We start from the raw sequence: 54569 nt of genomic DNA, 5'->3' as shown, positions 1-54569 counted from the left end.
CGGGCGGTGACGCCCAGCTCCTCCGCGAGCTGGTTCACGGTGAACAGGTCCGTCGCCGCGCCCGCCGTCACGCCGCCGCCGTCCCCTTGGACGCGCGGGCCAACACCTCGGACCGCAGCTCCGTCTTGGTCAGCTTGCCGACGTTGCTGCGCGGCAGCGCGTCGCGCACCTCGATCAGCTTCGGCATCTCCACCGAAGAGAGCTTGTCCTTGAGGAACTCCCGCAGCGCCTCCTCAGCCAGCGTCGCGCCCGGCCGCGGCTCCACGAAGGCGGCCGGCGCCTCGCCCTGGTACTCGTCGGGCATCCCCACCACGGTGGCGGCCGCCACGTCGGGGTGGCGGTACAACGCCTCCTCGACCACCCGCGGGTAGACGTTGAAGCCGGACACCAGGATCAGGTCCTTGATCCGGTCCACGAGGGTCACGTAGCCGTCCGCGTCCATGATCCCGACGTCGCCGGTGCGGAGGAAGCCGTCGGCGCCGAGCACCGCCGCCGTGTCCGCCGGCCGGTTCCAGTAGCCCTTCATCACCTGCGGGCCGGCGACGCAGAGCTCCCCTTTCTCGCCGCCCGGCAGGGCGCGCGACGGGTCCTCCAGCGAGCGGATCTCGGCCCGCGTGCCGGGGACGGGCAGGCCGATGGTGCCGAGCCGGTTGCCCGGGCCGGGCGGGTTGGCGAAGCACACGGGCGAGGCTTCCGTCAGGCCGTAGCCCTCGGTGACGGAGCAGCCCGAGCGCGCCTCGAAGTCGCTCTGCACCTGCGCCGGCATCGGCGCGCCGCCCGAGACGCAGCGCCGGAGCGAGGACAGGTCCTCCTTGGTGGCGCCCTTGTCGAGCAGCGCCTTGAACAAGGTCGGCACGCCGGGCAGCACGGTCGGCCGGCAGCGCCGGATCGCCGCCATCACCGCCTCGAAGTCGAAGCGCGGCAGCGCCACCAACGTATTGCCGCGGGCGACGGCCACGATCATCACCGCGGTCAGCGCGAAGATGTGGAAGAAGGGCAGCACGGCGAGCACGCGCTCCTCGCCCTCCCGCGTGGCCGTGTCCCAGGCGATCGACTGCCGGGCGTTGCCGCACAGGTTGGCGTGGGTGAGCATCACGCCCTTGGGCACGCCGGTGGTGCCGCCGGTGTATTGCAGCACCGCCACGTCCTCGGGCTTAGCCGCGTAGGCGGCGCCGGCCGTCCCGGGCTGGCCGCACAGGGACTTGAAGGGCACCACGCGCGCGTCGCCCCGCGGCACGGCCGCGACGCTCTTGCGGCGGAGGACCCGGAAGGCGAGGCCCTTGGCCATCGGCAGGGCGCTGGAGAACTGGCAGGCGACCACGTGCTTCAGCGGCGAGCCGGGCCGGTCCAGCAGGGCAAGGGCGCGCGGCAGCAACGGGTCGAGGTCGATGCTGACCATGACCTCCGTGCCGGAATCGGCCACCTGCGCCGCCAGCTCCTCCTCGACGTAGAGGGGGCTGTAGTTGACCACGATGGCGCCCGCCTTCAGCGCGCCGAAGAAGGCGGCGATGAAGAACGGGCTGTTGGGCAAGTGGAGCCCGACGCGGGTGCCGGGCGCGACGCCGAGGCCCCGGAAGCCGGCGGCGGCGCTGTCCACCAGCGCGCCCATTTCGGCGAAGGTCCAGCGGCGGCCCATGAAGTCCAGGCAGGTCTTCTGGCCGAAGCGCGCCACCGCCGCGTCGAACAACTCGGGCAGCGTCTCGGACGGCAGGCCGATGTCCCAGGACACCCCGGGCGGGTAGCTCCGCAGCCACGGCATGGCCGCTCCCGGCCCGTCCGATTCCAACGCCGCGACAGCAGCCGTTTCGCCTGCCATGCGATCCGCTCCTTCCCGTCCCTGCTGACCAAATTACACTTGTTGACGTATAGGTCAACTAGGTACTTTAAGGGTCAACCAGAGCTGAAGGAGGGGAACACATGGCGGACGCGGAAAGCCTGATGGCCGAGATGCGGAACCGCGCGGACGCGCTGCGGCGCCTGGGCTACCGCGTGCGCTTCGACATCACGGACACGGAGGAAAGCGTGCTGCTCGACGCCACCGCCGGCGGCGCGCCGACCATCGAGGCGGCGTCCGGCGACGAGGAGGCCGACACGGTGCTGCGCCTCTCCTCCACGGACCTGGAGAAGCTGATGCGCGGCAAGCTGAGCCCGATGCTCGCCTTTTCCACCGGCCGGCTGCGGGTGGAGGGCTCCAAGGGCGTGGCGATGAAGCTCGGCAGCCTGCTCGACGAGGACTGATCGGCGCGGCGGCCGTCACCGCGACCGGCGGGTCAAGCCCAAGCCGGCGCGTGGGTGCCGAGCGGCACCGACGGCAGCGCCCAGCGCGGCGGCGTGCCCTCCAGCACCCCGGAATGGCGGAGCGCGAGGAGGCGGCCCCAACCGCTGTCGCTCTCCTCCAAAAGGTCGCCGATCTCCCCGAAGCGCGGCGCCGGTGCCGCGAAGCCCGTTTCGAGCCGGCCGAGGCCGCGCAGCCAAGCGCCGGTGCCGGCGAGGGAGACGCGGACGTGCCAGCTCCCGCCCTCCTCCGCCCGCCGCAACAGGGCGGCCAGCGTGCCGAAGGCGAGCAGGTAGCCCGAGGCGTGGTCCAGCGCTTGGCAGGGCAGGGGCTTCGGCGGTTCGACGCCGGCGGCTTCCGCTTCGGCCACGTTGAAGCCGCTCGCGGTCTGCACGAGGCTGTCGAAGCCGCGCCGCCCGCCCCACGGCCCCACCTCGCCATAGGCCGAGAGCGACGCGCAAACGACGCCCGGCCGCAGCGCCGCCAGCCCGGCCGGCGCGAAGCCATGCGCGGCGACGGCGCCGGGGCGGTAGCCCTGGAGGAAAACGTCGGCGCCCGCCGCCAGCGACCGCAGCGCGTCCCGCCCTTCCGCCGTCCGCAGGTCGAGGCGCGCGGTGCGCTTGCCGCGCCCGGTGTCGGCCAGGAGGTTGTCGAAGGAGGGGAGGTGCGCGGCGCTGATGTGCAGCACCTCCGCCCCATGCGCCGCGAGCGTCCGGCCGCAAACCGGCCCGGCGATGACGCGGGTGAGGTCCAGCACCCGCAGTCCTCCCAACGGGCGCTCCCCCAATGGCGGCAACGGGCTGGGCGGCGCGTCGCCGATGCGCTCGATGCGGAGCGGGGGCAGGCCGGCGGCGGCGGCGCCCTGGGGGTGCGCGTCCCACTGCGCGAAGCCCCGCATGGCGGTGACGCAAAGCCCCACCGCCGCGGCCGCGTCCTCGAAATCGAGGGCCGCCCAGCCGCGCAGCGCATCGCGCACCGCCTCGCGCGTGCCGTCGGAGCGCAGCAGGCGCAACACGCCTTCGCGGTGGTGCGGGAAGTTGGTGTGCAACCGAACCACCCGGCCGTCGCCGCACCGGTAAGTGCCGGCGACTGAATCCCAGGAATCCGGGAGTTCGGCGCCGTCCAGCCGCAACCAGTGCTCGCTGCGGAACTCCAGCGCCGCGTGGCGCATGGAAACGCGCGCCGCCTGCTCCGGCCCGCCGCGCCGACGGTGGACCGCGGCGGCGGCGGGCGCGACGGCCGCTATCGTGGCCTGCGCCGCGGCGCCGACGCGGAAGGAGGAGGGCAGGGCCGGCTCTTCGCCGGAGAGTTCGACCGGGCCGAGCGCCACAGGCGCGAGGCCCGCGAGGCACCAAAGCGCTTCCAGGGTGTCGCGCGGGGCGTGGCGGCGCGGCGACACGCCGCCGGGGCCGCTAGTTCCGGCCACCGCCCCCGCCGCCCGGGCCGCCGCCGCTCCGCCCGTTGATCCGCCCGACACGGTCGAGTTCCTGCGCCGCGCGGGTGGTCGCCTGGTTGGCGATGGGGAGCAGCGGCATGGCGGAAAGGTGCCCCAGCGCTTGCCGGGAATTGGGGACCACTGGCGGCGCGAGGATGCGTTCGGCCGCCGCGGTGTCGTTGGCGCGGAGGGCGCGCGAGGCGCCGTAGAAGGCGTCGATCACCGCCTGCGGCGCCGCGTCCTGCGAAACGCCGACGTAGTTGCGCACCTCCTGCCGCGCGCGCTGGAGCAGGAGGCCGACGGTCGGGTCGAACTCGCGCCAACGGGCGCCGAAAGGAATCTCGCTGGCGAGGTAATCGAGCTGCGCCACCGCCACGGCGGCCTCGGCCGGCCGACCCGCCAAGCTCTGCGGCGTGCCGAAGGCGTAAGCCGAGTTGAGGATGGCGGCGCGCGTCGGGTCGCCCGCGCCCACCACCGCGTCGGGGGGCAGCGTCACCCAGTCCCGCGGCGAGTAGTTCGGTCCTGGCGTGCAGCCGGCGCCGGCTGCGGCCGCGGCGAGCAGGGCGGCGGCGCAGGCACGGCGGGCAAAGGCGGGCATCGTCTCGTTTCTCCTCGAGTCGTGTTCAATATGGCGGTTTCCCTTGGGAAGTGTGGCCCGCCGTCCGTGCTTGGCAAGGCGGCGCGTGCGCTGGGAATGGCGCCGGCGGCTCCGCCGTTTGAGCGCCGTTTGGCCGATGGGCGAAGACGTCCTAGCCACCGAAGGGACGCCCGTACACGAGCATCCAGCCCTCGCGGCGCCACGAGCGGCATTCGACGGGCACCGCAAAGGTGTCCACCGGGTCGGTGTGACGCCTGGCGTGCCCGTGACCGAGCCGCCGCCCACGAGGGTCCGCGACGCGGCTTCGAGCGCGTCCGCCGTGTCCTCCGCGTGGGCCTCCTTGCCGGAGGCGCGCGGGGCGGACGCCCTTTCATCATGCCCTAGGCGTTTCGCGGGATCTTCGATCGTCGCCTTCGCCCAACCATGGAGCGGGAGGCCTCTCGGGCCCTCCTTCTTCGGCTCCTGCGACGCGGTCTTCGAACGCGTCGGTGTCCGTGTTGTGCGTGCTGTTCTTCCGAGAGGGGATCTGGGGCACGCCCGTCAACCGGCTATCGGGGCGGTGAACGGCGCCGCCGTCCTGCCCACCGAATGCCTGGGCAGGGCTTCTGGCGTCTCCCGCTCGCTGTCCAACGTCTCGGCCGGTTTCAGCGCCAGCCTGCTCATCTCGATCATCGGGTCGAACGGCGCCGGCAAGGGCACCTCCTTCGACCTGCTCGCCGGCGCCTCCCCGCCCAGCGAAGGGCGCATCCTGCTCGGCGGGCACGGCATCACCGGCCTGCCGCAGCAGCACCGCGCCGCCCGCCTCGGCGTCACCACGTCCTTCCAGGCCACCGCCGCAGAACGTGCGCGCCACCGGCCAGGCGCCGGTGGCGTGGCTGGGCTTCTGGTCGCGCCGCCCCCGGGCTGCGCGCCCTGGAGTAGCGGGCCGCGGCGCTTCTGGCGCGCATCGGCCTGTTCCACCGCGCTTGGCGCGCCGCCGGCGAGCGGAGCGCCCTGAAGGTGGCGATGGCACTCGCCGCCGGCCTCGCCCTGCTGCTGCCGCTGGACGAGCCCGGCGAAGGCGCCATGACGGTGCGGTTGGACGAGATGCTCGGCCTGTCCGCTCGCCTGCGGCGGAAGCGGGTCAAGCTGCTGTTGGCGGAGCAGAACGTGGGGCTGGCGCTCAACCTCACCGCCCGCGCCGTGGCGCTCCGCCAGCGCCAAGTGGCCCACCGCGCAGTAGCGGGCCAGCGCCGGGGTGGAGGCCCGCTACTGCGCGGTGGGAGGGGGAAGGGCCGTCACGCGCCGAAGCCCAAGCCGTCGCGCTGGCCGCGGGTGGCCCAGCCGGTGGTGCGCGCCTCCAGCACCGCGGCGAGCGCGTACATCGCCACGCCCATCGCGCCCGTCACCACCAGCCCGGCGAACACCAGCGGCACGTCGAAGCGCGAGGAGGCCACGAGCATGAGGTGCCCGACGCCCTGGTTGCCCGCCACCGTCTCGGCGATGATGGAGCCGACGAAGGCGACGGTGATCGCCACCTTCAAGGAGGCGAAGAAGTAGGGCATCGCCCGCGGCAGCCCGACCTTGCGGATGATGTCGAGGCGCCCCGCGCCCAGCGCCCGCAGCACGTCCCGCAGCTCCGGCTCCACGGTGGCGATGCCGGTCGCCACGTTCACCACGATGGGAAAGAAGGAGATCAGGAAGGCGGTGATGACCGCCGGGACGATGCCGCCGCCGAACCAGATCACCAGCACCGGCACCACCGCCACCTTGGGCACGGAGTTGAAGCCGATGAGCAGCGGGTACAGCGCGCGGTAGAGCAGCGGCGAAGCGCCGATCGCCACGCCCAACGCCAGGCCGAAGGCCACGGCGAGCGCGAAGCCCAGCACCGTGTTCAGCAGGGTGCGCGCGGCGCTGTCCAGCAACGGCCACCACCACTTGGCCATGCTGGCGCCGATGGCCGAGGGCGCGGGCAGCAGGAACTCCGGCACTGCGAAGCAGCGCACCACCGCCTCCCAAAGCAAGGCGAGCGCCAGGGCGACGATCCAGGGCAGCGCCGCTTCGGCGTGGCTACGCCGCACCGGCCGGGACCTCGCGCGCGGCGCCGACCAGGGCGCGCAGCTCGCCCACCATCGCGCCGAACGCCGGCGTGTAGGTGCCTTCCAGCGCGCGGGGGCGCGGGAAGGGCACGCGGCGCTCCGCCGCGATGCGGCCGGGGCGGGCGGACATGACCAGCACACGGTCGGCCAGCAGCACCGCCTCGCGCAGATCGTGCGTGACCAGCAGCACGGTCGGCCGGCGCGTGCGCCAGACCTCCTGGAGCACGAGCCACAGCTCCTCGCGCGTGAACACGTCGAGCGCGCCGAAGGGCTCGTCCAGCAGCAGCAGGCCCGGACGGTGGATCAGCGCGCGGCACAGCGAAGCGCGTTGCTGCATGCCCCCCGAGAGCTGCCACGGGAAGCGGTCCTCGAAGCCGGCCAGCCCGACCAGGGCGAGCAGCGCGCGCGCCTCGGCCTCGTAGGCGGCGCGCTCGCGGCGCAGGCGGGAGCGGTGCGGCTTCACCACCTCCAGCGGCAGCAGCACGTTGTCCAGCACGGTGCGCCAAGGCAGCAAAGACGGGTTCTGGAACGCCATGCCGGCGATGGAGAGCGGGCCCGCCACCTCGCGGCCGGCCACCACCACCCCGCCGGCGGTGGGGCGCCACAGCCCGGTGACCAACCGCATGAGCGTGGACTTGCCGCAGCCCGAGGGGCCCACAACGGCGACGAACTCGCCCTCCGCGACCGAGAGCGTGCAATGCTCCAGCGCCAAGGTGCCGTCGGCGCCGGGGTGGCGCAGGGCCACGCCGTCCACCTGGACGAAGGCGTTGCTCATGCCGGCGGCGGCAGCGCGCGCGCCTCGGCCGGCGGCAGGTGGTCCGGGGTGTAGAAGGCTTCGGGTTTGAGGCGACTCGGCAAACCGAAGGCTTCCTCCACCGCGGCGATGCCGCGGCCGAGCCGCTCCGGCTCCACCGCCGAAAGGCCGTTCCGGCGGGCGCCGGGGGTGAGGATGCAGGTGGCGGCGTTGAGCGCGTGCCGCTCCGTCTCAAGCGCCACGTCGGTCAGCGGCTCCGCCCGCCGCAGGATGGCCATGGCGCCTGCCGGGTCGGCGAGCTGGGACTGGACGCCGCGGAACAGCGCGGCGAGCGCGCGCTTCAGGGCGTCCGGGTTGGCGCGGGCGTAGTCGCGGGTGGTGAGCAGGGCGCTGCCGTAGAGGTCGAGCCCGTGGTCGGCGTAGAGCAGCACCCGTTGGGCGTCCGGCTGGAGGCCCAAACCCTTCAGCGCCAAGGCGGAGGTGGTGACGAAGCCGGTCACGCCGTCGGCGCGGCGCTGCACCAGCATGGGCTCGCGCAGCTCCGGGCTCACGGACAGGAAGTTCACCTTGCCCTTGTCGATGCCGGCGACGCGGGCGAAGGCCGGGAAGAGCTGGCGGCCGGCGTCGAACTCCGGCGCCGCCAGGGTGCGGCCTTCCAGGTCCTTGGGCGCGCGCACCGGCCCGTCGGCGCGCACGATGGCGCAGAGCGGCGAGCGGTCCAGCAGCACGGCGACGCAGAGCAGGCCGCGGTCCGGGTTCTCGACGGCGAAGCGAATGGCCGGGTTGATGTCGGCGAAGCCCAGGTCGGCGGCGCCGGAGGCGAGCTGCACCGGCACCCGGCCGCTGCCCGTGCCGCGCTCGATGGCGACCTCGACGCCGGCCTCGCGGAAGAAGCCGCGCTCGCGCGCGACCAGGGCGAAGGCGTTGGGGGACTGGAACGCCCAATCCAGTTGCAGCCGCACGCGCGGGGCGGCGGCCTGGGCGCGGGCCAAGCGCGGCGCGGCCAGGGCGGCGGCGGTCAGCGCCAGGGCGGCGGCGCGGCGCGGAACGGGCGCGGTCACGAAGGCGAATCCTCCCAGGTGCAAGCGGTGCTCGGCGAGATCAGCAAGGCTCGTGCCAGCGGCCGTCCACCAGCATCGCGCGTCCCTCGCAGGCTCGGTGTCCGGGCGGGCGTAGCGAACGGGCGCCGCCACGGCAACGGTCTCGGCGCCGGCCTCCGGATGGCGGGGGGATCGCCGGCGGTCTGACATGGGGCGCCCGTCTCGCGCCCTTGGGGTGGAGCGCGCCGTTGCCCGCCCGCCTCGCCTGTTCCGCGGCGGGGCGGGCCCGGGGACCCGCCTTCGGCCGTGCTCTGCGACGGCGGCACGCCTCATCGGTGCGCCTTGGGGCCACCCCGGCTACCGGGCGGGCGCATCTGCACCCGCCCACAAGCGCGGCCCGACGATGCGGGAGGCGGCGGTATCGGGAGCGCCGGGGACCCCGATGAGCCTAGTCCATCCGGGCCATGATGGTCTTCTTGTGGGTGAAGTGTTCCAGCATGGCTTCGAGGGAGGCTTCCTTGCCGAGGCCGCTGCTCTTCACGCCGCCGTAGGACAGGTTGGCCTGCACCACGAGGTTCTGGTTGATCTGCACCAGCCCGGCTTCCAGCCGGTGCGCCAGGTCCAGGCCGACCTTCAGGTTGTTGGTCCAGATCGAGGCGGCGAGGCCGTACTCGCTGTCGTTGGCCTCTTCCAGCACCGCTTCCGGGTCGTCGAAGGGCGCGATCACGGTGACGGGGCCGAAGATCTCCTCCCGCACCAAGCGGCTGTCGCGCGGCAGGCCGGTGAAGATCACCGGCTGGAGGAACAGGCCCTTCTTCAGCGACGGGTCCTTCGGCATGGCGCTGCACACGTGGGCGGTGGCGCCGGCGGTGTTCTTGCCTTCCTCGATGAAGCCTTGGACCTTCTCGAACTGGCCGTGGCTGATGATGGTGCCGATGTCGGTCTTCTCGTCCAGCGGGTCGCCCATGACCATGGCGTCCACGGCGCGCTTCATCGCCTCCACGAAGCGGTCGTGGATCGGGCGCTCGACGTAGATGCGGCTGGCGGCGGTGCAGCTCTGGCCCTGGCGGGTGAAGCGCATGGAGGTAAGGGCGCCGGCCACCGTCTTCTCGAAGTCGCAGTCGGAGAAGACGATCATCGGCGACTTGCCGCCTAGCTCCAGCGTCACCGGGATGAGCTTCTCGGCGGCGGTCTTGTAGACGATCTTCCCGGTCTCGACCGAGCCGGTGAACGTCACCTTCCTGACCAGCGGGTGCGACACCAGCGGGGCGCCGCATTCCGGGCCGTAGCCGCTGACCATGTTGAAGACGCCGGGCGGCAGGACGCGGTTCATCAGCTCGCAGATGCGCAAGACCGCGAGCGGCGCCTCCTCGGCGGACTTCACCACCACGGAATTGCCCGCCACCAGCGCCGGCGCGATCTTCAGCGCCATCAGCAGCATGGGCACGTTCCAGGGGATGATGGCGCCGACCACGCCGAGCGGCTCGCGCACCGTCACCGACAGGACCTTGGGGTCGAAGGGCACGCTCTCGCCCTTCAGCTCGCCGCCGAGGCCGCCGAAGAATTCGAACACGTCGGCCACGACGCCGGCCTCGACGCGGCTCTCGGTGCGCAGCGCCTTGCCGGTCTCCAACGCGATGAGCTTGGCCAGCTCCTCCACGTGCTCGCGGATCAGGGCGGCGCACTGGTGGACCATGGCGCCGCGCTTGCGGGCGGGGACCTTGGCCCACTTCTTCTGCGCCTCGGAAGCGTTGCGGACGGCGGCGTCCACGTCGGCCGCGTCGCCCTCGGCCGCGGTCGCCACCTGCTCCCCGGTCGCCGGGTTCACCACCGCGAAGCTCTTGCCCGATCGTGCCGGGGCGTAGGCGCCGCCGATGAAGTGCAGGCCGGAGAGCGCCTTGGCCAGCGCGAACGGGTCGGTGGTGGGGGCGCCCGGGGTGGGGTGGGGGCGGTCGAGCATGGCATTCTCCCGATTTTCGCGGGACGATGCGCCGGGGCAGGGTAGAGGGCAAGCGATGGCGGGGCGGCCTTGGACGCTCCGCTCGGACCGCCTTCGTCGTTCGATGGCGACGACGGATGGGGGTGTCCGCGCGCCGGCCTGGGCAGGGCGGGTTGGGTTGCGCGGCGTCGCCGGCGGCGGAGTTTGCCCGGTTCGGACGAATGCCGGGGCTGCGGCCGTAGCCGTGCGTGTTCCAGCGGGGCTCCGCGGCCGCGATTGCGCGAAACGGACAAATGCCAACGGGGCGGTTGCGGTGGTGCCGACCTCGCACGGCGGACCGGGTGCCCTGCGTGGTCCGGACGAAATCGGCGGCGCTTTCTGCGCGAAGCGGACAAATGCCCTGGTCGGGGTGGCGGCGCTGCGTGGTCGGCCGGGCGCCGGGCGCCGGGCGCGGTTGGGGTGGGTTTGCTCGCCCTTGCGGCTTTCGGACAAACGGCGCGGCCGGGGCGGCACCGATGCTCGGTCGATCGGTCGCCGCGCGGCTTCCGGGCGGGAGCGGCGGCCCTTCTTGCACGAATCGGACGAATGCCGCGGCGATGCCAATTGGCGCGACAAAGCCGGCCCCGCCGGGGGCGGTCTTCCCGGGAATGGGACGTTTGTTCGGACGGAGGGCGCGGAGTCGGCGACGGCCGTGGAGGCGCGTGGGCGAGCGCCGCTTCTTCGGTTTCCGGCGCCTCCTCCGCTCGCATCGCACCTTCTGGACGCACGGCTCCGCTCCCGACGAAAAGCCTGGAATATTATCCTATGATCGGGAGAAAATCAAGGGAAACCATGGTTAGGTCGTGTCGGTTCGAATCTCCGCTTGAGGGGCCGGACATAGATGAACCAATCACTCGACGGCCGCTATTCGCGCACCGATGTCACTGTCCCAGTCGTGAGCGGTGCCCGAAAGCAGCCATTCGTCAGGTCAGTTCCGCGATTACTGCGCGAACCCGCTTCATGCCCTCGCCGGGATTTTCATACACGCTCTCGCAACGCACGATAGTTCCATCTCCCCTGAGGACGACCCAAAGGCAGGTCTCGAGCAGATCGTCGGCGGGGACAAGCGCAGCTAGATCCGGATCGCTGCTCGGACCAACCATCGCCACAAAGTGCTGATCCACGAGGCGCTTCGTAGTAAGATAGTCCATGAAGAAGCCGAGCGAATAGTCAATTCTGCTGTGACTTGGATGCTCGGGATCAAAGACCACCGCAAATACCGGCAGGTCACGCACAGCCGCCTCAGCGCGGGCGGCCGCCAAGTCGTCGTGTGGTGCGCGAAGGAAGTAGCGGTTGGAGCTACGCTGCGGGTCAGGCGTGGATACTGCCAGGGCAGCCGCACGCGAGGCTTGCATCCAGGCATTGAATGATTTCGGCATGTAGCGCGCAGCAAGAATCCGGCCGCGTGGGCTGTCGAGCAGCTTGCGCTCAACTACCTCAGCATCGAGCTGCAAACATCCGAATTCCGGACGCAGCTTGCTCAAGGTCTCACCAAGGCCGCTACTCGGCAGCGTCGAGTAGAAGGCGATGAAGCCGTCGCAGCGATGAGTGCCAAGGCGATCGCGGATGTTTTGCTCGTCACTCGGGAATACCGAAGTACCCGAATGGGCCTTATGCTTGCAGCTCACCAGCCAGCGCACCCTATTGGTGCCGCCGGGCCCCATCCGCTCTTCTTCGACAATGAGGTCGCGCCCGTCATCGGTGCCCCGATCGGGTTGCTCAAGGATACGGAAACCCTCGGCTTCTAGCAGCTCACGCGCGAAGAGTTCGAAGCGATCGCGAAGCGAACCAGCGCTGGCGGATGGAATTTCAGTAAAATCGAGTGCGGGCATGGAGAAGTTGTAGGGTTTCGGGATGCGACATCAAAGGGCTGGAAGGGTCAGGCCATGCCAAACACTTGGTGGCAATGAGGTCCGCTTCCTCCACTACGCTACCCAAGATCTGTAGCGCAGATGGCGGAGCACAGTGCCCGTCAGCGCTTCGCCTTCCCACGGAGGCGGAGCGACTCCGCGTTCAGCCCTGGCAGCAGCGATGGAACCGCGGCGATCCGCTCCGCCACCGCGACCGCGCGGGCCAAATCGGCGTCGGTCATGTGGCGCACCGCCGGGCGGCGCACCGCCTCGTGCCAGGGGCGGCCGAAGGCGGCGTCCAGGCAGACGCGCATGAAGCAGTGGTCGAGGCTGATGGGCCAGCCTTCGGCCGTCGCCATGCCCGGCAGGACGCGGCGGGTGAGGTCGAGCCAACGGGCCAGGAGGGCGGCCCGGTCGGGATGGGCGGAGGTGGCGGACGTGGGCGGGGACCTCCGGTGAGGGGTGTCGCGGGCGCTTTTCGGCGCGGAACCGGAACCGCCCGCGGGCCAAACGGGTTGATTGTCCGCGCCTACGGTCCATGAAGCCTGCCCATCAAGGAAGAACGGGGGATTTGTCCATGGTGGAACGCCGCAACCTCTTGGCCTTCGCCGCCGCCGGCCTCGCGGCGCCCGCCGCCGCGGCGCTTCCGCGGCCGGCGCTCGCCCAGGCGCCCTGGCCCAACCGGCCGGTCCGGCTGATCGTGGGGTGGCCGCCCGGCGGGTCGGTGGACACCATCGCGCGCATCCTCCAGCCGCGGATGCAGGAGGCGCTCGGCCAGCCGATCGTGATCGAGAACAAGGGCGGCGCGTCCGGCTCTATCGGCGGCGCGGAGGCCGCGCGCGCGGCGCCCGACGGCTACACTTGGCTGCTCGCCTACGACACCACGGCGACCAACGAGACGGTGATGCGGCTGCCTTACAAGACGCCGGAGCACTTCGCCGCGGTGTCTTTGGTGGCGACCGGCCCGCTCTGCATGGTGGCGCACAAGGACACGCCTTACCGGAGCTTCCGGGACGTGGTGGAAGCGGCCAAGCGCAAGCCGGGCGATATTTCCTACGCCACCTCCGGCGTCGGCGGGCTCGCGCACGTGGCGACCACGCTGTTGCAGCAGCAGGGCGGGTTCCGGCTGGACCACGTGCCCTACCGCGGCGCGGGGCCGGCGGTGCAGGACGCGATGGCGGGCCACGTGCCGCTGTTCATGTCGAACGTCGTGGTGATCAGCCAGCACATCAAGGCGGGCACCTTGCGCCCGCTCGGCGTGACCACCCCGGGCGAGACCCCGCACGTCCCCGGCGTGCCGAGCTTCGCGCAGCAGGGCTTCGGCGGCTTCGAGGCGCCGACCTGGTGGGCGATGCTGGCGCCCGCGCGGACGCCGGCGCCGGTCGTCGCGCGGATGCACGAGGCCCTGGCGGGCGTGCTGCTGGAGCCGGAGACCAAGGCGAAGGTGGAGGAGCAGGGCGCCGACGTGGTCGCCTCGACGCCGGAGGAGTGCCGGCGCTTCATCCAGGCCGAGATCGAGAAATGGGGGAAGGTGATCCGCGACAACAACATCCGCGCGGACAGTTGAGGATTCCCGGCGTTCTTCGGCGCACCGCGGCGGGGCGCCGCGCGAACCCCTGTTCCGGCCCGTGCGCGCCGTGGCCCGCCATGCGCGCCGCCGCGGCCGGATAGCGCGCCTGGAGGATCGGAGCCTTGTCGAAAACGGCCCCCCGCCCCGCTGAAGCGGACGCCGCCGTTCCGGCGCGGACCAGCGGGCCGGAGCCGCGCGCTCCGGACGCCCTGACGGACGACGACGCGTTCCTCGACCTCTGGCTCCGTCTCGAACTGCGCGAATCCTTCGACGCCGTGGTGGCGGAGCCGATCCCCGACGACCTGCTGCGCTTGATCGAGGAGGACCGCGGCGAGCGCGAGCGGATCAGGCGCGGCCGCGCGCGGGGCCGGCGCGAATAGCGGCCGGGGCGACGGAGCGGGCGCGCGGGGCCCGGTACGCCGGGCCGCGCGCCCGTCAGCCCCGGCGCGGGGCGGCCGGGGGCGCGGCCGTGCCGAGCAGCGCGTCCACCTCCGCCGAGCGCGCGACGGCGCCGTTGCGCACGAAGGCTTCGTGGTTCGCCTCGATGGAGGCGAGGTCGTAGAGGTAGTTCACCATCAGCCCGTAGGACTCCCGCATCCCCCGCGGGGCGGTGTTGCCGAGCCAGTTCACCCGTTCCAGCCGGGCGCCGTTGCCGAGGTGGAAGCGCGCCACCGGGTCGCGCGGCCCGCGCCCACCGTTCGACGCGGTGAGGTATTCGGCGCAGAGGCGCGTCAGCGGCGCGCGCAGGGCTTCCGCCCGGTCCGGGTCCTCCCACCAGCGGTCGCCGCGCAGCAGCGCGGCGAAGGCGGCCGCGGCGTCGGCGGCGCCGTTCCCGGCGGCGGTGAGGACGGCCACCATCTCCTGCCCGTGCAGCAGGTCTTCGGCCGCCTCGGGCGAAGCGAGGCGCCCGTCCAGCCAGCGGCGGAAGCCCGGCACCGGCGACAGCGTGGCGAAGCGTTGCAGGCGCGGCAGCTCGCCCTTCAGCTCCTCCACCACCTGCTTGATGAGGAAGTTGCCGAAGGAGATGCCGCGCAGGCCCTCCTGGCAGTTCGAGATGGAGTAGAAGATGGCGGTGTCGGCGCGCGCGGCGCGTCGGGCGGCGGCGTGCTCCCCGTCCCCGTCGCGGGCGAGCAGCGGCTGCACGGCGGAGGCCAGCCCCTCCACCAGCGCCACCTCTACGAAGATCAGCGGCTCGCCCGGCAGCGCCGGGTGGAAGAAGCCGAAGCAGCGCCGGTCGGCGGCCAGGCGGCGGCGCAGGTCGTCCCAGCCCTGGATCTCGTGGACCGCCTCGTAGCGGATGAGCTTCTCCAGCACCGCGGCGGGCGTCTGCCAGTCGATGCGGCGCAGCTCCAGGAAGCCGCGGTTGAACCAGGAGGCGAGGAGGTGCCGGAGGTCGGCCTCCAGCGGCTTCAGCGCCGGCTCCTCGCGCAGCCGGTCCAGCACCTCGCGCCGCGCCTCCACCAGCGCGCCGGTGCCGCCGGCGGTCATGTTCATGCGGCGCAGCAACTCCTGGCGCGGCGGCTCGGCGGCTTCGGCGAGGCGGGCGGCGTTTTCGGGCGTCGGGTCGGCGAGCCACGCCTCCGCCGCCGCGCGCAACGCCTGCGCGTCCGGCTGGAAGTTGGCCGCGAGGAAACGGTACAGCTCGGTGCGGCCGGCTTCGTCCAGCTCGCGCGAGGCGGCCAGGAGTTCGCGGGCGACCGCCGCGCCGGAGGCTTCGCCGCGCTCGGACAGCAACGCTTCGGCCAAGCGCTTGGACCGTTCCAGCGGCGGCAGCTCCGCCATCGCGGCGGCGGCGCCGGCTGGCCGCGGGCCGCTGCGGAGGCCGGTCCGCTCCAGGACGGAGGACCAGAGGCGGTCCACCCAGGACTGCGCCCCGCCGCCCGTCGCCGCCGTTTCGGTCTTCGTCGCCGTCGTCGCTTCCATGCCGGGTGCCCGCGTCCCTGTGCAGACCGTTCGCGGTGGAGCATATAGGCCGGGGCACGGCGAACAGGGAGACAAGAATGGACCGAACCCCCACGGGACCGCTCGGCGGCCTCCGCGTGCTCGACCTGACCCGCGTGCTGGCCGGGCCCACCTGCACGCAGATGCTGGGCGACCTCGGCGCCGAGGTCATCAAGATCGAGCGGCCCGGCGCGGGCGACGACACCCGCGGCTTCGCGCCGCCCTTCTGGCCGAACACGGGGGAGAGCGCCTACTTCCTCGGCGCCAACCGCAACAAGAAGTCCGTCACGCTCGACATCGCCAAGCCGGAGGGGCAAGCGGTCGTCCACCGCTTGCTGGAGTCGTGCGACATCCTGGCGGAGAACTTCAAGGTCGGCGCGCTGGCCAAGTACGGCCTCGGCTGGGAGCAGCTCAAGGAGAAGCACCCGCGGCTGATCTACTGCTCCATCACCGGCTTCGGCCAGGACGGGCCCTACGCGCCGCGGCCGGGCTACGACGCGCTGGTGCAGGCCATGGGCGGCGTCATGTCGCTCACAGGCGACCCGGCAGGCACGCCGCAGAAGGTCGGCATCCCGATCGCCGACCTCTTCGCCGGCCTCTACGGCTGCATCGGCATCCTGGCGGCGCTGAACCACCGCAACGCGACGGGGCAGGGGCAGCGCATCGACATCGGGATGCTGGACACGCACGTCGCCTGGCTGGCGAACCAGGGGATGAACTACCTGGCCACCGGCGAGAACCCGCCGCGGCTGGGCAACCAGCACCCGAACATCGCGCCCTACCAGGAATTCCCGACGCAGGACGGCTACATCATCCTGGCGGTCGGCAACGACCCGACCTTCGAGCGCTTCTGCAAGGCTGTAGGGCAAGAGCGCCTGCTGGCCGACGAGCGCTTCGCCACCAACGCCAAGCGCGTGGAGAACCGCGGGCTCGTCACCGAGACGCTGACGCCGGTGATGCGCTCCAAGACCACGGCCGAATGGATCGAGGCGCTGGAGGCGCTGAAGATCGGCTGCGGGCCGATCAACACGCTGGAGCAGGTCTTCGCCGACCCGCAGGTCAAGGCGCGCGGCTGCGTGGTGGAGATGCCGCACGCGAGCGGCGAGACGGTGAAGGTGATCGCCAACCCGGTGCGGCTCTCCGCGACGCCGCCCGCATATAAGAGCGCGCCGCCGGTGCTGGGGCAGCACACGGCGGAGGTGCTGGGCGGGCTGCTAGGCATGGGCGGGGCGGAGATCGCGGCGTTGAAGGAGAAGGGCGTAGCCTGAAAGCTGGATCAAGTCGTTTCGTTTGTGGTATTGACGGCGAGTAACGTTGCAAATCCTGCCAAATGCCGAAGCGTCCCGGTCGCCCTCCGAGCGTCGCGGCCACCGGCCAGCGGCTCGCCGCATCGCTCCTTGTGACCGTGCTGATGCTCGGTTGCTCCGGCCCGGCCCACCGGCCGGCCCTGCCCCCCGGTGCCGCGACCGACCAGCGGTCGCCGATCCTTTTGGGCGAGCCGCGCTTGTCGCCGGACGGCACGGCCATCCTGTTCGCCTTCAAGTACGGCACCCTGCCGTACAAGCTCGCCGTGATCCCGGCCGACCCGGCGGAGTCGAGGATCGGGATCTTGCAAGCGCCGCCGACCATGAGTTGGACGCAGCCGGCTTGGGCGCCGGACCAGCGCAACTTCGCCGCCATCTCGTACTGCAAAGGCGACAACTGCTACGAGGGCGCGAAGGGCTACCATGTCTGGCGCTTCGCGGTCCGCCCCGGCCCGGACAACCTGCGGCGGATCACGTTCGACGACGGCGAAGTCCGGCGTGCCGATCCCTTCTTCGGCCGAAGCGCGGACGACCTCCACTGGGTCCTCTCGTCAAGCCGCGTGCACGAAAGAGTCAGGTGGGACCTGAACGAGCGCTTTCTTGTGCGCGCGAGGGGCGATCAAGCGGAAGTGCTGTTCCCGGACGACCCCGAGGTCCTCCCCATCAGGCGGCCCGATGCCCAAGCGCCGAATTCCGCGCCGAGGATCAGATCCAAGAAGTTCGCCTTGAGCGATCTCTCGCCCGCCCACGCGTTCGACGGCACGACGCTGTACTTCACGGGTCGGGTACGCGACGGAACGCTGCCGCTCGCGCGAGCCATCATGGACACCAAGAATCGCTACGAACGGATGCTCTTCCGCTGGCGCGGCGGCGATGCGCTTGAGTTGTTGCGGGACACGCCCGTGATCGCGGTGGACGCGCAGCGCTCCGGGAGCGGGTACGTGGTGGCGAGCCGCACGCCGAACTTCGCAAATCGGCCCGTTGACTTCGACGTTGTGAGCGACGGAGGCACGGAGCGCCGGCTTAGCTTTGGGCAGGGCAACGTCTTCGCCATGTCGGCGTCCGAGCGCATGGACACGATTGCCTTCGCCAGCTTCCGCCACCTCGGCGATGAGGTTCGCTTCTGGGTCCATCAAAAGGGCATGGCGCAAGCCGCGGACCTCAACGTGGCCGAACGCGTGAGCCGCGAGGTGGAGCGGCAGATCCAGCGCGAGGCGAACGAGGGTGCAGCCGGGCAGGGAGCGCCCCGCGCTACTCCGGCCCCTCGGCAGCCGGCGGCAGCACCGCGCTGAGCGAGGTGCGCACCACCGCGGCCAGCGGCCCTGGGGCGCGCAGGGCGTCCGCGAGGCGCGGCAGGTCGGCGCGGCTTTCCACCGCCAGCACCGGCAGGCGGAAGGCTTCGCACCAGCGCCGAAAATCCGGGTTCACCAGGTCGGTGCCGGAGACGCGGCCGGGGTGGGCGCGCTCCTGGTGGATGCGGATGCTGGCGTAGCTGCCGTTGTCGGACAGCAGGAGCTTGACGGGGGCGCCGCGCGCGACGGCGACCGCCAACTCGCCGCCGGTCATCAGCGCGCCGCCGTCGCCCACGGCGCAGACCACCTGCCGGCCGGGGAAGCGCAGCGCCGCCGCGACCGCCGCCGGCACGCCGAAGCCCATGGCGCCGGAGACGGGGGCGAGCAGGCGCTGCGGCGGCGTCCAGGAAACCTTGCGGTAGAAGGGGGCGCCGAAGGTGCCGGCGTCGAGGGTGACGATGGCGTCGGGCGCGGCGGTTTCTTCCACCAGCTTGGCGACCTCGACGAAGGGTACGCCGTCAGGCGGGTCGCTCCGCGCGACCTCGCAATCCGCGAGGTGCAGCGCGCGCAGGCGGGCGTTCCAGGCCGCGCGGCCCTCGGGCGCTCCGGGCGCCTCGGCATCGAGCGCGGCGATCACGGCTTGGGCGTCGGCGGCCAGCGCCAGCTCCGCCGGGAAGTGCCAGCCGAGGAAGCGCGGCTCGGAGCAGGCGTGGACGAGGCGCTGGCCGGGCACGGGCCAGGTCCAGCCTTGCGTCGTGATGTCGGTGAGGCGCGTGCCCAGCGCCAGCACGAGATCGGCTCCGGCGAAGGCGGCGCGCTGCGCGTCCGGGTTCCGCAGGCCGAGGTCGCCGGCGTAGAGCGGGTGCCGGTTGGGGAACAGGTCCTGGCGGCGGAAGGAGACGGCGACGGGCAGGTGCCACGCCTCGGCGAAGCGTTGCAGCGCGGCGCGGCCGGCTTCGCTGTCGAGCGCGTGGCCGGCGAGGAGGATGGGCCGTTCGGCGGCGCGGAGGGTGGCGGCGAGGCGCGCGGCGTCCTCCGGCGCGGGTGGCGCGGGGCGGGGCAGGGTGGCGGGGACGGGCGGCGCGGCGCAGGGCATCGCCAGCACGTCTTCCGGGAGGGAGAGCACCACCGGGCCGGGCACGCCGCCCATCGCCATCGCGTAGCCGCGGGCGATCAGCTCCGGTACCTGCTCCGGCTCCGTCGCCTCGCCGACCCACTTCGCCACGCCGCCGAACATGCGGCCGTAGTCGATCTCCTGGAAGGCGTTGCGGCGGAGGTCGCGCTTCTCCACTTGGCCGACCAGCAGGATGAGGGGAACGGCATCCTGCTCGGCGGTGTGGACGGCGATGCTCGCGTTGCAGGCGCCGGGGCCGCGCGACACGAGCACCACGCCGGGGCGGCCGGTCAGCTTGGCGTCCGCCACGGCCATGAAGCCGGCGCCGCCCTCGCTGCGGCAGGTTACGAGGTCTAGCGTCGGGTGCGCGTGCAGCGCGTCCAGCAGCGCGATGTAGCTCTCGCCCGGCACGCAAAAGGCGCGGTCCACGCCCTGAGCGGCGAGGAATGCCACCAAGCGTTCGGCGGCTGTGGCGGTCGGCATGCGGCGGCGGGCTCCTTCGGCCGGGTCGTGTCCCGGCCTAGGGTAGGCCCGCCGCGCGCGGCGGTCAGCGGGGCGCGCCGGCGGCCTGGGCCGTGCGCGCGGTGTCCGCGGTGGCGAGGATGAAGGCGCGGATCTGCTTGACTTGCGCCTCGTCCAGCCGTCCGGCGAAGTTCGGCATGCCATTGCCGAGGAAGGCGCCGGTGAGCACCAGGTGCGGCAGATTCTCCAGCGTTTCGCGCGTCGAGTAGCCGAGGTTCGGCACGTTGCCGCCGCTGTTGACGCCCGGGACGCCGTGGCAGGCGGCGCAGTTGGCGACGTAGAGGCCGGTGCCCGGCTCCACGTCCGCCTTGTCGTAGGCGATGCCCTGCACGAGCGGGCGGCGCTCGGCCTGGACCGCGGCGGGCATGGCGGCGGTGCCGCCGACCTTGAAGGTGTAGACGCGGCCGGGCGAGACGCGCTCGGTCGCGCGCTGCACGATGCCGTACACGCCGCCCCAGCCCACCGCGATGGAGACGTACTGCTCGCCGTCGATCTCATAGGTGGAAGGCGCGGCCACGGCGCCGGAGCCGACCGGCGTTTCCCAGAGCTTCCGCCCGTCGCGGGCGTGGTAGGCGACGAAGCGGCCGTCCGCGGTGCCCTGAAACACGAGGTCGCCCGCGGTGGTCAGCGTGCCGCCGTTCCAGGGCGAGTCGTAGGCCTGCCCCCAGACTTCGATCTGCTTCACCGGGTCCCACGCCACCAAGCGCCCGAAGGGCTTGGCCTTGGGCTCGACGGCGTTGACGAGGAAGCCGAGGTTCCAGCCCGACGCGCTTTGCAGCCGTCCGGGCAAGTTGGCGTTCATGCGCCAGCCCTGGTCGGGCGTCAGCGTCATCGGCACGCCGTGGACCGGCATGTAGACCAGGCCGGTCTGCGGGTTGAACGACATCGGGTGCCAGTTGCGCGCGCCGTAGGCGGTGGGGATCGCCTCGAAGGGCTGGTCGGTGTTGCGCGCGGCCGGGTTCTCGATCGGGCGGCCCTCCGGGTCGAAGCCCGTCGCCCAGTTCACCTCGGTGAAGTTGCGGGCGGAGATGAAGTCGCCGTTGGTGCGGTCGATGACGAAGAAGAAGCCGTTCTTCGGCGCGTGCAGCACCACCTTGCGCGGGCGGCCGTCGATGGTGAGGTCCGCCAGGATCATCGGCTGGGTGGCGGTGAAGTCCCAATGGTCGCCGGGCGTCTCCTGGTAGTGCCACTTGTACTCGCCCGTGCGCGGGTCGAGCGCGACGATGGAGGACAGGTACAGGTTGTCGCCGCCGGCGGGGCTGCGGAGGTTGCGGTTCCAGGGGCTGCCGTTGCCCGTGCCGACGTACATCAGGTTCAGCTCGGGGTCATAGGCCATGGTGTCCCACATCGTCCCGCCGCCGCCGGCCTCCCACCACTTGCCGGCCGGGTCCCAGGTGCGCATGGCGCGCGCCATGGACTCGTCCTCGGGCGGCTTGGACGGGTCGCCGGGCACGGAGAACCAGCGCCAGCGCTGTTCGCCGGTTTCGGCGTCGTAGGCTGTGAGGTAGCCGCGCACGCCGTACTCCGCGCCGCCGTTGCCGATCACCACGTTGCCGGCGAGGACGCGCGGCGCGCCGGTGATGGTGTAGGGCCGCGAGCGGTCGGCGATGGTGTCCTTCTGCCACACCGGCTTGCCGGTGGCGGCGTCGAGGGCGAAGAGGCGGCCGTCGTAGGAGGCGACGTAGACCTTGCCGCGGTGGACGGCGACGCCGCGGTTCACCACGTCGCAGCAGCCCTTCTCGCCGTGCTCCCGCGGCACCTCGGGGTCGAAGGTCCAGAGGGGCGCGCCGGTGCGGGCGTCCACCGCATGGACGACGCTCCAGGAGGCGGTGACGTACATGACGCCGCCGACCACCACGGGCGTGGCCTGCACGCCGCGGCGGGAGCCGAGGTCGTGGGACCAGGCGAGGCCGAGCCTGTCCACGTTCTGCGCCGAAACGCCGCGGAGCGGGCTGAAGCGGTTCTCGGAATGGTTCAGGCCGTAGGAGGGCCACTCGCGGCCGGTGGCGGCGTTGGCGCGGATCGCTGCCTCGTCCACGTGCGCGGCGGGATTGCGCAGCGCCTGCTGCGCGGCGGCGGTGCCGAAGGCGAGCACGGCCAGCGCGGAGCCGGTCAGCAGGACCGATCGTAGGACGCCCATGTTTTCCCTCCCCCGGTCGGCATCCCGCGGATGCAACCTTGGCGGGAGGCTAACACCGCCTTTGCGCGCGGGCCAAGGCCGCCCGCGCTCGTTGCGCGCGGGTCAGGCGGCGCGGTGGCGGCGGACGAGGCGCCCCGGCCGCTCGCCGGTCAGGCCGGTGTCGCCGCGCCAGGTTGGCACGCCGTTGGTCCAGACCTCCTCGATGCCTTCCGAGGGCTGGATCGGGTCCTCGAAGGTGGCGCGGTCGATGACGCGGTGCGGGTCGAACAGCACGAGGTCGGCGTAGGCGCCGGGGCGCAGCACGCCGCGGTCCTCCATGCCGAACAGCGCGGCGGTGCGGCCGGTCATCTTGTGGATCGCCGTTTCCAGGTCGAACAGGCCGAGCTGGCGGGAGTAGAGGCCGAGAACGCGCGGGAAGGTGCCCCAGAGGCGCGGGTGCGGGTGGGCGTCGTGCGGGATGCCGTCGGAGCCGATCACGCTCATCGGGTGCGCCATGATGCGGCGCACGTCCTCCTCGTCCATCTGGAAGGTGATGGCGCCGGCGGGCGTCAGGCGCTCCGCTGCGGTGCGGATGTCGGTGTTCCAGCCGCGCGCCACCTCGGCCAAGTCCTTGCCCGCCATCTCCGGGTGCGGGACGGACCAGGTGACGATCACGCGGAGGTCGTCCCGCAGTCGGTCCGGCATCAGCACGGTGGACCCTGCGGGGTAGGGGTACACGTCGAAGCTCACTTCCTGCATCGCGGCGGCGGCCTCGATCAGCGCCAGCGTTTGCGTGCTGCGGCCGTAGTTCTCCGGCAGCGAGCACTTGTGGTGGCTGATCCAGACCGGCACGCCGACGCGCTTGCCGATCTTCAGCGTCTCCTCGATGGAGGCGCAGACCCGGTCCGCCTCGTCGCGCATGTGCGTCACGTAGATGCCGCCGGCGGCGCGCAGCGGCTCGGCGACCGCGATCACCTCCTCGGTCGGCGCGTGCATGTTGGGCTTGTACCAAAGGCCGGTGGAGAAGCCCGAAGCGCCTTCCGCCAGGGCCTCCGCGACCATCCGGCGCATGGCCGCGATCTCAGCGTCCTTCGCGGGGCGGTAGAGGTCGTGGCCCATCACGCGGTAGCGGAGCGTCTGGTGGCCGACCAGGGCGTAGGTGTTCACCGCGGCGGGCGTCTTGCGCAGCGCCTCCGCGTACTCGCCGAAGCTCCCCAGGATGGTGCCGCTGTCGCCCACCAGGTCGAGCGGCGGCGGCGGGCGCTCCGTCGTGTCACGCCACGGCGCCAGGCTGACGCCGCAATTACCGACGACGACGGTGGTGACGCCCTGGCTCGACTTGCAGCGCAGGCATTCCGGCCCGCAGAGCACCGCGCGGTCGTCGTGGGTGTGGGCGTCGATGAAGCCGGGGGCCAACGCCTTGCCGGTGGCGACCACCTCGCGGTCGGCGCTCGCGGCCCCGAGGTCGCCCACCGCCACGATGCGGTCGCCGCTGACGCCGACGTCGCCCGTGGCGCGCGGCCCGCCGGTCCCGTCGAACAGGGTGGCGTCGCGGATGATAAGGTCGCAGCGGAGGGCCATGGGGCGCGTCTTCCCGGGCGTTCGGTGTGTCCGGGACGGATCAAAGCGGCATCGGCGACGGTGGGGAAGGGGCGCCGGCCTTGGCGGCCGCGGCGCCTTGCGCCAGCTTGGCGCCGCCGCCGTCCCTCGCGCGGCGCTTTCCGGGGAGGAACCATGCACAACGCCTTTGCGTCCCGCCGCGCGGCGCTCGCCGCTGGCGCCGCCCTGTTCTCCGCCGCCGCGCCGGCGGCCGCGCAGCAAGGGCCGGGGCCGAACGGCGGCGGCAGCGGGGGCGCGCGGCGTGGCGCGGCTTCGAACGGCGACCTGGTGCAGGGCTTCTCGCGCGAGCGCCTCGGCCGCCTCGGCCCGGCCTTCGCGCGGGAAGCGGAGCGCGGCTCCTTCCCCGGTTGCGTGGCTCTGGTCGCGCGGGGCGGGCAGATCGTCCACCACGAGGCTTACGGCCACCAGGACGCGGCCAAGACCAAGCGGATGGGCCGGGACGCGATCTTCCTGATGGCGTCCATGACCAAGCCCGTCACCTCGGTCGCGGCGATGATGCTGGTCGAGGAAGGGCGGATGAAGCTCTCCGACCCGATCGCCAACTGGATGCCGGAGCTGCGCGACCTCAAAGTGGAGCGGCGGCGCGACGGGCAGGCAGCGGAGGAGGTGGCGCCGGAGCGCCCGGTCACGGTGCAGGACCTGCTGCGCCACACCGCCGGCTTCGTGTACGCGAGCAGCGCCCCGTCCGAGCGCATCAAGAACCTCTACGACGAGCACAACATCGAGGCGCGCACTGGCCCGATCACCGGCGACGAGATGCTGAAGCGCCTCGGCACGATCCCGCTGGCGCACCAGCCGGGCACGACCTTCCACTACTCCATCTCGACGGACGTGCTCGGCCTGCTGGTGGAGCGCGTGGCGGGGCAGCGGTTGGACCGCGTGTTCGCCGAGCGGATCTTCGGCCCGCTCGGGATGCGCGACACCGCTTGGCACGTGGAGCCCGCGAAGCGGGCGCGGCTCGCCGAGGCCCCTGACGGCGACCCGCAGAAGGAGTCCATGTGGCGCTCCTACCGCATCCTCGAGGACGAGGCCGGGCGCTCCTACCTGAAGGGCGGCGCCGGGCTGGTCTCCACCTCGGCCGACTACTTCCGCTTCGCGCAGATGCTCGGCAACGGCGGCGCCTTCGAGGGCAAGCGCTACCTCTCGGCGCCGGTGGTGCGCTACATGATGTCGGACCACATCCAGGGCATGGCCGGCTCGCCCACGGCCTCCACCGGGCCGGGCTACGGCTTCGGGCTGGGCTTCGGCGTCCGGCGCCAGGACGGGCTGGCGGTGGCGCCGGGCAGCGCGGGCGACGCGATGTGGGCCGGCGCCTGGGGCACCTTCTTCACCATCGACCCGGAGGAGCGGCTCGTGGCGATCCTGATGACGCAGGGGCCGTCGTCGCGCATCCACACGCGGATGCTGTTCAAGAACTTGGTCTACGGCGCGATGGTGGAGAGCGCGCGCGGCCCCGCCTGAACGGCCGGCGCCCCGACGGCGGGCGGGCTACTCCGCCTGCCGCAGCCCGCCCTCCTCGATCATGGTCCGCATCCGCTCCGCGTCGCGGGCCACGAGCGCCGCGAACTCGGCGGCGTTGCGGTGGACCACGGGCGTCTGGATGCGCTCCATGCCCGTGCGGAACGCCTGGCTCCGCACCGCCTTGGCGCAGGCCGCCTCGTAGCGCGCGAGGACGGCGGGCGGCGTGCCCGCCGGCGCGAACAGCCCCTGCCAGATGGAGAAGGACAGGTCGTGCCCCAGCTCGCGCATCGTGGGCGCGTCCGGGAATTCCGGCAGCCGCTCGGGCGCGAACACCGCGAGCACTTGCAGGTCGTTGGGCCGCACGGTGGCCGGCTGGTCGCTGAGGACCGCGACGCCGCCCTGCTGCATGGCGAAGATGACGTCGCCGGGGCTGCGGTAGGGCACGTGGCTCATCGGCACGCGGGCGGCGCGCGTCCAGGCCACCATGCTGAGGTGCGTCAGCGTGCCCGGCCCCGTCGAGCCGTAGGGCATGGCGCCGTTCGCCGCGCGCGCCTTCGCCTCCAGGTCGGCCACCGTGCGCAGGCCGGAGTTGCGCGGCGTTTGGATGACGAGGGCCGCGTCCGTCATCTGGCAGATCGGCGCGAGGTCGGCGGTGTGGTAGCCGGCGTTGCGCATGAAGCTCGGCTGGACGGTGACCGGGCCGATGGGGCTGAGCAGCAGGGTCTGCCCGTCCGGCCGGGCGCGCACCACCTCGGCCGCGCCGATGGTGCCGGCGGCGCCGGTGGTGTTCTTCACCACGAAGGGCTGGCCCAGCTCCTGCTGGAACTCGGCGGCGGCGATGCGCGCCGCCACGTCGTTGCCGGCGCCGGGACCGAAGTTGACGACGATGGTGACCGGAGACTGCGCCCGCGCGGCGCCCGAAGGGCCGAGCAACAGCGCGGCACCCGCCAGCGCGGCGGCGAACCTGACCATGGACGTCGCTCCCCATCGTTCGTTGCCGGCGCAGCCTGCCAGACCGCCGCGCGCGGGCGCAACCGCGCGGGTTCCGGCAGGGTTCGACTGGCTCCCTGCGGCGGACGTTGCAGAACGCGCTTGACGCGCCACCTCTGACAGGAATATGTTCCTTACAACCCGTGGTGGAGCGCTCGCGCATGTTCGCAACGGCTGTCTTCCACACGAACCGACGGGACGGGACCAAGCTCCGGGGCCGCGTCGGCAACGGGCGCACCAACCATCCGGAGGACGTGCTCTGGGTCAAAGCGGCGCTGCGGCTGCTCGGCAGGTATTGGGAACGCGAGCCGCACGGCTACATCACCCGCACGCTCGACGACGCCATCCAGGCCTACCAGCGCGACCGCGGCCTCCGGCGCGACGGCTACCTCGACCCGGGCGGCGAGACCGAATGCACCTTGTGCGTCGAACTCGCGCGCGTGGCGGGGAGGGCGCGGCCGTGAGCGAAGCTTTCGACACTTTCAGGCTGTCCGACGCTGATACGGCCCCCAGGCTGCTCCAAACATCGCGCAGGTTCTTCGATGCCACCGAGAGCGCGTTTGGCTTCCTCGGCTACGAAACTGCGGCCGAAAACGTACGGCGTTACCGGAGCGGTCGTGGAGGTCTCGAAGAGTACTCGGACGCGGAAATCGCTCGGCATCCGGCGTTGCTCCGTGCCGAGGATGAAAACCGCACGCACTTTGAGGCCCGCACCTTCACGGGCCGCACCAGGAACGACGAGTTGAACGCCGAGCTTCTCGGCTTGCGCGATGGCGGCAGCTACAGTTTTTTCGACAAATGGGACTTCAGTGTCCCGATCAGCGGGCCGTCCACCTACTTGGCTTTCGGCAGAACCAGCGTGACGTCGAACGGCGCATTCAGCGCCCATCGTAACGGTGATGTGGTCACGATCCGTGGCTACGTGGGGCATGGCTTCGGCCCCAGGGAGAAGTTCGACTTCAATGCGGACCAGCCGGGCAGCCGTCCGGCCGCCGTCCTGGAGGGCTCCGGCGAGGCCGCGCCGTTCCATATGGCTTACGACCGCATCCAGGACGTCGAGGCCGAGTTACGCTACGAACCGGCCGGATCGTTGACGCTCCGCCGCGCGACTTGGGGCGCAGTCCGATGAGCGCCGCCGGGCGCTGGATCGCGCGTCGCGTAGCGGCGGGTCTGCTGGTCGTCGCGGCCCTGCTCGCCGCCGTTACGCTTGTCCCGCTCCGGGTCTACAAGCCGAGTTGCGGTGACCCTCCGCGCTCGATTGTTGGCGCGCGTCCGCGAATGGAAGGGCCTCTGCGTCCGGAATACGTGGAGATGCTGACACGGGCTATGCGCGAGGAGAGCTTCCGCTATTGGCGGATTGGGAACACGATCCTGGCGCCTCTATTTCCAATCTTCGACGGCAATCGCCTGTTCGGAAATTGGACAGACTTCGTGAACAACACAGAATGGCGGATCGCCTCGTCCATCGTCAACGGCTACACCGCGCACGGTTGCGCCCCGCCGCCGGAGGCGGTTCGCCGGCTCGACGAGGGCATAAAAGGGACCTGCGGCGTCCCGCGCGAGCGGCTGCCGGACGGCCGGATCGTCGGCCCGGTGGGTGTCGACGTCTCCAACGACTGCACCCTCTTCCGCGCCGCCGTCATCCGCGTCGAGGACATGCCCCGGCCGCTCCCGGCGCTGGAGCGCCCCGCCGTCCCCCGCGAGGGATGGCCCGGTCCGGCCTGGACCGAGCCCGCGCCTCAGAGGCGGTAGATGTCCCGCGCCGCTTCCTCGCTCACCAGCCCGTCCGCCACGTCGCGCCGCACCAGCGCCGGGTCGCGCCCGCGCGGGTCGCCCATGCCGCCGCCGCCCGGCAGCTTGAGCACCAGCCGCCGCCCCTTCGGCACCACCTGGAACCCTTTCGTCCGGAGCGGCGTGCCGTTCGGGTCGTCCAGCCCGACCCAGCCCGCGGCACCGTCCATGCCGCCGTCGCGCCCGCGCGGCGCGTTGGCCACGCGGTCGAAGATGGCGTTCACCGCGAACTCCGCGTCGCCCTTGGCGCCGATGACCATGATTTGTCCGAATCCGCCGCGCGTGCGCCCGGGCCCGGCGCTGTCCGGCCGCAGCTCCTTCCGCCAGAACACCACGGGCGCGACGTTCTCCGTCGCCTCCACCGGCATGGTGCGGACGCCCGACGGGAAGGCGGTGCCGTCCAGCCCGTCCGCGCCCGGCCGCGCGCCGGTGCCGCCGGAGTTGAAGGTGATGATCTCGAAGTCCTCCACCTCCGCCGCCGGGCCGCTCACCTGCGCGCCGCCGCGCAAGGGCGGATTCCACAGCGCGGAGGAGCCCTCGGCCGTGACGCGCTCCGGCACCGCGCCGTGCAGGCAGCCCATCATCAGGTCGGGCAGGAGCTGCCCGACGACGTGGCGCACGCTGACGGGGTAGGGGCGCGGCGCGTTGAGGATGCAGCCTTCCGGGATCTCCATGCGGAACGGCGCGAGCGAGGCCCAGTTGTTCGGCACCTCCGGCGCGACGACGCACTTGATCCCGAAGCAGGAATAGGCGCGGCAATAGGCCGGCGGCACGTTGATGCCGCGCCCGGAGAGCGGCGAGGTGCCGGCGAAGTCCACGGCGATCTCGCCCTCGCCGATCGTCATGGCGGCGGCGAGCGTCACCGGCGCCTCGTAGCCGTCCGAGCGGATGGCGGCGCGATAGGTGCCGCGCGGCAGCTTGGCGATCTCAGCGAGCGTCGCGCGACGCGAGCTTTCGAAGACGTGCTCCGCCAGCAGATCGAGCCCGTCCATGCCGAACTCGTCCAGCATCTCGACCAAGCGCCGCGCCCCGGCCTCGTTGCAGGCGCAGAGGCTGTAGACGTCGCCCTCCAGCTCCGCGGGCGTCCGCGTGCCGGCGCGGAGGAAGTCGAAGAAGGTCTCGTTGGCGCGCCCTTCGTCGAAGCACTTCACGATGGGGATGTAGAGCCCCTCCTCGAACACGCTCCGCCCTTCCGGCCCCATGCCGAGCCCGCCCACGTCGATGACGTGCGCCGTGTTGGCGAAGAGCCCGACGATGCGCCCGCGCAGGAAGGCCGGCGTGACCACGGTGAGGTCGTGCAGGTGCCCGGTGCCGAGCCAGGGGTCGTTGGTGATGTAGTGGTCGCCGGGCTTCATCGTCTCGGCCGGGAACTTGCGGAGGAAGTGCCCCACGCTCTCCGCCATGGAGTTGACGTGCCCCGGCGTGCCGGTGACGGCCTGCGCCAGCATCCGCCCTTGGAGGTCGAAGATGCCGGCCGAGAGGTCGCCCGCCTCGCGCACCGTGGTGGAGAAGGCGGTGCGGATCATGGTCTGCGCCTGCTCCTCCACCACGGCGATCAGGCGGTTCCACTGGATCTGCCGCTGGATGGCGGCGAGGGCGCCGGACTCCATCGTCATGCGTCTTCCTCCGCGCCGATGTCGCCTTGGCTGTGGCGCAGGCGAAGCACCTGCACCGCCTTCGGCAGCTCCAACAGGAATTCCGCGTCGCGCGGCAGGTGGTGGATCGCCGTCGGGTCGCCTCCGGTGAAGGCCGCCATCGCCTCCACGCTCTCCCAGTACGAGACGGTCACGAACTCCGACTCGCCCTCCCGGTCCTCGCGGAAAGTCTGCACCCCGAGCGCCTTCTCGATCAGCGGCTTGATGCCGACCTCGAAGTTGTACGCCTCGTACTCGTCGGCGCGCTCGCGCGTGGTCCGGCCGCGCCAGACGCGGGCAACCGTCGGCCTCTTGCCGCTCATGCAGGGTCCCCGTGCGTGAGTTCGAGGTAGCCCAGCCCGTCCATCCGGCACAGCCAGCCCGGCCCGACGAGCGTGCTGGTCTCGTCCTCCGCGACGATGCACGGCCCGTCCACCGCCGCGCCCGGCGCCATCGCCACGCGGTCGTAGACCGGCCAGTCCGCAACCTCGCCGGTCGCCGTGTCGCGCACCGCTTGGCGCCGGAGCGGAGCGGGCGCCGGCGCGTCCGGCACGTCGGCCGCCGGTTGCGCCGCCTCCTCGCGTGTCGAGACGGTGACGGCGAAGCTCATCACCTCCACGTCGCTGCCGGGCACCGGGCGGTCGTAGAAGCGGGCGTACTCCTCGTCGTAGAGGGCGCGCACCGCGGAGACGTCCGCCTCCTCCATGTCCCGCGCCGGCAGCGGCACCGCGATCTCGTGGCCCTGGCCGACGTAGCGCATGTAGGCCAGCCGCCGCTCCTCCACCGGCGCGCCGAAGGCGCCGCGCGCGACCGCCTCGCGCGCCTCCGCCGCCATCCCCGCCAGCAGCGCGTTCACCGCCACGCCGTCGAAGGTGGCGAAGCGCTGGTAAAGGCTGCGCACCACCTCGTAGGCCACGGGCGCGCGCAGGAAGCCGATGGCGCTGCCGACGCCGGCGCCGCTCGGCACCAGGATGCGCCGCACGCCGAGCTTCTCCGCGACGCGGCGGGCGTGGACCGGGCCGCCGCCGCCGAAGGCGATGATCGCGCGGCCCTCGTAGCCCTTGCCGCTCTCGATGGCGTGGACGCGCGCCGCGTTGGCCATCGCCTCGTCCACCACCTCCACCACGCCGAGCGCCGCCATGGCCGCCGAGAGGCCGAGGCCGCCGCCCACATGCGCCGCCAGCGCCGCCTCCGCCGCGCCCGGGTCGAGGCGCATGGAACCGCCGGCGAAGCGCTCCGGATCGTAGCGGCCGAGCAGGAGGTTGGCGTCCGTCACCGCCGGCCGGGTGCCGCCGTTGCCGTAGCAGGCCGGGCCGGGATCGGCGCCCGCGCTCTCCGGCCCGACCTGGATGCGGCCCATGGCGTCCAGCCCGGCGAGCGAGCCGCCGCCGGCGCCGATCTCCACCATCTCGATCACCGGGATGCGGAGCGGCAGGCCGGAGCCCTTCTTGAACCGGCCGACGCGCGCCACCTCGAAGGCGCGGCTGGTCTGCGGGCGGCCCCCGTCGATCAGGCACACCTTGGCCGTGGTGCCGCCCATGTCGAAGGACAACACGCGGTCGAGCCCCCGCTGCCGCGCCACGTGCGCGGAGAAGATGGCGCCACCCGCCGGGCCGCTTTCCACCAGCCGGATCGGGAAGCGCGCCGCCGTGTCGAGGGTGGTGAGGCCGCCGCCCGAGAGCATCAGGAACAGCGGGCAGCCGAGGCCCATCTCGGCCAGCCCCGCTTCCAGCCGCCGCAGGTAACGCGCCATCAGCGGCTGCACGTACGCATTGGCGGCGGTGGTGGAGAAGCGCTCCCATTCGCGCATCTCCGGCGACACCTCGGAGGAGAGCGAGACCGGGAGCTCCGGCCACAAGCCGCGCACGATCTCCGCCGCGCGCTTCTCGTGCTCGGGATTGACGAAGGCATGGAGGAAGCCGATGGCGAGGCTTTCCACCCCCTCCGCGCGCATGAACTCCACCTGCCGCGCCACCGCCGCCTCGTCCAGCGGCAGCAGCACGCGGCCGGTGTTGTCCAGCCGCTCCGGCACCGGCAGGCGCCAACGCCGCGGCACCAGGGGCTGCGGCAGGATGATGTTCAGGTCGTACTGGTCGTAGCGGCTCTCGTTGCCGAGCGCGAGGACGTCGCGGAAGCCCTCCGTGGTCAGCAGCGCCGTGCGCGCGCCCTTGCGTTCGATGATGGCGTTGGTGGCGAGCGTCGTGCCGTGGATGGCGAGCGCCACCTCGCCGGGCGCGATGCCGGCGGCGCCGAGCACGCCCCGCGCGCCTTCCAGCACGCCCCGTTCCGGCGCGCTCGGCGTGGTCAACACCTTGGCCGTCCAGCGCCGGACATGCCCTCCCTCGGCCCGCTCCAGCGCGAGGTCGGTGAAGGTGCCGCCGATGTCTACGGCGAGCCGCGCCCCTCCCGTCACAGCATGGAGCGGACGCGGCCGCCGTCCACGCGGACCATGCTGCCGGTGATGTACCCGGCCTTGTCGCTCGCCAGGAAGGCGCCGGTCGGGCCGAAGTCCTCCGGCGTGCCGAGGCGGCCCGCGGGGATCTCCTTCGCCGCCTGCGCCAGCGCCTCGTCGAAGCTGATGCCCTGCTGCTGCGCCCGCTTGGTGGTGGTTTCCGTGACGCGGTCGGTCTGGATGGTGCCGGGGGCGAGCACGTTGATCGTCACCCCGTCCGGCGCGACCTCGCCCGACATGGTCTTCACCCAGGCCCATATGCCGGCGCGCAGCACGTTGGAGAGCGCGAGCGTCGGGATCGGCGTCTGCATCCCCGTGCTGCCGACGACGATGATCCGGCCCCAGCCCTGCTGGCGCATCGCGGGCAGGAGGCGCTTGGCGATGCGGACGGGCGAGCGGACGATCACCTGGAACCAGGCGGCCAGGTCTTCGTCCTTCATCTCGGAGGCGGTGCAGGGCGGCGGGCCGCCGTGGTTGAGGACGAGTATGTCCACGCCGCCCATCGCTTTCACGGCGGCGTCGGCCAGCGCGTCCATCGCCTCGCCGCTGGCGGCATCGGCGACCACGCCCGCCGCGCTCGCGGCGCCGGCGGCGCGCAGCTTGGCGGCCGCCTCATCCAGCCGGCCCTGGTCGCGGCCGCTGATGACCAGCGCCGCGCCTTCGGCCGCGAGCGAGTCGGCGATGGAGCGCCCGAGGCCCTTGGTCCCGCCCATCACCAGGGCGCGTTTGCCGCGCAACCCGAGATCCATGCCCGTTTCTCCTCGTTTCGGCGGAAACTGCCCGCCGCCGCCACGGCTGGCAAGGCGCGGCCGGGCTGGTATGAGGCGCTGGACCGGAGGAGTTTCGAACGCCATGGCCAAGCCAGTCCTGCTCGTGACCCGCAAGCTGCCGGAGGCCATCCAGGCGCGCGCCGCGCGCGACTACGACGCCCGGCTCAACCCTGACGACGCGATGTGGTCCCAGGACGGCGCGGAGATCGCCCGCCGCGCCAAGGAGGCGGGCGCGGCCGGCATCCTGGGCGCCGCCGGCGACAAGCTGGACGCCGCCTGCATCGAGGCCCTGCCGGACAGCGTCAAGATCATCACCACCTTCAGCGTCGGCTTCGACCACATCGCGCTGGACGCGGCCCAGGCGCGCGGCATCGCCGTGACCAACACGCCGGACGTGCTCTCCTTCGCCACCGCCGAATGCGCCTTCACCCTCCTGCTGATGGCCGCGCGCCGCGCCGGCGAGGGCGAGCGGATGGTGCGCGCCGGCAAGTGGGAGGGCTGGGCGCCGACGCAGCTCCTCGGCGTGACGCTGGAAGGCAAGCGCCTCGGCATCCTCGGCATGGGGCGGATCGGGCGGGAGCTGGCGGCGATGGCGCGCGGCTTCCGGATGGAGATCCACTACCGCGACGTCCAGCCTCTGCCGCCGGAGATGGAGGGGGGCGCCATCTACCACGCCGACGACGCCGGCTTCCTCGGCGCCATCGACATCCTGTCCATGCACATCCCCGGCGGCGAGGCCACGCGGAAGTGGCTCAACGCCGAGCGGCTGGCGCGCATGAAGCCCGGCTCCATCGTCATCAACAGCGGCCGCGGCACCACGGTGGACGACGAGGCGCTGATCGCGTCGTTGAAGTCCGGCCACACCCGCGCCGCCGGCTTGGACGTCTACGACGGCGAGCCGCGCGTGAACCCCGGCTACCTCGGCCTGGAGAACGTCGCGCTCCTGCCGCACCTCGGCAGCGCCACGATCGAGACGCGGGACGCCATGGGCCGGCGCTGCCTGGAGAACCTGGACGCGGTGCTGCTGCACGGCACGGCGCCGCCGCACCGGGTGGTTTGAGGCGCGCTCCCGCCCCGCGGCGCCGAACGGCTAGGAGGTCAAGCCTCGAAGGTGAAGCGGCTCCCGGTGGTGCAGAGCACCAGGGCTTGCGGGATCTCGCGCTTCGCCGCCTCCAAGAAGTTGGCGCCGCTGCAATGCATCGGGAAGACGTGCTGGACGTCCAGCGCCTTCAACTCCGCCATGACCCGCGCCAGGTAGTCGTCCGGCGCCGGGGCGAGGTGGAAGCCGCCAGCCAGGGCGTAGACCTTCTCCGCGCCGCTCACCTGCCGCGCCCGGCGGACCGAGTTGATGATGCCGGCGTGGCCGCAGGAGGTGATGACCACGAGGCCGCGGCCGCGCACGTGGAAGCAGGTGGCGTGCTCGTGCAGGTGCTGGTCCGGCTGCGGCTGCCCGGACAGCTCGGCCGGGGTGAAGTGGTGGTTCCGGTAGAGGGCCGGGTCGCACCCGGCGCCGTCCCGGACGCCGAACTCGACGAAAGTGTTGGGCAGCACCCGCTCGATGCCGGCGCGCGGGATGGCGCCCGTGGTGAAGGCGTGGCGGTCGATGGCCAAGGGCGCTTCCGACAGGACCGGCCGGACCCGGGCCGCCGCCAACGCGCGGCGGTCCAGCACCCCGGCGTCGGCGAAGGCGCCGTTGCCGGCCGGCGCGTGGCGGTAACAGAAGGCGTCCTCGCCGCCGAGGTAAAGGCGGAGGTCCTCCCGCATCGCGTCCCGGTGCCGCGCCAGGAAGCCCAAAAGGCCGCCCATGTGGTCGTAATGGCCGTGGCTCAGGATCAGCGCGTCGATCGCGGCGAGGTCGATGCCGAGCAGGTCGAGGTTGTTGTTCAGCGCCTCCGGCGTGTAGCCGAAGTCGAGCAGGTATCGGCGCGTCTCCGGGCCGGCTTGCGCCTCCAGGTGCAGCGACAGGCCCCACTCGCTCTTCAGCGTGCGTTGGTAGCGTTCCCCGCGCATGAGCCGCGTGCGTTCGATCCGGATGCCGGGCACCTGGGCGCCGGAGATGAAGACGTCGTGGGCGCCGTCCAGGACCACCTGCATGACGAGGCGGTCCACGACGGGCGCCTCGATCCGCGGCGTTTCAGCGCCGTTGGCGTCGCGCGTGACGCGGGTGCAAGCGAGCGCCGGGGCCACCATGGCGGAGGCGCGGAGAAGGCGGCGTCGGCTGAGCGCGTGTGGCATCGCAAGGCTCCTCCCGGGAGCACTATGGGCCTTCCGCGGCCCGACGGCACGCGTTTCGCGCGCCCGGACCGGACGCGGGCCAAACCGACCGGCGGACGTTTCCGTCCCGCGCCGCGTCGCACCCCGGCGGCGTTCTGAGCCGCGGCTCAGGGCAGCGCGCCGGGGCGGCCGTAGAGCCAGCCTTGGCCGAGGTCGGCGCCGAGGCCCCGCACCAGTTCCGCCTCCGCCTGCGTCTCGATCCGCTCGGACACGATGCGGGCGCCGACGGTGCGGATCAGGCCCACCATGGAGGCCAGGATGCCGCGGTCCTGCTCGCTCCGCGTGGCGTCCCGGAGGTAGCAGCCGTCGATCTTCACCATGTCCACCCGGAAGGCGCGCAGGTAGCGGAACGCCGCGGCGCCGGCGCCGAAATCGTCGATGCACAGCTCCATGCCGCGTTCCCGCAGCGCGGCGATGGTCCGCACCGCCTCCTCCTCGTCCTCGATCTCGGCGGTTTCGGTGATCTCCGCCATCAGCCGCGATGCGAGCATCGGCTCGCCGTCCAGGAGCCGGAGCAGGCGGGCGCGGAAGGCGGGGCTCTGCAACGACAGGCCGGACAGGTTGGCGGCGATCCGCGCGCCCCGGCCGCGCCGGGCCGCGGCCGAGGCGGCCTCGACCACCGCCCAGTCCAGCTTCTCCGACATGGCCAGGGTTTCGGCGAGGGCGACGAAGTCCCCCGGCGTCCCGAACTCCGCGGCCACCTCCGGGTCGGGCCGCAGCAGCGCCTCGTAGTGTTCCACGGCGCCGTCCTCCATGCGGACGATCGGCTGGAACGCCAGGCCGAACCGCTTCCCCGCGATGGCCCGGTGGAGCGCGTCCGCGCGGGAGCAGGCGCGCTCGACGAAACCGGAAAGCCCGGCCGCGAAGCCGGCGGCCTCCACCGCCGGGTAGCCGCCGCGCGCGAAGGCGTCGAGCGCGTAGCGGAGGGCGCGCGTCCGCTGCACCGGCGTGAGCCCCTCCGCCCGGAGCGGGACGCTCCGCGCTTCGACGGCCGCGTCCAGCCCGGCGCCGCGGGCCGCGTCCTCGATCCGCGCCGCCAGGTCGGCCAAGTCGTCGGCGGGACTCTGCGACACGATGCCGTAGCGCCCGGCGGACAACTCGCCCGCCACGCAGCCGGCGCCGAGGCCGGCGGAGAGCGCCCGGTCCACCAGGGCCGCCACGGGGCCGGCCTCTGGCGGCCGCCCGTCCGGCCCGGTCACCTCGATGAAGGACAGGGCATCGGCGCCGCCGCCGGCGAGCCGCAGCGCCGCGTCGCGCACCGCGTCGCCGCCGGCGAGGGCGGGATGGGCCGCCCGGACGGGCTGCCGCGGCAGGGACGACACGGTGAGGCAGAAGCGCCCCGCCGCCCCGTGCGCCGCCGGCAACCGGAGCCCGGCGACCGAGACCGGCGTGCCCGCGGCGTCCGGCAGCCGGAAGGGCGTCGGGGGCAGCCGGTCGCGCGCGAGGAGGGTGCTGAAGGCCCCGTCGAAGGCGGCGCGGTCGGGCAGCGAGACGACGCTTTCCGCCGGCCGCCCGAGCCAAGCCTCCGGCGGCTCGCCCAGCCGGCTCCGGAAGGCGCCGGCCGCGAACTCGATGCGGCCCTCCGGCGAGACTTCCAACAGCATGTCGGCCGCCGTCAGCGCGAAGGCGAGGAAACGTTCCCGGTCGGCCGACGCGCGCCCGAGAGGGCCGCCGGGGCCGGTGTGAAGACCATCGCCACCATCCGCCATCGCCGGCCGTACCCGTCGCCAAAGGTCGTGCCAAGCTAGGGGCCGGGTGCTTAAGGTCGGGTTAAGCGCCGCCGCCCGCCCGGACCACGGTTCGCGGCTTGACAAAACCACGCCTTTTCAATAGACGCGCCCGCTCGCAAGGACGCCCACGATGAAAATCCGCAACAGCCTCAAGAGCGCGAAGACGCGCGATAAGAACTGCGTGCTCGTGCGCCGCCGCGGCCGCCTGTACGTGCTGAACAAGAAGAACCCGCGGCTCAAGGCCCGCCAGGGCTGACGCCCGCCGCCCGCTGTTGAACGACCGCCGGCGCCGCGCCCTCAGCGCGGCGTCAGCACTTCCGTGCCCATCCCACCGCCGGTGGACCAAGTGCCCCGGAGGCGGCCGTCGGCCTCCACCTCGTAGGTGGCGATCCCGGGCCTGCCGTCCACGATGAACGAGACGGCCAGCACGCCGCCCTGGATCAGTCCCAACCCCAACAGCCGCACGTCGCCGACCTGCCAGGCGGCGTACCAGCTCGCGCCCGGGGCGTTCTCCAACGCGAAGACGCCGTTGTAAGGGCTACCGTCCGGGTTGCGCCCCTCGATCTCGTAGAACCCTTGGCGGATCTGCGCATCGGCCGGGGCCGTCCCCAGGACCGGCCCGAGCAGGGCGAAGGCGAGCAACAGCAGCGAGCGGCGCATGGATGGGCTCTTCCGGTGGCGCGGTGGGGGTGCGGCGGGGAGTAGTGGCGGCGCGGCGCCGCTTCGGCAAGCCCGCGCCGGCCGCTTGCCCATGGCGGCGCGTCGGCCCATCTCAACGACCACAGCAGCGAACCACCGGCCGGAGGAGCGACGGACGTGATCAGGCAGCCCGATCCCAAGCCCGAAGTCCTCGCCCGCCGCGAGGAGATCCTGTCCGCGCTCCGGCGCGCCGTGCCGGGCGAGGGCGGCGTCATCGGCGAGCCGCTCCGCCTGAAGCCCTACGAGACCGACGGCCTCACCGCCTACAAGCAGCCGCCCCTCGCCGTGGCGCTGCCCGCCTCCACCGAGGAGGTCGCGGCCGTGATGCGCGTCTGCCATTCCATGGGCGTGCGCGTGGTGCCCCGCGGCGCCGGCACCTCGCTCTCGGGCGGCGCCTTGCCGCTGGAAGACGCGGTGGTGGTCGGCCTGATGCGGATGAACCGCATCCTGGAGGTGGACTTCGCCGACCGCCTGGCGGTGGTGGAGGCCGGCGTCACCAACCTCGCCATCACGCGCGAGGTGGAAGGCGATGGCTTCTTCTACGCGCCCGACCCGTCCAGCCAACTCGCCTGCATGATCGGCGGCAACGTCAACATGAACTCGGGCGGCGCCCATTGCCTCAAGTACGGCGTCACCGCCAACAACCTGCTCGGCCTCAAGGCCGTGACGGTCGAGGGCGAGGTTTTCGAGGTGGGCGGCAGGCACCTGGACGCTGCCGGTTACGACTGGTTGGGCCTGCTCACCGGCAGCGAGGGGCAGCTCGCCGTCATCACCGAGGTCACGGTCCGCATCCTCCGCGCCGCCGAGGGCGCCCGCGCCATGCTCGCCGCCTTCAAGTCGAACGAGATCGCGGGGCAGGCGGTGGACGCCATCATCGGCAGCGGCATCATCCCCGTTGCGCTGGAATTCATGGATCGGCCCGCGATCCACGCCTGCGAAGCCTTCGCTAACGCCGGCTACCCGCTCGACGCCGAGGCCATGCTCATCATCGAGGTGGAGGGCAGCGTGGCCGAGCAGGACATGCTGCTGGGCCGGATCAAGGAGATCTGCGAGCGCTTCGACCCGATCTCCCTCAAGGTCGCCGAAACCGCCGAGCAGTCCTTCGCCATCTGGAAGGGCCGCAAGGGCGCCTTCGGCGCGGTGGGCCGCATCTCGCCCGATTACCTCTGCATGGACGGCACAATCCCCACCGGCGAATTGCCGAACGTGCTGCGGCGGATCGGCGAGATGTCGGCCTCCTACGGCTTGCAAGTGGCGAACATCTTCCACGCCGGCGACGGCAACCTGCACCCGCTCATCATGTTCGACGCCAACGACCCGGAGAGCTTCCGCAAGGCGGAAGAGTTCGGCGCCGACATCCTGAAGCTCTGCGTCGAGGTGGGCGGCTGCCTCACCGGCGAGCACGGCGTCGGCGTGGAGAAGCGCGACCTGATGGGCGTGCAGTTCACCGCCGGCGAACTCGGCCTCCAGCGAGCGGTGAAGGGGGCCTTCGACCCCGGCTGGCTGCTCAACCCGTCCAAGGTCTTCCCGCTGGAGGGCAACCCCGCCTTCGCGGCGCCCGCCCCCGCACCGCTGTCGCACCCCGCCGCCGCGGCGGCCGAATGAGCGCTGCCGCAGGGCCGTCGTCCTTCGCCCCGGCTTCGGAGGAGGAACTCGCCGGTGCCGTGGCCGAGGCGGCGCGGAGCGGCCAGCCCCTCGCCGTCGAGGGCAACGGCACCAAGCGCGCCATGCTGCGCCCGGTGCAGGCCGCGCGCACCCTCTCCACCCGCAACCTTTCCGGCATCACCCTCTACAAGCCGCAGGAGCTGATCCTGTCGGCCCGCGCCGGCACGCCCCTGCCGGAGATCGAGGCGGCGCTGGCCGAGCGCGGCCAGCACCTGATCGCCGAGCCGCCGGAGCCCGGCCCCTTGTTCGGCGCCGACCGGCCGGCGACCCTTGGCGGGGTGGTCGCGGCCAACCTGTCCGGCCCGCGCCGCATCACCGCGGGCGCCACCCGCGACCACGTCATGGGCATCCGCGCCGTCACCGGCAGCGGCGAGGTGTTCCGCTCCGGCGGGCGCGTGCTGAAGAACGTCACCGGCCTCGACCTGGCCAAGCTCCTCACCGGCAGCCACGGTACGCTCGGCGTGCTCACCGAGATCACCTTGAAGGTCCTGCCGGCGCCCGAGCGCACCGCCACGGTGGCGCTCCGCGTGGCCGACCTCGCCGCCGGCGTTCGGGCGCTGTCGGCCGGGCTGGGCAGCCCCTACGGCGTGTCCGGCGCGGCGCTGCTGCCGGAGGACGGCGCGGGCGGAGGGCCGTTGGCCCTGCTGCGCGTCGAGGACTTCGCCGAGTCCGTCGCCTACCGCGCCGGCCGGCTGCGGGACGAACTGGCCCCTTTGGGCGAGGCGGGCCTCCTGGAGGACGCCGAGAGCCGCGCCCTGTGGCACCGGGTCCGCGACGCCGAGCCGCTCGGCGCCGAACCCGGCGACGCCGTGTGGCGGGTTTCCGTCCGCCCTTCCGCCGGCCCGGCCGTGGCAGGGGCGGTGCGCGCCGCCGGCCTCCGGCGCCGGCTGCTCGACTGGGGCGGCGGCCTCGTTTGGATCGCCGGCCCGGCCACGGCGGAGGCGCATGAGGCGGTGGCGGCCGCGGCGCGCGCGGAGGGCGGCGCCTTCACCCTGTTCCGCGCGCCGGACTCGCTGCGCGCCGCGGTGGCGGTGCTGCCGGAGGAGCCGGAGCCGTTGGCCGCGATCGGCCGGCGGGTGAAGGCGGTGCTCGACCCGGCGGGCGTGCTCAACCCGGGGCGGATGCGCGCGGGCTCCTGACGCTGCCTCACGGCCGCAGGCAAGCGAAATAAGAAATCGCTTTCGTGATGTTCAACCTATTGGTGTGCATGGTATAAAGCCGTCCATTAGGCCGGCATCCCCCCTCCGGCCGGCCGCTGGAGCCCCCGATGAGAGCGCCCCAACGATGATGGCCCGCCTCGCCGCTTGGGGCGTGGGCCTCCTCGCCACCCTCGCCGTGCCCGCCGTCTTGGTTCTCGTCGTCCAGTTGCACGGGGCCGAGGCGCTGCTGGCGCTGCCGCCGGCGGAGAAGGCGGTGCTGATGCTGGGGCTGTTCCTGCCGCCGGCGCTGCTGATCCTCGCCATCGCCGGCCTCGTCCAGCGGGTGGAACTGGTCGCGCTCCGCAACGCGTTGCTGCGCCAGTCCACGTCCTTCGATTCCAAGACCCTGGCGACCGAGGCGCTGATCGAGGAGTGCCGCAACCAGACCGCGCTGCTCCAGGAACAGGTGCGGTTGGCCATCTCGGCCCTTTCTGTCGGGCAGCGCCAAGTGGAGGCGGCGCAGCACGCCGCGTCCGAGACCCGGATGCAGCGGCTCGTCACCGAGTGGGACATGGTGACGGTGGAACTGAGCGCGACGCTCGCCGCCATGTGGCGCCTGGTGTACGGCTGGCGCGTCCCCGGCACGGAGGCGGCGGAGCTGCCCCTGCCGCCCGCCAGCGAGTTGCCGCTGCGCATCCTGCGGATGCTGCCCGCCGACGCCAAGGAAGCCGCGCAATTCGAGGTGGACGAGCGCTTCGTCCGCCAAGCGGCCCGCTACCGCGCCACCTTCCGCGCCTTCCTGGACCGCGCGCCGGACACCGGGCCGCTCAACCGCTCCACCTTCCGGGACATGATCTACGGCCGGGTGGACACGCGCTTGGCGCTGCTGCCCCGCCCGAACCACGCGCGGGTGGTCGACCCGCACACCCTCGCCGCCGAGTAGTCTGCGGTCGCGCCGGCTGGCGACGCCCGCGGCGCCGGTCAACCGGGCCGAGGACCGCCCGGGCCGTTCCGGGCCGGCCGCGCCCAGGCGGGAATCGGGTGCGGCCGCGCGGCGGCGCCGGTTCAGCGCCCGGCGATGACCGGGGCGGCGTCGCGCAGGCCGCGCAGGATGGTTTCGGCGAGCGCCTCGGCGACGCAGGCGTAGCCGCGGTCGTTGTGGTGCAGCCCGTCCGGGTGGAGCAGCTCCGCGGGCGGGGTCCCCGCCGCCTCCCAGGACCGCATCAGCCCGGTGCGCGAGAAGACCGGCACCGAAAACGCCGCCGCCACCTCGCGCAGCGCCGCCGCGATGTAGGGGTGCAGCGGGCGCGACACGACCACCGGCGCGAGCTGGTTGTCCATCAGCACGACGTCGGCGCCATCGGCGCGCAGGCGGGCCAGCCCCTCCACCAGCCGCTCGCGGAACGCCTGCGGGTCCATCCCGCGCAGCGCGGCGTTGGCGCCCGCCTGCCAGACCACCAGGTGCGGCCGCTCCGCCAGCACGTCCCTGTCGAGCCGCGCCAGCATCTCGTTCACCTCCTGCCCGCCGATCCCGCGGTTCAGCACGCGCACCGGCCGGCCGGGCAGGGCGGCCTTGAGCAGCGCTTCGAGCCGGGCCGGGTAGGACATGGCCGGGATGCTCGCCCCCGCGCCTTCCGTCGAGGAGGAGCCGAACGCCACGACCGTCAGCGGCTCGCCCGCCCGCACGGCCGCACGGCTCGCGGGCAGGGGCGCGCCGTCCATCGCCACGGGCGGGCAGGCCGCGCCGCGCGCGTCGGTCGCAGGCGTCGCGGCCAAGCCGGCCATCAGGCCGGCCAGGAGCAGGAGCGTCGTTCTCATCGTGGTGCCAATCTGGCCCAAGCCGGATCACGAGGCTAGGCCGCCGGGGAACCGGGATGGAAGCGCAATGACGCGAGCCCGCGGGGACGCGATCCGGGGCTTGCGGACGCGGCCCGAACCGGGAGAGTGCCGCGGCGGGAGAGGGGGCGTGATGTTCGGTTTGGTCCGCTCCGGGCAGGGGCGCGGCGGTGGCGGCAGCCGGGACCTCCGGGCCGACTTCTTCCGCGGCGTCGCCCTGTGGTTCATCTTCATCAACCACATGCCGGGCAACTGGCTCGGCGACTACACCATCCGCAACTACGCGTTTTGCGACGCCACCGAGGCCTTCGTGCTGCTGGCCGGCTACGGGGCGGGCCTCGCTTACGGCGCCATGCTCGACCGGCAGGGCTGGCTCTTCGCCTCCGCCGCCGTGCTGCGGCGGGTCGGCACGCTCTACATCGCCCATATGTTCCTGTTCGTGGTGTTCACGGCGCAGGTGGGGTACTCCGTCGCCGCGCTCGACAACATGGCCTACCTCGACGAGCTGGCCCTGGACGCCTTCGGCGAGCAGCCCTACCGCGCGCTCCTGGAAGCCCTGCTGCTGCGCTTCCAGCCGGCCTTCCTGGACATCCTGCCCCTCTACATCGTGCTGCTGCTGATGCTCATGCCCGCGCTGGCGCTGCTGAACCGGCCGCGGCTGCTCATCACGGCCTCGCTGGCCATCTACGTCGCCGTACGCCTCGCGGACGTGAACCTGCCCACCTGGAGGGGCGGCGGATGGTTCTTCAACCCTCTGGCGTGGCAGGCGCTGTTCTTCATCGGCTGCGCCCTCGGGTCGTCCCGCCGGGCGGGCGACCCGGCGCCGATCCCGCGCTCGCGCGCCCTGATGGCGGCCTGCGCCGCGCTGCTCGCCATGGGCGCCGTGCTGGTGGTCGCGTGGCAGCGGCCGGAGCCCTTGCCCTACCTGCCGGATTGGGTGGCTTCCTTCCTGTCCGGGGTGGACAAGGCGGGCCTGCACCCGGTGCGCCTCCTCTCCATCCTGGCCCTCGCCTACCTGCTCGGCCATTGGATCGACCGGGACGCCGCCTGGCTCCGAGGCGCCGCCGCCGCGCCCTTCGTGCTCATGGGCCAGCACGGCCTGCCGGTGTTCTGCGCCGGCATCTTCCTGTCCTTCGTCGGCCGCGTCGCCCTGGAGCAGTCGGAGGGGTGGCCCATGCAGGCCGCGGTCAACCTCGCGGGTCTCCTGGCCATGGTGGCCATCGCCGCCGTCGGTGCGTGGTACCGGCAACGATCCGGTGAGGGCGGCCGCAAGCGGGCCGTGGCCGAGAGAACCGCCTTGCCTGCGGCGGCGGCGAACAGGACAATGGCAGAATGAACAGGTTGCGGCGCGCCCTGGCGGTGGTGCTCCCGGCCCTGGCGTTGGCTGCCGCCGGGGTGGCCGGCGCGCGGGCCGAGGACGCCGGCCGCGCCTGCGGCGCCCCGCCCGAACTCCTGGAGGCCGGCGCGCCCCTGCCGGCCACCGCGCGCGCCGTGTCCGGCGGCAGCCTCCGGATCGTCGTGGTCGGCTCCGCTTCCGTGCTGGGGCCGGGCACCAGCGGGCCGGCGGCGGCTTGGCCGGCGCGGCTCGAAAGGCTGCTGTCCGACAAGTACCCGGGCCTCAAGGTGGAGACCGTCGTGCGCGGCGCGCCCGGCCTCACCGCCTCCGACGGCGGCGACATGATCCGGGAGGAGCTGAAGCGCGCCCCGACCCACCTGGTCATCTGGCAGACGGGCGCGGTGGAGACGGCGCGCAACCTCGACCTGGACGAGCTGGCGGCGGCGCTCGATGCGGGCCTCGGCCAGGTGGACGCCGCCGGGGCGGACGCGGCGCTGGTGGACCCGCAATTCTCCCGCGTCCTGCGCGCCAACGCCAACGTCGAGCCCTACTTGGAGGCCATGCGGCTGGCGGCGGCGGCGCACAACGCGCCCTTGGTGCGGCGTTACGACCTGATGCACGCCTGGGCCGAGGCGGAGAAGGTGGACCTGGAGCGCGCCCCGCGCTCGAAGCGCGTCGCGGCCACCGACCGGCTGAACGACTGCCTCGCCCAGGCGGTCGCCGCGGTGCTGGCGAGCGGCGTCGAGGAAGCCAAGCCGCAGACGCAGTGACGGGCGGCCGCCGCGCGGAGCGGGTAATCGCGCCGCGGCGCGCCTTCCGGCGTTCCCGTTCCGGCCGCGCTGCCCCATATGTCCGGCCCCGCCGCGAGAAACACCGATGCAGACCGCATTTTCCCCCGAACAGCTCCGCGACCCCGACACCCGCGAAAGCAACGGCATCCTCCGCACCTGCGTCCATTGCGGATTCTGCACCGCCACCTGCCCGACCTTCGTGCTGCTGGGCGACGAGTTGGACAGCCCGCGCGGGCGCATCTACCTGATGAAAGACATGCTGGAGAGCGGGCGGCCGGCGACGCCGGAGGTGGTCAAGCACATCGACCGCTGCCTGTCCTGCCTGTCCTGCATGACCACCTGCCCCTCGGGCGTCCACTACATGCACCTGGTGGACCACGCCCGCCGCTACATCGAGGAGACCTACGAGCGGCCCTTGCCGGAGCGGATGCTCCGCCGGCTCCTGAGCAAGCTCCTCCCGTACCCGTCGCGGTTCCGCCTCGCCCTGCTGGGCGGGACGCTGGGCCGGCACTTCGCCGGCTTCGTCCCCGGCCGGTCCATGACGGCGCAGCGCCTACGCGCCATGCTGCGCCTCTCGCCCAAGCGCATCCCGCCAGCGGGGAATTCGGCGGTCCCGCAGGTCCACCGGGCCGAGGGCGGCAAGCGGCGCGGGCGCGTGGCGCTGCTCACCGGCTGCGCCCAGCAGGTGCTGGCGCCCTCCATCAACGAGGCCACCATCCGCCTGCTCACCCGCATGGGCGTCGAGGTGGTGGTGACGCGCGAGCAGGGCTGCTGCGGCGCGCTCGACCACCACATGGGCCACCACGGCCCGGCCATGGCGCTCGCCCGCGCCAACATCGAGGCCTGGACGCGCGAGATGGACGGCGAGGACGGGCTGGACGCCGTGGTGATCAACGCGTCCGGCTGCGGCACCACGGTCAAGGACTACGGCCACATGTTCCGCGAGGAGCCGTCGCCCTTGGCCGAGCGCGCGAAGCGCGTCGCTTCCATCGCCATGGACGTGAGCGAGGTGCTGACCCGCTTCGGCTACGAGCCCACGCGCCCGTCGCCGGGGCTGACCGTGGCGTACCAAGCGGCGTGCAGCCTCCAGCACGGGCAGAAGCTGACCGGCGTGCCCAAGGCGCTGCTGCTGAAGGCGGGTTTCGCGGTGAAGGAGCCGCGGGAAGCGCACCTGTGCTGCGGCAGCGCCGGCACCTACAACGTCCTCCAGCCCGAGATCGCCGGGCGGCTCCGCGAGCGCAAGCTGGAGAACATCAACCGGACCGGCGCGGACCTGATCGCCTCCGGCAACATAGGCTGCCTGACCCAGCTCGCCGACGACGCCGGCCTGCCGACGGTCCACAGCGTCGAACTGCTGGACTGGATGGCCGGCGGGCCGGAGCCCGGCGCGGTGGCCGCGGCGCGCGAGCGGCGGCAACGGGCGGCCTCCCGGGCGGCCTGACGGCGCGCCCGCCTCAGCGCCGGGCGACGGCAAGGAAGGTTTCCCGCACCAGGTCGTCCACGACGGGCGGGGGAGCCTCGCCGTTGGCGAGATGAGGCCGCACCGCGGCGGTCGGCGCGTCCGCGAGCACGTACTGGGCGCGCCGCAGCCGGTCCGGGTCGGTGCCGCCGAGGACGTCGCGCGCGAAACGGGCGAACCGCTCCTCCACGGCGGCGGCCTGCGCACGGACGCGCTCCTGGAAGGCCGGCGGCCACTCCGCGCCTTGGAGGAAATCCTCCCTGCGGTGGCCGAGGAGGAGCCGCGCGTCGCCCGGATTGGCGCGGGACCAGGCAGGCACGTGCAAGGCGGCGCCCAGCCAGTCGCCGCGGTCGGCGGCGGCCCGGAAGCCCACCTGGAAAGCGAGCACCAGCGACAGCCAGACCTCCCCGGCGAGCGCGTCGCGGGACGGGAAGCGGTGGTAGAACGAGCCGGTCGGCGCCTTCATCCGGCCGGACACGGCGGCGACCGTGATGGCGCCCGGACCGCCGGTGCGGGCGAGGTCGCGGGCCGCGGCGACGAAATCCTCCGAAGCGAAAACGGCGCGCTGCATTTTGTAGAATGTATCCTCTAGAACGTAGCCTCTAACGGTGACAGATTGGGTGCCGCCCGTTCGAGGGAGGAGAGGCCGATGACAGCATCCGATGCCGACACGCTCCTGCACGCCGCGCGGACCATAGTGGGCCGCGTCCGGTACTGCATGGCCGTGACGGCCGCGGCCGATGGCGGCGCGAACGCCCGCGTCGTCCAGCCTTACCCGCCCGGCGAGGACTGGTCGGTGGCGTTCGTGACCAGCGCCGGCTCGCGCAAGGCCGAAGAGATCCGCCGCTCGGGACGGTTGACGCTCGCCTACCAGCACGACCCGGACGGCGCCTACGTCTCGCTGGTCGGCCGCGCGCGGCTCGACGCCGACCCCGCGTCCAAGGCGCGGCTCTGGGTGCCGGACCTCGACGAGTGGTTCCCGGGCGGGCGGGACGACCCGGACGCGGTGGTGGTGCGCTTCGAGGCGGAGCGGATCGAGTTGTGGAGCTACGCCGGCGGCATCATGCCCGCGCCGCGCGGGCTGCGCGCGGCCGTGGTGCAGCGGGAGAGCGGCGGCGGCGCCTGGAAGGCGGTCCGGGTCTGAGCGGCCGGGGCGGCGCCACGGGGCGGCGCCCCGTGGCGCCGCCCTCGGCCTCACGACGCGACCTCGTCCGCCATCTTGGCGCCGCGCGTGCCCATCGGCTTCTCCGGGCCGGTGGTGGTGTCGCGCGCCGTCTGGTGCTCCATCTCGGCGTCCAGCTCCGCGCCCACCAGGACTACGGTGGAAGAGATCCAGATCCAGGTCATGAAGCCGACCACGGCGCCGAGCGAGCCGTAGGTTTCGTTGTAGTTGCCGAAGTTGGTGACGTAGTACGAGAAGCCGGCGGAGGCGAGCAGCCAGCCCAGGGCCGCCACGGCGCTGCCCCAGCTCACCCAGCGCCACTTCGCCTTGTCGCGGTCCGGGCCGTAGCGGTAGATGCAGGCGAGGAAGAGCGACACCACCACCAGCATCACGGGCCACCGCGCCAAACTCAGCAGCGTTTCCGCCCTGTCGCCGAGGCCCACGAACTTGAGAGCGATCGGCAGCACCACGACCGAGCCCATGGCGAGCAGGATGAACAGGATGCCGGCCACGGTGAAGCTCAGGGTGAGCACGGCGCGGCGCAGGAAGCTTCGCTTCTCGCGTTCGTCGTAGACGACGTTGAGCGCGTCCACCAGCGCCTTCATCGCCTGGTTGGAGCTCCAGAGCGCGGTGAGGATGCCGAAGACCGCGCCGAAGCCGAGCGCCGCGCCGCCTTTGCTGGCGATGCGCTTCACCTGCTCCTCGATGATCTGCATGCCTTCGCCCGGCACCACGCCGGCGATGACGTCCAGGTGGTTGGTGATGGTCGAGGGTTCGGCGAACAGGCCGTAGATCGAAACCATGGCCGCGATCGCCGGGAACAGGGCTAGCAGCGAGTAAAAGGTGATGCCGGCCGCCTCCGTCAGCACCCGGTCCTCCGACACCTGGCTGACGGTGCGCTTCAGGATGTCCCACCAGCCGCGCGCCGGGATTTGGCTCGGCGAGTCGGCGTGCCTGCCGCGGTCGGCGGCACCGGGCGCTGCCGGCGCGGCACGGTCCCTCCGCCGCCCGGCGGCGGCGGCCGAGTCGCCCGTCCGCGCCGCGGGGCGCCTCGCGGCGGAGCCGCCGCGGCCGAAGGCGGACAAGAGCAGGCCGCCGGCGGCCAGGGCCGCGACGGTGAGGGCGTTGGGCTTGGTTTCGGTGGGCATGGCGGTGGGTCCCTTTGGTGCTCCCGCGAGATGGCGCCGCGGCGGCGCAAGGATTCGGAACGGCAACGCGCGAGCCGCCCCCGGGTGCCGGAACGACGTCGCGCCTAGCCGCCGCCCTTCCTCCGCGGGCCGCTGGTCCGTAGTCTCGCCGGCCCGACGCTTCCGACCGAGGACCACCGCTCGCATGCGAGCCACGCGCCGCGGCCTCCTGCCGCTCCTTCCCGCCGCCGCCCTGTGGCGTCCGCTTGGCGCCGCCGCGCAGCCGAGGGGCTGCGCCTGCGACTACCCCGAGCGGCCGATAACCCTGGTGGTGCCCTTCCTGGCCGGCGGCTCCACCGACATCGCGGGCCGCATCCTGGCGGAGCGCATGGCGCCGCAGCTCGGGGCGGCGGCGCGCATCATCGTGGAGAACCGCGCTGGGGCAGGGGGCAGCGTCGGCGCCGAATGGGTGCGGCACCGGACGCCGGACGGGTACACCCTGCTGCTCGGCTCCGCTTCGGCGCTGGCCACCAATCCGGCGGCGCTGCCGGCGCAGACGCCCTACGACCCGGTGGAGGACTTCGCCCAGGTCGCCTTGGTGGGCGGCGGCCCGATGGTGCTGGTGGTGCCGGCTTCGTCCCGCTTCCGCACGGCGGCGGAGCTGTTCGCGGCGGTGAAGGCGGAGCCGGGCCGGTACATGTGGGCCACCTCCGGCGCCGGCGGCATCGGGCACCTGACGGGCGAGTACCTCAAGATCGAGGCCGGCGGGCTGCGGGCGGAGCACGTGCCGTACCGGGGCGGCTCCGCGGTGATGGAGGCGCTGGCCAAGGGCGAGGTGGACTACTCGCTGGAGGTGTTGGCTTCCAGCGCGCCCCATCTGCGCGACGGGCTTTCGCGCGGGCTGGCGGTGAGTTCGCGCGCGCGCCACCCGCTGTTCCCGGACGTCCCGACGCTGGACGAGCTGGGGCTGAAGGGCTTCGAGATCACGACCTGGAACATCCTGGCCGGGCCGCGCGGGCTGCCGCCGGACGTCCTCGGCGCCCTGTCGCGCGCGGTCCAGGCGACGCTGGCCGAGCCGGGGGTGCGGGAACGGCTGGCCGCGGCGGGCGTCGACCCGGCGGAGGCGACCACGACACCGGACGGCACCCGCGCCTTTCTGCGGTCGGAGGTGGCGAAGTTCCGCGGCATCGTGGAGCGCGCCGGGCTCAAGCTCGGCCGGTGACGCCGGCGGAGGGGCCGGGCGGCGGCGCCCGCGCATTTCTCCGGTCGGAAGCGGCGGGGTTCCGCGGTATTGTGGGCGCGCCCGGCGGCGGCCCGGCCGGTGAAGATGGAGAGGACGGCGGTGCGGATGGCGTGGTTCCGGCCCATTCTGGCGGGGGTTTCCGTGGTGGCGCTGGCGGCGGCTCCCGTGGCGGCCCAGGCGCCGGACAGCCCGCCCGCCCGCCCGCCGGGGCAGGGTGGCGCGCCGCCCTCGCCGCACGGCCCGGCGGTCAACACGCCGCCCCCCGGGCCGCGCGGCGCCGAGGCGCGCCGTGCTGAGCTGGACAAGGCGTTCGACGCGCTCCGCACCGCGCCGGACGAAGCGGGCGCGACCCTGGTGGAGGGGCGCATCCGCCAGCTCTGGGCCTCGGCCGCGACGCCCTCCGTGTCGCTGCTGATGAACAGGGGGATGCGGAACATGCAGGCGAACCAGCCCGGCGACGCGCTGGAGGACTTCGACGCGGCGCTCACCTTGGCGCCGGAATTCCCGGAAGCGTGGTTGCTGCGGGCGGAGGCGCATTCGCGCACGGGCGACCCGTTGGCGGCGGCGCGCGACCTCCAGGAGGTCCTGCGGCTGGAGCCGCGGCATTGGATGGCGCTGCTCAGCCTGTCCGCCTTGCAGGACGAGGCGGGCGACGCGGCGGCGGCGCTCCGCAGCGCGGAAGCGGCGCTCGCGATCAACCCGAAGATGCCGGGCGGGGAAAGGCGGCTGCGCGACATCCGGCGCAAGGCCGAAGGGGAGGCGTTGTAGGGGCGGGGGACCGTGCGGGCGCAACGCCCGGATGGCCGTAGGAGGGCGGTGGCGGGCAGGATGGCGCTATCGGACGAAAGCGGGAGGGCGCCGTGCCTGACACCATGATGAGTTTGGAGGCGCCTCGCCTCGACGCGGGTGACGCCGCGCGCTGGGCCGCGGTGCTCGCGCGCGAGGCGTCGCCGGCTTGCGGGCCGTTCCTCTACGCTGTGGCGACGCAGGGGGTGTTCTGCCGGCCGGGCTGCCCGTCGCGGGCGCCGCTCCGGCGCAACACCCGGTTCTACCCGGACGCCATGGCGGCCGAGGCCGACGGGTTCCGCGCCTGCCGCCGTTGCGACCCGAAGGGCGAGCGCGCGGCGCTGCACGCGGACGCGGTGCGGGCGGCCTGCGAGCTGATCGAACGGAGCGAGGCGATGCCCTCGCTGGCCGCGCTCGCGGGGCGGGCGGGCTACGCGCGCCACCACTTCCTCCGGATGTTCCGCGACACCACCGGCGTCACGCCGCGCTCCTTCGCCGAGTCGGTGCGGGCGCGGCGGCTCCAATCTCTATTGGCCGGGGGCGAGCGCGTGGTGGATGCGGTGGCCGGCGCAGGGTACGGCAGCGAGAGCCGCGTGTACGGGGCGCCGGGCCAGGTGCTCGGCATGACGCCGGGCGCGGCGCGGCGGGGCGGCGCGGGCGAGGTGGTCCGCACCGCGTTCGCGGACAGCGCGCTCGGGCCGCTGCTGGTGGGCGCGACGGGGCGCGGCGTGTGCTTCATCGGCTTCGCCGAGGACGCGGAGGCGCTGGAGGGCGACCTGCGGCGGCGCTTCCCGGCGGCGCGGGTCGAGCCGGCCGGGGAGGATTTGGCGGAGGCGGTGCGCGACGTGGTCGGCTTCATCGAGGAGCCGCGGGCGGCGCTGGCCTTGCCGCTCGACCTGCGCGGCACCGCGTTCCAGCGGCGGGTTTGGGAGGCGTTGCAAACGATCCCGTTCGGGGAGACGCGCACCTACGGCGAGGTGGCCGAGTCGATCGGCGCGCCGCGGGCGGTGCGGGCGGTGGCGCGCGCCTGCGCGCAGAACCACGTCTCGCTCGCGGTGCCTTGCCACCGCGTGGTGGGCAAGGACGGCGACCTGACCGGCTACCGCTGGGGCGTGCCGCGCAAGCGGGCGCTGTTGGCCAAGGAGAGGGCGGGGCGGGGCCGGGGCGGATCGCCGTAGGGCGGCGTTGCCGGAAGGGGCTGCGCCAATCGTCGAGCGACGGCCGGGGCGCCCCGACGCGGCAGGCTCGGGCATGGGGGCGCGGCGCCTCATGGCGGGGCGAGGTGCCCGGACCAGACGCGGCGGCCGCCGGCCAAGGCGAACAGGCGGCCGAGCATGGTCAGGGTGCCTGGGGGCGGCACTTCCTCGGGCATCCGCTGCAGCACGCGGCCGATGACGCGGCGGAGCAGCGCGGACAAGTCCGGCTGGTAGAGCGCGAAGGAGTACTGCGGCAGGGCGGTGTGGAGGCCGAGCCGCTCGATTAGGACAATTTCGTGGAGGCCGCGGCGGGCGCGGCGGAGCACCCAGATCGAGCGGCGGACGAGGCGGCAGGTCCAATGCTCCATGGCGCGCAGAACGGCGGGGGCGTCCGGCGCCTTGAGCGCTTCCAGGAGGCGCATCCAGACGCCGTCGTGGGTTCAGCGGCGGAACAGGCGGGACACGGTGTCGGGCTTGCCGTCCTCGGGCGGCAGCTCGCGCCAGGGGCGGTTCCCCAGCGTGTTGCGGAGCATGGTGTCGAGACGGCCGCGCGGGTCGCGGAGCGGGCGGCCGGGGCCGGCATCGCGCGTGACGAAGGCGGCGACGGCGTCCCATTCGGCGTCGGAGAGCGGGGCCCAGGGGCGGCAGGGGTGTAGGGGCTGCGGCGCATGGACGGACGTTCTTGCGACGCAGGAGCATGACACGAGCACATTCGAAAAAGAACAAATTCCCATCAATGAGGGACTCGTGCTCCGCCGGTTCCGACACATCGCCGCTCGCCAGGGTTGACCGTCGCGGCGCCCGGTCCACGATTGCCGTGAGTCGCGCCCCGTCCCGCGTTTCCCGCGTCGGCCGGGGCGAAAAGGCCTGATGCGGAGCATCCTGTTCGTCGGTGGGGAGTGCCGGCCTTGGACTTCGAATTCCTGGTCACGTCGTTCGTCGTCGTCGCTTCGCCCGGCACCGGCGTGCTCTACACGCTGGCGACCGGCCTTTCGCGCGGGTCGCGCGCGAGCGCCGTGGCGGCCTTCGGCTGCACGCTCGGCATCGTCCCGCACATGGCGGCGGCGATCCTGGGGCTGGCGGCGCTGCTGCACACGAGCGCGCTCGCGTTCCATATCCTGAAGTGGCTCGGCGTGGCGTACCTGCTCTACATGGCCTGGGGCGCGCTGCGCGACGGCGGCGCGCTGTCCGTGGAGGGGGAGGCCGGCGCCCGTTCGGCGGCGGCGATCACCACGGAAGCGGTGCTGATCAACATCCTCAACCCGAAGCTGTCCATCTTCTTCCTGGCATTCCTGCCGCAGTTCATCCGCGCGGACGAACCGCACCCGCTCCCGCGCATGTTGGCGTTGAGCGCGGTGTTCATGGCGATGACCTTTGCCGTCTTCGTTTGCTACGGGCTGCTCGCCGCTTCGGTGCGCGACCACGTGGTCTCGCGCCCGCGCGTGGTGGCGTGGATGCGCCGCGCCTTCGCCGGCGCGTTCGGCGCGCTGGGCGCCAAGTTGGCCTTCGCCGAGCGTTGACGGGCGGCATGGCATCGGGAGGAGAGCGGACATGAGCGAGTTGGCGCCCCTGGACCCGTCCGTGCTGCCGCCCGGAATCCGCTCGCGGTTCGTGGACGGGGTGAACGGGTTGCGGATGCACGTCCTCGAAGCGGGCGAGGGCGAAGGGCGGCCGCTGCTGCTCCTGCTGCACGGCTTCCCGGAGCTGGCCTATTCCTGGCGCAAGGTGATGCCGGCGCTGGCGGAGGCGGGGTTCCGCGTCGTGGCGCCGGACCAGCGCGGGTACGGGCGCACCACCGGCTGGAGCGCGGACTACGACGGCGACCTTGCGCCTTTCCGGCCGCTCAACCTGGTGCGGGACGCGCTGGGGCTGGTGCGGGCGCTGGGGCACGAGGCCGTCGCGGGCGTGGTGGGGCACGACTTCGGCTCGCCGGTCGCGGCGTGGTGCGCGCTGGTGCGGCCGGACGTGTTCCGCTCCGTGGCGTTGATGAGCGCGCCCTTCACCGGGCCGCCGGATTTGCCGGAGGGCGCGCCGGCGCGCCCGGCTGGCGAGGACATCCACGCGGCGCTGGCGCGGCTCGACCCGCCGCGGAAGCATTACCAGTGGCACTATTCGACGCGCGGGGCGGACGCCGAGATGCGCGGCGGGCCCGGGGGCGTCCACGGATTCCTGCGGGCCTACTACCACCACAAGAGCGCGGATTGGCCGGGCAACAAGCCCTTCCCGCTGGCGGGGTGGACGGCGGGCGAACTGGCGAAGATGCCGACCTACTACATCATGCGGCTCGACCAGGGGATGGCGGAGACGGTGGCGCCGCACATGCCCTCTGAGGCGGAGATCGCCGCCTGTCGCTGGCTGCCGGAGCGGGAGCTGGCGGTCTACGCGGGGGAGTACGAAAGGACCGGGTTCCAAGGCGGGTTGCAGTGGTACCGCGTGCGGACAGAGGGGCGCTTCGAGGCGGAGGCGCAGGTCTTCGCGGGGCGGCGGATCGAGGTGCCGTCCGTGTTCATCGCGGGGGCGAGTGACTGGGGCGTGTGCCAGGTGCCGGGCGCGGTGGAACGGATGCAGGACCGGGCGTGCTCGCGCATGGCGGGGGTGCATCTGGTGGAGGGCGCGGGGCACTGGGTGCAGCAGGAGCAGCCGGGGGAGGTGGTGCGGTTGCTGCTGGGGTTCTTGCGCGAAACCTAGGCACCGCCCGAAGCGGAGGCGGTCTGAGCCTCGGGCAGCGTCTGCGTCGCCAAAAATGGCCATCGGACGGCTATATTCGCCTCATAAGCACCCATAGCGTGGCGGATGCCAAGAACCGTTTTTCGGAGTTGATCGACCGCGCGTTGGCCGGCGAGGGGGTGACGATCACCCGGCATGGCCGGCCCGTGGTCGAGTTGCGGCCGGTGGAGGCCGGGCCGGGGCCGGTCCGGCAGGAGGACCTCGACTGGCTTCGGGCCCGTGCCGTTGGCCGTGGACCCGTCCCGGCGCGCGCCTATTCTTTGGTGGCCTCGTCCGCGCCCGTGCTGCTCGTGAGCGACTTCGCGGCGGCGGAAATCGCTTCCGCCCTGGCGGGCCGGGTGCGGACGGCGGGGTTGACGGCCGACAAGGCGCGGGAAGCTTTTGCCGACTTCGACGGGTGGACGACGAGGGCCGCGCGGCGCGTCGAAACGACGGCGGCCGGCATGCGGGCGGCGGAAGCGTTCGTGCGCCGGCTGGATCTCGCCTTGCGCGCGCCGGACGCGCTCAACATCGCCATCGCCCAGCGAGAAGGCGCGTGGAGCGGCCCGCATCAAACCGGACATGCGGCTTGGTCGGCTGGCTGCCGGGCGATGGACTCACGCGGCGGGCGCATGCGCGAGCCGGGGCGGGGACGGACGGCGTTGCGCCCCCCGAACCGGGCGGGGGGCCGCTGGCGGACGGGGATGGCGCCCGGCCCGGGGTCCGCGCGGGCGTGGCCGCGCTCCGGGGCTTCGACGAAGGCCTCGCGGACGCCGCCGCTCCCGGGGCCGCGGACCGGCGTGGAGCGCGCGGCGGGGTTCGGCGCGGCGGC

52 protein-coding genes (1 of these 52 running past the window's edge) are annotated in these 54569 nt (G+C 72.9%); 25 read left to right on the top strand and 27 right to left on the bottom strand.

Features of this window, described 5'->3' with window-relative positions; genetic code table 11:
• Both ABD067_RS00485 and ABD067_RS00480 read right to left on the bottom strand, forming a co-directional pair.
• Positions 1 to 71 carry the beginning of a MerR family transcriptional regulator gene (locus tag ABD067_RS00485; RefSeq protein ID WP_343893163.1) on the bottom strand. The gene continues 352 nt to the left of window position 1, outside the view, so 71 of the gene's 423 nt are visible here — the first part of the coding sequence; the start codon lies at positions 69 to 71; its stop codon lies beyond the left edge, outside the window.
• Positions 68 to 1816 (bottom strand): long-chain-fatty-acid--CoA ligase, encoded by a 1749-nt coding sequence (locus tag ABD067_RS00480; RefSeq protein WP_343893162.1) that lies wholly within the window; start codon positions 1814 to 1816, stop codon positions 68 to 70. Before ABD067_RS00480 ends, ABD067_RS00485 begins: the two co-directional genes overlap by 4 nt.
• Before the next feature lie 101 nt (positions 1817 to 1917).
• Here ABD067_RS00480 and ABD067_RS00475 point away from each other — a divergent pair, with 101 nt between their 5' ends.
• A complete protein-coding gene (locus ABD067_RS00475) occupies positions 1918 to 2238 on the top strand; it encodes an SCP2 sterol-binding domain-containing protein (protein WP_343893161.1) in 321 nt (106 codons plus the stop codon).
• A gap of 32 nt (positions 2239 to 2270) precedes the next feature.
• Here the strand turns inward: ABD067_RS00475 and ABD067_RS00470 are convergent, their stop codons facing one another.
• Together ABD067_RS00470 and ABD067_RS00465 are read right to left on the bottom strand one after the other, a co-directional pair.
• Positions 2271 to 3701, bottom strand: coding sequence for a CoA transferase (locus tag ABD067_RS00470; RefSeq protein WP_343893160.1), 1431 nt, complete (start codon positions 3699 to 3701; stop codon positions 2271 to 2273).
• Positions 3688 to 4308: a hypothetical protein gene (locus ABD067_RS00465; protein ID WP_343893159.1), complete on the bottom strand. Its 621-nt coding sequence runs from the start codon at positions 4306 to 4308 to the stop codon at positions 3688 to 3690. Before ABD067_RS00465 ends, ABD067_RS00470 begins: the two co-directional genes overlap by 14 nt.
• 559 nt (positions 4309 to 4867) lie before the next feature.
• Between ABD067_RS00465 and ABD067_RS00460 the strand changes: the two genes are divergently transcribed.
• Complete coding sequence (locus ABD067_RS00460) at positions 4868 to 5305, top strand: ATP-binding cassette domain-containing protein (RefSeq protein WP_343893158.1); 438 nt, start codon at positions 4868 to 4870, stop codon at positions 5303 to 5305.
• Between the two features lie 280 nt (positions 5306 to 5585).
• Here the strand turns inward: ABD067_RS00460 and ABD067_RS00455 are convergent, their stop codons facing one another.
• The 6 genes from ABD067_RS00455 to ABD067_RS00430 all read right to left on the bottom strand — a co-directional run bounded on the left by ABD067_RS00455 (position 5586) and on the right by ABD067_RS00430 (position 12367).
• Positions 5586 to 6368: an ABC transporter permease gene (locus ABD067_RS00455; RefSeq protein ID WP_343893157.1), complete on the bottom strand. Its 783-nt coding sequence runs from the start codon at positions 6366 to 6368 to the stop codon at positions 5586 to 5588.
• Complete coding sequence (locus ABD067_RS00450) at positions 6358 to 7161, bottom strand: ABC transporter ATP-binding protein (RefSeq protein ID WP_343893156.1); 804 nt, start codon at positions 7159 to 7161, stop codon at positions 6358 to 6360. The genes ABD067_RS00455 and ABD067_RS00450 overlap by 11 nt, the downstream gene beginning before the upstream one ends.
• Positions 7158 to 8201, bottom strand: a complete 1044-nt coding sequence (locus ABD067_RS00445; RefSeq protein ID WP_343893155.1) for an ABC transporter substrate-binding protein — start codon at positions 8199 to 8201, stop codon at positions 7158 to 7160. Before ABD067_RS00445 ends, ABD067_RS00450 begins: the two co-directional genes overlap by 4 nt.
• 427 nt (positions 8202 to 8628) lie before the next feature.
• On the bottom strand, positions 8629 to 10140 hold the full coding sequence (locus ABD067_RS00440) for an aldehyde dehydrogenase family protein (RefSeq protein WP_343893154.1): 1512 nt from the start codon (positions 10138 to 10140) through the stop codon (positions 8629 to 8631).
• A gap of 941 nt (positions 10141 to 11081) precedes the next feature.
• Positions 11082 to 11990 (bottom strand): restriction endonuclease, encoded by a 909-nt coding sequence (locus tag ABD067_RS00435; protein WP_343893153.1) that lies wholly within the window; start codon positions 11988 to 11990, stop codon positions 11082 to 11084.
• A 140-nt stretch (positions 11991 to 12130) separates the two neighbouring features.
• Positions 12131 to 12367 (bottom strand): hypothetical protein, encoded by a 237-nt coding sequence (locus tag ABD067_RS00430; RefSeq protein WP_343893152.1) that lies wholly within the window; start codon positions 12365 to 12367, stop codon positions 12131 to 12133.
• Positions 12368 to 12585: 218 nt separating this feature from the next.
• Between ABD067_RS00430 and ABD067_RS00425 the strand changes: the two genes are divergently transcribed.
• Both ABD067_RS00425 and ABD067_RS00420 read left to right on the top strand, forming a co-directional pair.
• Positions 12586 to 13575 (top strand): tripartite tricarboxylate transporter substrate binding protein, encoded by a 990-nt coding sequence (locus tag ABD067_RS00425; protein ID WP_343893151.1) that lies wholly within the window; start codon positions 12586 to 12588, stop codon positions 13573 to 13575.
• 125 nt (positions 13576 to 13700) lie between these two features.
• Positions 13701 to 13958: a hypothetical protein gene (locus ABD067_RS00420; RefSeq protein WP_343893150.1), complete on the top strand. Its 258-nt coding sequence runs from the start codon at positions 13701 to 13703 to the stop codon at positions 13956 to 13958.
• A gap of 55 nt (positions 13959 to 14013) precedes the next feature.
• Here ABD067_RS00420 and ABD067_RS00415 read toward each other — a convergent pair whose 3' ends face one another.
• Positions 14014 to 15501: a malonyl-CoA decarboxylase gene (locus tag ABD067_RS00415; protein WP_343893149.1), complete on the bottom strand. Its 1488-nt coding sequence runs from the start codon at positions 15499 to 15501 to the stop codon at positions 14014 to 14016.
• A gap of 77 nt (positions 15502 to 15578) precedes the next feature.
• On the opposite strand from ABD067_RS00415, the gene ABD067_RS00410 reads away from it, so the two are divergent.
• Together ABD067_RS00410 and ABD067_RS00405 are read left to right on the top strand one after the other, a co-directional pair.
• On the top strand, positions 15579 to 16787 hold the full coding sequence (locus ABD067_RS00410; RefSeq protein ID WP_343893147.1) for a CaiB/BaiF CoA transferase family protein: 1209 nt from the start codon (positions 15579 to 15581) through the stop codon (positions 16785 to 16787).
• A 62-nt stretch (positions 16788 to 16849) separates the two neighbouring features.
• Positions 16850 to 18115 (top strand): hypothetical protein, encoded by a 1266-nt coding sequence (locus tag ABD067_RS00405; protein ID WP_343893146.1) that lies wholly within the window; start codon positions 16850 to 16852, stop codon positions 18113 to 18115.
• On the opposite strand, the gene ABD067_RS00400 is transcribed toward ABD067_RS00405, so the two are convergent.
• The 3 genes from ABD067_RS00400 to ABD067_RS00390 form a co-directional block, all read right to left on the bottom strand.
• Positions 18075 to 19712, bottom strand: a complete 1638-nt coding sequence (locus ABD067_RS00400) for a thiamine pyrophosphate-binding protein (protein WP_343893145.1) — start codon at positions 19710 to 19712, stop codon at positions 18075 to 18077. The two genes, ABD067_RS00405 and ABD067_RS00400, sit on opposite strands and share 41 nt — an antisense overlap.
• A 64-nt stretch (positions 19713 to 19776) precedes the next feature.
• Positions 19777 to 21891 carry a PQQ-dependent dehydrogenase, methanol/ethanol family gene (locus ABD067_RS00395; protein WP_343893144.1) on the bottom strand — a complete coding sequence of 705 codons (2115 nt, stop codon included), beginning with the start codon at positions 21889 to 21891 and terminating at the stop codon, positions 19777 to 19779.
• Positions 21892 to 21993: 102 nt separating this feature from the next.
• A complete protein-coding gene (locus ABD067_RS00390) occupies positions 21994 to 23451 on the bottom strand; it encodes an N-acyl-D-amino-acid deacylase family protein (RefSeq protein WP_343893143.1) in 1458 nt (485 codons plus the stop codon).
• A 153-nt stretch (positions 23452 to 23604) separates the two neighbouring features.
• On the opposite strand from ABD067_RS00390, the gene ABD067_RS00385 reads away from it, so the two are divergent.
• Positions 23605 to 24951, top strand: coding sequence for a serine hydrolase domain-containing protein (locus ABD067_RS00385; RefSeq protein WP_343893142.1), 1347 nt, complete (start codon positions 23605 to 23607; stop codon positions 24949 to 24951).
• A 27-nt stretch (positions 24952 to 24978) separates the two neighbouring features.
• Here the strand turns inward: ABD067_RS00385 and ABD067_RS00380 are convergent, their stop codons facing one another.
• Positions 24979 to 25923 (bottom strand): Bug family tripartite tricarboxylate transporter substrate binding protein, encoded by a 945-nt coding sequence (locus ABD067_RS00380; RefSeq protein WP_343893141.1) that lies wholly within the window; start codon positions 25921 to 25923, stop codon positions 24979 to 24981.
• Positions 25924 to 26102: 179 nt separating this feature from the next.
• Between ABD067_RS00380 and ABD067_RS00375 the strand changes: the two genes are divergently transcribed.
• Genes ABD067_RS00375 through ABD067_RS00365 form a run of 3 tightly spaced genes read left to right on the top strand, consistent with a single transcriptional unit; the run spans position 26103 to position 27693 of the window.
• On the top strand, positions 26103 to 26405 hold the full coding sequence (locus ABD067_RS00375) for a peptidoglycan-binding domain-containing protein (RefSeq protein ID WP_343893140.1): 303 nt from the start codon (positions 26103 to 26105) through the stop codon (positions 26403 to 26405).
• Positions 26402 to 27070: a hypothetical protein gene (locus ABD067_RS00370; RefSeq protein ID WP_343893139.1), complete on the top strand. Its 669-nt coding sequence runs from the start codon at positions 26402 to 26404 to the stop codon at positions 27068 to 27070. The genes ABD067_RS00375 and ABD067_RS00370 overlap by 4 nt, the downstream gene beginning before the upstream one ends.
• The gene (locus ABD067_RS00365) at positions 27067 to 27693 is read left to right on the top strand and encodes a hypothetical protein (RefSeq protein ID WP_343893138.1); all 627 of its coding nucleotides are present in this window, start codon (positions 27067 to 27069) and stop codon (positions 27691 to 27693) included. The genes ABD067_RS00370 and ABD067_RS00365 overlap by 4 nt, the downstream gene beginning before the upstream one ends.
• On the opposite strand, the gene ABD067_RS00360 is transcribed toward ABD067_RS00365, so the two are convergent.
• The 4 genes from ABD067_RS00360 to ABD067_RS00345 are packed head-to-tail and all read right to left on the bottom strand — an operon-like array spanning position 27681 to position 32567.
• The gene (locus ABD067_RS00360) at positions 27681 to 29342 is read right to left on the bottom strand and encodes a hydantoinase B/oxoprolinase family protein (RefSeq protein ID WP_343893215.1); all 1662 of its coding nucleotides are present in this window, start codon (positions 29340 to 29342) and stop codon (positions 27681 to 27683) included. The genes ABD067_RS00365 and ABD067_RS00360 overlap by 13 nt on opposite strands.
• Before the next feature lie 2 nt (positions 29343 to 29344).
• The gene (locus ABD067_RS00355) at positions 29345 to 29689 is read right to left on the bottom strand and encodes an antibiotic biosynthesis monooxygenase family protein (protein ID WP_343893137.1); all 345 of its coding nucleotides are present in this window, start codon (positions 29687 to 29689) and stop codon (positions 29345 to 29347) included.
• Positions 29686 to 31779 (bottom strand): hydantoinase/oxoprolinase family protein, encoded by a 2094-nt coding sequence (locus tag ABD067_RS00350; protein ID WP_343893136.1) that lies wholly within the window; start codon positions 31777 to 31779, stop codon positions 29686 to 29688. Before ABD067_RS00350 ends, ABD067_RS00355 begins: the two co-directional genes overlap by 4 nt.
• A complete protein-coding gene (locus ABD067_RS00345; RefSeq protein WP_343893135.1) occupies positions 31776 to 32567 on the bottom strand; it encodes an SDR family oxidoreductase in 792 nt (263 codons plus the stop codon). The genes ABD067_RS00350 and ABD067_RS00345 overlap by 4 nt, the downstream gene beginning before the upstream one ends.
• 103 nt (positions 32568 to 32670) lie before the next feature.
• On the opposite strand from ABD067_RS00345, the gene ABD067_RS00340 reads away from it, so the two are divergent.
• Entirely contained in the window at positions 32671 to 33648 is a 978-nt protein-coding gene (locus ABD067_RS00340) for a 2-hydroxyacid dehydrogenase (protein WP_343893134.1), read from the top strand.
• Between the two features lie 38 nt (positions 33649 to 33686).
• Here the strand turns inward: ABD067_RS00340 and ABD067_RS00335 are convergent, their stop codons facing one another.
• Positions 33687 to 34823 (bottom strand): MBL fold metallo-hydrolase, encoded by a 1137-nt coding sequence (locus tag ABD067_RS00335; protein ID WP_343893133.1) that lies wholly within the window; start codon positions 34821 to 34823, stop codon positions 33687 to 33689.
• Between the two features lie 146 nt (positions 34824 to 34969).
• A complete protein-coding gene (locus ABD067_RS00330; protein ID WP_343893132.1) occupies positions 34970 to 36466 on the bottom strand; it encodes a sensor domain-containing phosphodiesterase in 1497 nt (498 codons plus the stop codon).
• A 256-nt stretch (positions 36467 to 36722) separates the two neighbouring features.
• Between ABD067_RS00330 and ykgO the strand changes: the two genes are divergently transcribed.
• Positions 36723 to 36848 (top strand): type B 50S ribosomal protein L36, encoded by a 126-nt coding sequence (ykgO, locus tag ABD067_RS00325; protein ID WP_099094591.1) that lies wholly within the window; start codon positions 36723 to 36725, stop codon positions 36846 to 36848.
• A gap of 41 nt (positions 36849 to 36889) precedes the next feature.
• On the opposite strand, the gene ABD067_RS00320 is transcribed toward ykgO, so the two are convergent.
• The gene (locus ABD067_RS00320) at positions 36890 to 37252 is read right to left on the bottom strand and encodes a hypothetical protein (RefSeq protein WP_343893131.1); all 363 of its coding nucleotides are present in this window, start codon (positions 37250 to 37252) and stop codon (positions 36890 to 36892) included.
• A gap of 156 nt (positions 37253 to 37408) precedes the next feature.
• Between ABD067_RS00320 and ABD067_RS00315 the strand changes: the two genes are divergently transcribed.
• From ABD067_RS00315 to ABD067_RS00305, 3 genes are all read left to right on the top strand, one after another.
• Positions 37409 to 38896, top strand: a complete 1488-nt coding sequence (locus ABD067_RS00315) for an FAD-linked oxidase C-terminal domain-containing protein (RefSeq protein WP_343893130.1) — start codon at positions 37409 to 37411, stop codon at positions 38894 to 38896.
• Positions 38893 to 40095 (top strand): glycolate oxidase subunit GlcE, encoded by a 1203-nt coding sequence (glcE, locus tag ABD067_RS00310; RefSeq protein WP_343893129.1) that lies wholly within the window; start codon positions 38893 to 38895, stop codon positions 40093 to 40095. The genes ABD067_RS00315 and glcE overlap by 4 nt, the downstream gene beginning before the upstream one ends.
• A gap of 145 nt (positions 40096 to 40240) precedes the next feature.
• A complete protein-coding gene (locus ABD067_RS00305) occupies positions 40241 to 41038 on the top strand; it encodes a hypothetical protein (RefSeq protein ID WP_343893128.1) in 798 nt (265 codons plus the stop codon).
• A 122-nt stretch (positions 41039 to 41160) separates the two neighbouring features.
• Here the strand turns inward: ABD067_RS00305 and ABD067_RS00300 are convergent, their stop codons facing one another.
• Complete coding sequence (locus ABD067_RS00300; RefSeq protein ID WP_343893127.1) at positions 41161 to 41913, bottom strand: SGNH/GDSL hydrolase family protein; 753 nt, start codon at positions 41911 to 41913, stop codon at positions 41161 to 41163.
• A gap of 151 nt (positions 41914 to 42064) precedes the next feature.
• Here ABD067_RS00300 and ABD067_RS00295 point away from each other — a divergent pair, with 151 nt between their 5' ends.
• The 3 genes from ABD067_RS00295 to glcF all read left to right on the top strand — a co-directional run bounded on the left by ABD067_RS00295 (position 42065) and on the right by glcF (position 45499).
• The gene (locus ABD067_RS00295) at positions 42065 to 43267 is read left to right on the top strand and encodes an OpgC family protein (protein ID WP_343893126.1); all 1203 of its coding nucleotides are present in this window, start codon (positions 42065 to 42067) and stop codon (positions 43265 to 43267) included.
• Positions 43264 to 44037 carry an SGNH/GDSL hydrolase family protein gene (locus ABD067_RS00290; protein WP_343893125.1) on the top strand — a complete coding sequence of 258 codons (774 nt, stop codon included), beginning with the start codon at positions 43264 to 43266 and terminating at the stop codon, positions 44035 to 44037. The genes ABD067_RS00295 and ABD067_RS00290 overlap by 4 nt, the downstream gene beginning before the upstream one ends.
• A gap of 106 nt (positions 44038 to 44143) precedes the next feature.
• Positions 44144 to 45499, top strand: coding sequence for a glycolate oxidase subunit GlcF (glcF, locus tag ABD067_RS00285; RefSeq protein WP_343893124.1), 1356 nt, complete (start codon positions 44144 to 44146; stop codon positions 45497 to 45499).
• 13 nt (positions 45500 to 45512) lie between these two features.
• Here the strand turns inward: glcF and ABD067_RS00280 are convergent, their stop codons facing one another.
• A complete protein-coding gene (locus tag ABD067_RS00280) occupies positions 45513 to 46088 on the bottom strand; it encodes a TetR/AcrR family transcriptional regulator (RefSeq protein WP_343893123.1) in 576 nt (191 codons plus the stop codon).
• Positions 46089 to 46166: 78 nt separating this feature from the next.
• Here ABD067_RS00280 and ABD067_RS00275 point away from each other — a divergent pair, with 78 nt between their 5' ends.
• Positions 46167 to 46661: a pyridoxamine 5'-phosphate oxidase family protein gene (locus ABD067_RS00275; RefSeq protein ID WP_343893122.1), complete on the top strand. Its 495-nt coding sequence runs from the start codon at positions 46167 to 46169 to the stop codon at positions 46659 to 46661.
• A gap of 50 nt (positions 46662 to 46711) precedes the next feature.
• On the opposite strand, the gene ABD067_RS00270 is transcribed toward ABD067_RS00275, so the two are convergent.
• On the bottom strand, positions 46712 to 47827 hold the full coding sequence (locus ABD067_RS00270) for a YihY/virulence factor BrkB family protein (protein WP_343893121.1): 1116 nt from the start codon (positions 47825 to 47827) through the stop codon (positions 46712 to 46714).
• Between the two features lie 184 nt (positions 47828 to 48011).
• Here ABD067_RS00270 and ABD067_RS00265 point away from each other — a divergent pair, with 184 nt between their 5' ends.
• From ABD067_RS00265 to ada, 3 genes are all read left to right on the top strand, one after another.
• A complete protein-coding gene (locus ABD067_RS00265) occupies positions 48012 to 49028 on the top strand; it encodes a Bug family tripartite tricarboxylate transporter substrate binding protein (protein ID WP_343893119.1) in 1017 nt (338 codons plus the stop codon).
• A 105-nt stretch (positions 49029 to 49133) separates the two neighbouring features.
• Positions 49134 to 49817, top strand: coding sequence for a tetratricopeptide repeat protein (locus ABD067_RS00260; RefSeq protein ID WP_343893214.1), 684 nt, complete (start codon positions 49134 to 49136; stop codon positions 49815 to 49817).
• Positions 49818 to 49909: 92 nt separating this feature from the next.
• Positions 49910 to 51013 (top strand): bifunctional DNA-binding transcriptional regulator/O6-methylguanine-DNA methyltransferase Ada, encoded by a 1104-nt coding sequence (gene ada, locus ABD067_RS00255; RefSeq protein WP_343893118.1) that lies wholly within the window; start codon positions 49910 to 49912, stop codon positions 51011 to 51013.
• An 89-nt stretch (positions 51014 to 51102) separates the two neighbouring features.
• On the opposite strand, the gene ABD067_RS00250 is transcribed toward ada, so the two are convergent.
• Entirely contained in the window at positions 51103 to 51453 is a 351-nt protein-coding gene (locus tag ABD067_RS00250; protein ID WP_343893117.1) for a hypothetical protein, read from the bottom strand.
• An 18-nt stretch (positions 51454 to 51471) separates the two neighbouring features.
• A complete protein-coding gene (locus ABD067_RS00245; protein ID WP_343893116.1) occupies positions 51472 to 51735 on the bottom strand; it encodes a hypothetical protein in 264 nt (87 codons plus the stop codon).
• A 204-nt stretch (positions 51736 to 51939) separates the two neighbouring features.
• Between ABD067_RS00245 and ABD067_RS00240 the strand changes: the two genes are divergently transcribed.
• The 3 genes from ABD067_RS00240 to ABD067_RS00230 form a co-directional block, all read left to right on the top strand.
• Positions 51940 to 52551 (top strand): LysE family translocator, encoded by a 612-nt coding sequence (locus ABD067_RS00240; protein ID WP_343893115.1) that lies wholly within the window; start codon positions 51940 to 51942, stop codon positions 52549 to 52551.
• A 31-nt stretch (positions 52552 to 52582) separates the two neighbouring features.
• Complete coding sequence (locus tag ABD067_RS00235) at positions 52583 to 53719, top strand: alpha/beta hydrolase (RefSeq protein ID WP_343893114.1); 1137 nt, start codon at positions 52583 to 52585, stop codon at positions 53717 to 53719.
• Between the two features lie 98 nt (positions 53720 to 53817).
• On the top strand, positions 53818 to 54569 hold a 752-nt coding region (locus tag ABD067_RS00230), incomplete at its 3' end, for a type II toxin-antitoxin system prevent-host-death family antitoxin (RefSeq protein ID WP_343893113.1).

The organism is Craurococcus roseus, assembly GCF_039523795.1.
In the GTDB taxonomy this organism is placed as follows: domain Bacteria; phylum Pseudomonadota; class Alphaproteobacteria; order Acetobacterales; family Acetobacteraceae; genus Craurococcus; species Craurococcus roseus.
Note: the sequence above shows the minus strand (reverse complement) of the source record. Positions and strands in the feature narration are given on the sequence as shown.

What these genes read in the sequence shown, in the direction of transcription:
- ABD067_RS00335 (WP_343893133.1), bottom strand. Translation starts at nt 34,823, where the DNA reads ATGCCACACGCGCTCAGCCGACGCCGCCTTCTCCGCGCCTCCGCCATG.
- ABD067_RS00260 (WP_343893214.1), top strand. Translation starts at nt 49,134, where the DNA reads ATGGAGAGGACGGCGGTGCGGATGGCGTGGTTCCGGCCCATTCTGGCG.
- ABD067_RS00340 (WP_343893134.1), top strand. Translation starts at nt 32,671, where the DNA reads ATGGCCAAGCCAGTCCTGCTCGTGACCCGCAAGCTGCCGGAGGCCATC.
- ABD067_RS00265 (WP_343893119.1), top strand. Translation starts at nt 48,012, where the DNA reads ATGCGAGCCACGCGCCGCGGCCTCCTGCCGCTCCTTCCCGCCGCCGCC.
- ABD067_RS00365 (WP_343893138.1), top strand. Translation starts at nt 27,067, where the DNA reads ATGAGCGCCGCCGGGCGCTGGATCGCGCGTCGCGTAGCGGCGGGTCTG.
- ABD067_RS00355 (WP_343893137.1), bottom strand. Translation starts at nt 29,689, where the DNA reads ATGAGCGGCAAGAGGCCGACGGTTGCCCGCGTCTGGCGCGGCCGGACC.
- ABD067_RS00425 (WP_343893151.1), top strand. Translation starts at nt 12,586, where the DNA reads ATGGTGGAACGCCGCAACCTCTTGGCCTTCGCCGCCGCCGGCCTCGCG.
- ykgO (WP_099094591.1), top strand. Translation starts at nt 36,723, where the DNA reads ATGAAAATCCGCAACAGCCTCAAGAGCGCGAAGACGCGCGATAAGAAC.
- ABD067_RS00330 (WP_343893132.1), bottom strand. Translation starts at nt 36,466, where the DNA reads ATGCTGTTGGAAGTCTCGCCGGAGGGCCGCATCGAGTTCGCGGCCGGC.
- ABD067_RS00250 (WP_343893117.1), bottom strand. Translation starts at nt 51,453, where the DNA reads ATGCGCCTCCTGGAAGCGCTCAAGGCGCCGGACGCCCCCGCCGTTCTG.
- ABD067_RS00465 (WP_343893159.1), bottom strand. Translation starts at nt 4,308, where the DNA reads ATGCCCGCCTTTGCCCGCCGTGCCTGCGCCGCCGCCCTGCTCGCCGCG.
- ABD067_RS00405 (WP_343893146.1), top strand. Translation starts at nt 16,850, where the DNA reads ATGCCGAAGCGTCCCGGTCGCCCTCCGAGCGTCGCGGCCACCGGCCAG.
- ABD067_RS00440 (WP_343893154.1), bottom strand. Translation starts at nt 10,140, where the DNA reads ATGCTCGACCGCCCCCACCCCACCCCGGGCGCCCCCACCACCGACCCG.
- ABD067_RS00435 (WP_343893153.1), bottom strand. Translation starts at nt 11,990, where the DNA reads ATGCCCGCACTCGATTTTACTGAAATTCCATCCGCCAGCGCTGGTTCG.
- ABD067_RS00275 (WP_343893122.1), top strand. Translation starts at nt 46,167, where the DNA reads ATGACAGCATCCGATGCCGACACGCTCCTGCACGCCGCGCGGACCATA.
- ABD067_RS00415 (WP_343893149.1), bottom strand. Translation starts at nt 15,501, where the DNA reads ATGGAAGCGACGACGGCGACGAAGACCGAAACGGCGGCGACGGGCGGC.
- glcF (WP_343893124.1), top strand. Translation starts at nt 44,144, where the DNA reads ATGCAGACCGCATTTTCCCCCGAACAGCTCCGCGACCCCGACACCCGC.
- ABD067_RS00280 (WP_343893123.1), bottom strand. Translation starts at nt 46,088, where the DNA reads ATGCAGCGCGCCGTTTTCGCTTCGGAGGATTTCGTCGCCGCGGCCCGC.
- ABD067_RS00385 (WP_343893142.1), top strand. Translation starts at nt 23,605, where the DNA reads ATGCACAACGCCTTTGCGTCCCGCCGCGCGGCGCTCGCCGCTGGCGCC.
- ABD067_RS00360 (WP_343893215.1), bottom strand. Translation starts at nt 29,342, where the DNA reads ATGGAGTCCGGCGCCCTCGCCGCCATCCAGCGGCAGATCCAGTGGAAC.
- ABD067_RS00380 (WP_343893141.1), bottom strand. Translation starts at nt 25,923, where the DNA reads ATGGTCAGGTTCGCCGCCGCGCTGGCGGGTGCCGCGCTGTTGCTCGGC.
- ABD067_RS00410 (WP_343893147.1), top strand. Translation starts at nt 15,579, where the DNA reads ATGGACCGAACCCCCACGGGACCGCTCGGCGGCCTCCGCGTGCTCGAC.
- ABD067_RS00395 (WP_343893144.1), bottom strand. Translation starts at nt 21,891, where the DNA reads ATGGGCGTCCTACGATCGGTCCTGCTGACCGGCTCCGCGCTGGCCGTG.
- ABD067_RS00480 (WP_343893162.1), bottom strand. Translation starts at nt 1,816, where the DNA reads ATGGCAGGCGAAACGGCTGCTGTCGCGGCGTTGGAATCGGACGGGCCG.
- ABD067_RS00375 (WP_343893140.1), top strand. Translation starts at nt 26,103, where the DNA reads ATGTTCGCAACGGCTGTCTTCCACACGAACCGACGGGACGGGACCAAG.
- glcE (WP_343893129.1), top strand. Translation starts at nt 38,893, where the DNA reads ATGAGCGCTGCCGCAGGGCCGTCGTCCTTCGCCCCGGCTTCGGAGGAG.
- ABD067_RS00295 (WP_343893126.1), top strand. Translation starts at nt 42,065, where the DNA reads ATGTTCGGTTTGGTCCGCTCCGGGCAGGGGCGCGGCGGTGGCGGCAGC.
- ABD067_RS00300 (WP_343893127.1), bottom strand. Translation starts at nt 41,913, where the DNA reads ATGAGAACGACGCTCCTGCTCCTGGCCGGCCTGATGGCCGGCTTGGCC.
- ABD067_RS00270 (WP_343893121.1), bottom strand. Translation starts at nt 47,827, where the DNA reads ATGCCCACCGAAACCAAGCCCAACGCCCTCACCGTCGCGGCCCTGGCC.
- ABD067_RS00390 (WP_343893143.1), bottom strand. Translation starts at nt 23,451, where the DNA reads ATGGCCCTCCGCTGCGACCTTATCATCCGCGACGCCACCCTGTTCGAC.
- ABD067_RS00475 (WP_343893161.1), top strand. Translation starts at nt 1,918, where the DNA reads ATGGCGGACGCGGAAAGCCTGATGGCCGAGATGCGGAACCGCGCGGAC.
- ABD067_RS00345 (WP_343893135.1), bottom strand. Translation starts at nt 32,567, where the DNA reads ATGGATCTCGGGTTGCGCGGCAAACGCGCCCTGGTGATGGGCGGGACC.
- ABD067_RS00320 (WP_343893131.1), bottom strand. Translation starts at nt 37,252, where the DNA reads ATGCGCCGCTCGCTGCTGTTGCTCGCCTTCGCCCTGCTCGGGCCGGTC.
- ABD067_RS00290 (WP_343893125.1), top strand. Translation starts at nt 43,264, where the DNA reads ATGAACAGGTTGCGGCGCGCCCTGGCGGTGGTGCTCCCGGCCCTGGCG.
- ABD067_RS00235 (WP_343893114.1), top strand. Translation starts at nt 52,583, where the DNA reads ATGAGCGAGTTGGCGCCCCTGGACCCGTCCGTGCTGCCGCCCGGAATC.
- ABD067_RS00430 (WP_343893152.1), bottom strand. Translation starts at nt 12,367, where the DNA reads ATGGCGACGGCCGAAGGCTGGCCCATCAGCCTCGACCACTGCTTCATG.
- ABD067_RS00305 (WP_343893128.1), top strand. Translation starts at nt 40,241, where the DNA reads ATGATGGCCCGCCTCGCCGCTTGGGGCGTGGGCCTCCTCGCCACCCTC.
- ABD067_RS00450 (WP_343893156.1), bottom strand. Translation starts at nt 7,161, where the DNA reads ATGAGCAACGCCTTCGTCCAGGTGGACGGCGTGGCCCTGCGCCACCCC.
- ABD067_RS00400 (WP_343893145.1), bottom strand. Translation starts at nt 19,712, where the DNA reads ATGCCGACCGCCACAGCCGCCGAACGCTTGGTGGCATTCCTCGCCGCT.